The sequence below is a fragment of the Bacillus sp. FJAT-44742 genome, assembly GCF_002797315.1.
Lineage (GTDB): Bacteria > Bacillota > Bacilli > Bacillales > Marinococcaceae > Thalassorhabdus > Thalassorhabdus alkalitolerans.
The window spans coordinates 828,721-885,974 of sequence record NZ_KZ454936.1 but is presented as its reverse complement, the minus strand read 5'-3'; the positions used below and the strand labels follow the sequence as shown (position 1 = coordinate 885,974).

Genomic DNA, 57,254 nt, shown 5'->3' with positions numbered 1-57,254 from the left:
TTTTTCATCCACAATTGATGTGTAGCCTACCGCTCTAAAATCTCCATAGTCTGTAGGAAGCTTAATTTCAGTTTCTCTTCTGATTAATTTATCTTTTTTATGGCGGTATTGAATCAGGTCTTTAATGGTTATCATTTTTATTTCATGCTGGTCAGCAATTTTTCTCAAGTCAGGGACCCGCGCCATCGACCCGTCATCTTTAATAATTTCGCAAATAACCCCTGCAGGCTCAGCTCCAGAGAGCCTGGCTAAATCCACTGCAGCTTCTGTATGCCCTGCTCTGCGTAACACACCGCCATTTTTGGCCACAAGAGGAAATATATGTCCAGGCTTTTTAAAATCATGAGGCTTGGTGTCTTTAGCGATTAAAGCCCGGATCGTGTCAGCTCGTTCATGGGCAGATATTCCTGTTGCATTTGTTTTGTGGTCAATACTCACGGTAAAAGCAGTTCCGTGTGGATCAGTATTATGGTCTACCATTGTCTGCAAATCAAGCTCTTTTGCACGATCTACACAAATTGGAGCGCAAACCAGGCCTCTTCCGTGAGTAATCATAAAATTAATTGTTTCAGGAGTAACTTTTTCTGCTAAAGCCACAAAATCTCCTTCATTTTCACGATCCTCATCATCACAAACAATAACTACCTTTCCTTGCATCAATTCATAAATCGCTTCCTCTATCGGATCAAACATTTTTTCAGTCATGGTCTTTCACTCTCCTGCCCATTCTATTTAAAGCCGTTTTCCTCTAGAAAAGATTCACTAATATTTCCTGTTTTCGGTGATTGAAGCTTTGTTTCCACCAGCCGGTCAACATATTTTGCAAGCATATCACACTCAATATTTACCGGATCACCAGCAGACTTCTCCCCTAGTATTGTTTCCGAAAGAGTATGAGGGATGATGGAAAGTGTCAGCTCCTGTTGATCTATTCCAAACACGGTAAGGCTTATTCCATCAATGCAGACTGATCCTTTATTCATGATGTAAGGTGTTAGAGGAGCTGGTACCTTAATGGTAAAGTACACTGCATTATCTAACGGCTTCTTTGCAAGCACCTCGCCTGTTCCGTCAACATGGCCGGAAACAAAGTGACCTCCAAATCTGCCGCCGGCTGCCATGGCTCTTTCCAGGTTTACTTTTGAACCAGGTTTTAATGTCCTTAGACTCGTAGCTCTGACTGTTTCCGGCATAACATCAACAGTAAAATGGCTGTCATCAAACGAAGTAACTGTTAAGCATACTCCGTTCACCGCGATACTGTCACCAAGACCGACATCCGTTAATATTTCTCTTGCTTCGATACTCATGACGATCGCCTCGCCGCTTTGATGTAATGACCTTATCGTTCCCTTTTCTTCAATAATTCCTGTAAACATCTTAAAAAGCCTCCTTTGGCCGGGCGGTTATTTTGAGGTCGTCTCCTGCTTTTTCGACAGATATGATATCAAGAGCGATGGCTTCATTAATATTTGCTATCCCTGCTCCTCCTACAGCCGTAGGAGCATCTTTGCCGCCAATCAGCTTGGGTGCCATATACATAATCACTTCCTGGAATGCCCTTTCTTCCACAAAGGACCCGGCAACTGTCGCGCCCCCTTCGACATAAAGGGATTGAATATTTCTTTCTCCTAAAACGTTCAGCATCTCCTGAAGGCTGATAGAAGAGCGACTCATTTTAATGACTTCAGCACCTAATGATTTATACTGGTTTATTTTTTGTTCATCGTTATCGCTTCCACAAATGATCCATACGGGAGCAAGCCCATCATGAAGCATTTTCGCCTGCAGGGGGGTTCGTAAATTTGTATCGAGAATCACTCTTATCGGGTGGGCGCCTCCTGAAGGAAGCCTTGTCGTTAACGAAGGGTTATCCTTTTTCACTGTCTCAACCCCTGCCAGGATGGCATCATGAGTATGCCGTGAATAATGAACATCCTCCCTCGCTTCTTTTTCAGTAATCCATTGGCTTTCACCGGTCACCGTAGCAGTCTTTCCGTCTAGAGAAGTCGCCGACTTTAAGGTAACATAGGGCGTTTTCGCCTTCATAAAATGAAAAAATTTCCGATTCAGCCAGTCTGCTCTTTCTTTTTCCACGTAAAGGACAACCTCGACTCCCGCCTCCTTTAATTTCTGTATACCCTTTCCTGCAACTTGAGGGTTAGGATCGGACGTTGCTATAACAGCGCGCTTAATTCCTTTATTAATAATTGTATCCGCGCAGGGCGGAGTTTTACCGTAATGACTGCAAGGTTCGAGGGTTACATAAATATCTGCTCCCGCTGCTTCATCTCCAGCCATTGCCAAAGCATGCACCTCTGCATGTTCTGTCCCTGCTTTTAAATGAGCCCCCATTCCAAGAATACGCCCTTCTTTCACGACGACAGCGCCTACTACCGGGTTTGGGGAAGTTTGTCCTTCTGTGTTTTCCGCTAAGTCCAATGCTAGTTTCATATAGGATTGATCATTTATCATGGATGGCTCCCCCTTCTATCAAGCTTCCTTCTGCGGTCAATTGGTCTTTGCTTTTCTAGAAGGCCCTCACTCTTTCACCGCTTCTTATATAAATAAAAATCCCCTGAAGAAAAGGTTTCTTCAGGGGAACGTAAGTAATATACACGTGTTCAAATAAGCCTCTTTCCTGGAAGGTGAAAGTCTTAAATGGACAGACTCCCCCCTAGGATATCCGGCTTGTTAAAAAACAAGCAACATAAGTGCAAAGAGGTGAACACGGTTTTTCCTTCTCCCATCCAGACTTTACTGTCGGCTCTGGAGTTTCACCAGATCCACCGGGTCTTCAATGAAAACACGGGTCACGGACTGAAAAGCGAATATCGCTTTATCACCGCCGGTTGGGAATTTCACCCGACCCCGAAGGCAAACCGCATGGCTTGATATATTCAATTTTTAATTAGTATACCATATTATCCGGCTAAACTAGCAACAATGAAGACTTATTCATAGAAATCTTTCTCTATCGCCCATTTCATTCAGTCCTTTTTAGTTACTGGAAAATCAAACATGGCTGTACAAGAACGTCCTGATCTCAAGCCCAACCAGTTAAGAAGTGTCTGATACAAAACTGCCTCCCCTATGTCAAAAACTGTTTGATCCCCGGTTAGCTGAAGTCTTACCAGCTGTATAGAAGTGAATGCGAATGAAATGAAGCTTGAACGGATGTCGCACTTGCGCCTTCAGGTACATGCGAGTGTGCCTTTGATAGAATCTTGAAAACAAAAAAGAGCTCTCACGATGATGAGGGCTCTTCTCTTTCGCCGGGTTTTGTCCCAGCCTTTTATAGACAACCTAAAGGTTTATGCAATGAAGCCTTTAATGGGGTGCTTATTCTTCCCACACCTTAACTTCCTTCATTACGTCTCCGCCTTGAATACGGTCTACCGTTTCAAGTCCATCTGTTACCTTGGCAAAAACAGTGTGGACGCCATCCAGGTGAGGCTGGCGTTCAAACAGGATAAAGAACTGGCTTCCGCCCGTATCTTTTCCAGCGTGGGCCATTGAAAGGTATCCTCTCTCATGCTTATGAGGGTTTCCTTCTGTCTCACATTTGATTGTATATCCAGGACCGCCTGCCCCAGTTCCTTGAGGACAACCGCCTTGTGCTACAAAGCCAGGAATTACACGGTGAAAAGTCAGACCGTTATAAAACCCTTCATTTGCAAGTTTTTCAAAATTAGCTACCGTGCCAGGAGCATCTTCTTCAAAGAATTCTAAATGGATTGTCTCACCGTTTTCAAAAGAAATTGTACCTTTTTTCATTTCTTCACCTCATTGTATGTAGTGGCCCTTTCAAAGAAGGGCACTGTTTATTATTATACTCGTTCCGGGGCATATAAAGGAAGGTCATTACGAATTAAATCATCATATGTTTCGCCTTTTACAACCAGACGAGTCTTTCCTTCTTCTGCAAATACAACAGAAGGACGCGGGATTCTGTTGTAGTTATTAGCCATAGAATACCCATAAGCCCCCGTACAAAAGACAGCTAAAATATCACCGTGTTTTACTTCCGGGAGCGGGAGGTCCCAAATAAGCATATCTCCGCTTTCACAAGCTTTGCCTGCAATTGAAACTTTATCTGCAGCTTTCTCGTTTGCTCTGTTCGCAAGAATTCCTTCATACTCCGCCTGATAAAGAGCCGGACGAATATTATCTGTCATTCCTCCGTCAATAGAAACATATCTACGTACATTTGGAATATCCTTTGTAGAACCAATTGTATAAAGGGTGGTTCCTGCATCTCCTGCGATAGAACGTCCTGGTTCAATCCAAATCTCAGGAACATCCATTCCAGAAGCCTTCGCTTCTTTTTTTACAGCCTTAATTACATCCTTTACATACTCTTCCGGAGGCAGAGGGTCATCTCCTTCAACATAACGTATGCCAAAGCCCCCGCCGACATTTAATACCTCAGGGGTATAGTCAAACTTCTCCCGCCACTTTCTAATACTCTCGTACAGCTTCTCAACTGCCATTGTAAAACCAGTTGTATCAAAAATTTGGGAGCCAATATGGCAATGAAAGCCGAGGAGCTCTATTTCTGGTTGGGAAAGAATGGTTTCCATTGCTTTTTCAACCTGCCCGCTCGCAAGGTCAAAACCAAACTTTGAATCCTCCTGGCCAGTTGAAATGTAATCATGAGTATGAGCTTCTACTCCAGGAGTGGTCCTGAGAAGCACCTTCACAGTTTTCCCTTGACTCTTCGCTTCTTCTTTAATTAAGTCAAGCTCATAAAAGTTATCAGCAACAATACAGCCTATATTTAATTCTATGGACATACGGATTTCCTCAGCGCTTTTATTGTTACCGTGGAAATGGACACGCTCCATCGGGAATCCCGCTTGTTTAGCTGTATACAATTCTCCTCCTGATACCACATCAAGGCTCAAGCCTAGTTCATCAACCAGCTGTATCATTGCCAGGCAGCTGAATGCTTTGCTGGCATACGCCACTTGATAGGACACACCTTCTTCTATAAAAGCCTTTTGAAAGCCCTCAGTCCGTTTACGAATTAATGCTGTATCGTATACATATACAGGGGTTCCATATTTTTTGGCTATAGCGACAGTATCTACTCCGCCAATTTCCAAATGACCCTTTTCATTTATCCTGCTCGTTCCATGTAAATACATGAGCGTTCTCTCTCCTTACCCCTTAAATCAATGTGTCCATTTTATCATCATTTATACATAAGCAAAAGAAAAAGAGTTCACTTCCCTGAAATTGCATTTTTGTCCTATGCCGTTATTTTATACAAAAGTAAATTCATATCAATTACACCTTTTAATTGCCCTCTTAATTAAAGAATACATTTTGGTTTTAAAGGAAAAATAAAAACCTACTCACTTCTTGGGAGGGAAAAATAATGAGCTTTTTTAAAGAAGATTCTCCAAAGGAAAACCGTGCTTCCCGAAAGCAGGAACAAGCTACAGATACAGAATTTGCGAGAGATAATGCTCATATTGAGCTTCGGGAAGAAGAAATAGACGTGCATAAGCATCGAGCAGAAACAGGAGATGTGACCCTTCATAAAGATATTATTGAAGAGGAAAAAGAGATTAACGTGCCTCTATCCCACGATCAAGTTGTTATTGAGAGAAAAGCAGTTAATCATGAGCCATCAGAAGAACCAATTGGAAAGGAAGAAACGATCCGGATCCCTGTGACGGCTGAAAAACTTGATGTTGACAAACACACCGTAGTGACAGGTGAGGTCTCAGCCCATAAACAGGCTGTGGAAGAAACAGAACAAATAAAAGATGTCCTTCATAAAGAAGTAGCTGACGTTGAAGAACATGGAGATGCAGAAATAATTAATGATGACAAATAGCCTTTGCATTTAATTGCTTTTTCCTACTTAGCGTTTGTTAAGTAGGATTTTTACTTATGTAAATTTACAACTAAACACAATAGGAGGGTAAAATTTATGAAAAAATCTATTCTGTTCGGATCCATTATTGGTGGACTTATTATTTTTTTGTTAGGGGGATCTTTTTTTGCAGGAGTTGTTATGGGGGGGATTATAGGGGGGATATGGGGAGCCTTCTTCAGGCAAAAAAAATCATTGCCTAGAAAAAGCACGAAAAAAGGCTCCTCTTTAAAAGTTCGTGAAGAAGAACTAGAAATAAAAAAAGTGAAAGTTCCTATAGGGGAAGTTAACGTTCATAAGGAAGTAATAAAAGACAAAAAAACGATTACCGTGCCAATTAAACGTGAAGAAATGGTAATTGAAGCAGGGGATGAAGAGTATTATCGCATTCCTCTAAAGGAGGAGGAAATTAAAGTCAGTAAACATCCTGTTACATTAAATGACGTTTCTATAAAAAAACAACGAAAAAATGAGATTCAAAAAGTGAAAACCACACTAAAAAAAGAAAAAGTTATATCTGACGTTAACGGAGAGGCGGACATGAAAGAACAGGATCCTATTACGTAAATGTTTATGGACTTGTCAAAGGCCATTGTGGGAAGTTCTCGTTTTTGCTCACTGCCACTTGTTGTGCCTTCACGTGAAAACGAAGGGCGTTGCATTCATGAATGGCTAAAATAAGAAGACCCGAACCACCGCAATAAATGGTTCGGGTTTTTTGAATGATTTCCTTTTGTTCCACCTCTTTTATGATTGCTTGATGGGATCCTGAGGGTCAACAATCTTTGGTCTGAATCGGAGGGTTGGTACAGTAGTACGTACAATAATCTGCCAGAATTCCTTTGGTGCAAATGGCAGAAACGGCCAAAGATAAGGTTTATTTAAGGAACGAATGGCACATACCAACAAGAAAATGATCGTGGTCCCAATAATGAAACCCGGCCCTTCAAACAAAAAGACGAGCACAATCAGAACAAGTCTGGAAATCTTTAAAGCAACACCCAGCTCGTAGCTTGGTGTGGCAAAAAGACCTACCGCCCCTGCGGCAATATATAAGATAACTTCTGCGGTAAACAAACCGACCTCAATGGCAATTTCCCCAATTAAAAGTGCCGCGACTAACCCAAGAGCCGTTGCCAAAGGAGAAGGAGTATGGATGGCAGCCATCCTCAGAAGCTCTATACCAAATTCAGCGATTAGAATTTGAGCAAAGATAGGAACATTTTGATCTCCATTGTCGGGACCTATATAATCAAGCATTTCAGGCAGCATTTCCGGAGACAACACCATTAGCAGCCAAAGTGGAACTAGAAAGACTCCAGCAAGAATTCCAAGGAACCGAACCCAACGAAAAAACGTCCCAATGGCAGGGGCCTGCCGGTATTCTTCTGCATGCTGGACATGGTGAAACATTGTCGTTGGCGTGATGATTACGCTAGGGGAGGCATCCACAATGACAACAACATGCCCTTCTAAAAGGTGAGTAGCTGCCACGTCAGGCCTTTCCGTATAACGAACAAGCGGAAATGGGTTGTTGCCCTGTTTAACAATATACTCTTCCACTACTTTGTCAGCCATAGAAAGCCCGTCAATGTTTATGGACTCCAGTTCTTTTCTCACAATCTCCACCAAGGCAGGGTCAGCAATCCCATCTATATAAGATAGACAGACATCGGTTTGCGATCTCGTTCCAATCCGAAGCATTTCATTGCGAAGGTTTGGATCCCTTATCCTTCTTCTTGTAAGTGCCGTGTTTTCCACGATGTTTTCTGTATATCCGTCTCTTGCTCCACGTACGACCTTCTCTGTGTCTGGCTCTTCAGGTCCTCGTCCTGGATAGTTCCTTACATCTACTATGAAGGCTTCATCTTTTCCCTCCATTAAAATAACAGCAAGGCCGGAGAGGAGTTCTGTAATACAATCTTCAAAGGTATCTTTATACTCTACTTGAACATGTGTAAGGTGATTTTCTATTGCTTTTTGAACATCGTGAACTTCTCTTCCACGTGATTCAAGCAGCATAAGCTCTCGCAAAATCTCAATGATGTATTGATCATTTGAAAGCCCATTTACGTAGTAAATTTGAATTTCTTTCCCAAGTATGTCCAGCTTTCGAATTCCTACGTCGTAACTTGTCCCGATCCCAAGACGTTCTGTTAGTATTTTTTCATTTTTATGAAGTTGTGGAAAGAGAGACTGTTTTTCTTCTACTTGTTGCGACAATTCCAACCACTCCGTTCGATAAGGATTTCAATAGCTTTTCTTGTTATCGGCGAGCCTTTTTCAGGGTCATCCCAACCTCCCATTTTGCCTATATCCCCTACGCCGATAACAGGAACTCCCAGGTCATCAATGCAATACACTGTATCTCCTTTGAGACGGCCAATTTCAAGTTCCTCTATCCCTTCTTTATCCACTCCATAAGAAGTAAGGTTCCCAAACTTGTCTATTGATACATCAACATTGGTCCAGTCAAATTGTTTCGAGGTGGATGCCACGGCTATGACGCCTAATACATCAACTGTTTTGCTGCTGTTAAGGGCTATCATCTTCTCTTCTCCACGCCCTATCCCTTGCTGTCCGGCATCATCAAACAACAGCAAAACCGGCTCCCCTTCTGCGCTTTTAACCATTTCCTCCAGCTCTGTTGTATTAGGAGGAGAAGGGTTACCTCCTGAAGCTGTTAGAAAAGGGAGCTGTAATTCTCTTGCAGCACACTCTACTGCTTTCACGGCAGCAGAATCTCCATCTGTTATAAAAATTACTGACTTTTTCCTACTCACTAGCTTCTCCCTTTCCTTTCATTTTATTTAATGGTTAACAAAGTAAAGCCAATGAAAGAGTGATCCCGTTATTTTCCCTAAAACAAGCGCCATCAGTAAAACAAGGATATTATTCTCCATCCCTACTCGTTTTGAGAGAATGGGAAACACGTTGAGCACTTCTGTTAGGCCTGCTGCCAGCATGCCTACAAACATTCCAGCAGCAAGCCCGACCGGAACTGCTAAAAATGAAGGCAGATGTGCATGAGGCTGATGAAGGGTGAAAACAGATCCGGCAATGGCACCTGTTATCACTGCCCACTCATACAGCTGTACAAGATGATAAGACCGAGTCAGCTGGACCAGACGAGGAATAATTCCAAGCACGGAAATAAAAGCTACAAAACCACTTCCAACAGCCAGCCCCCCTGCTAATCCAACGAGAATTGCCAGTAACGGTTCAATAGTCATCTTACAGTTTTTCTTTTTCGGTCATGATTACGTAGCGATCCATATCTTGCTGATAATTGAACATTTCCACTTCAAGGGGACTTGGCTCTTCGTTTATTCTCTTGCGGAATAAATGATTAAAAAATAAAATCATTCCAAGCCCAAGCCCAAAGGAATACGGAATTTGCAGAAGCCAGGGTGCTGATACTTCATTTCCGGTAATGATCGTAAAAATTTTCTGATGAACTTCCAGCATGCTCACGTCTTCATGAAAATTCATAATGGCAAGTCCTGCTCCAACAAACAGAAGAAACCAAACAAAGGATACAAAAAGAAGAGATGGAGGGCGCTTCCCCCGGTCGACTTCTATAATCGTGTTCACCGGGCCAAGAGACTGAACGTCAAGGTCAGGATGCCGGGTTCGAAGGAGGAAAAGCACGTCCATAATGTCTATCACCACGTGGGTTTTATCTGCTTTGGTTACTTGATAAAGTACGAGATCTCCCATCGCCGTTTTAATCTTTTCCTGACCTTCCAGATAAGCAACATCTTTGACCTGCACTCGTTCGTTCAGTTTCTTTTGGATTCTGCTTTTAAGCTTTATATAAATGATTTCATCCAAAGTTGTTCCTCCTCTCAGGAGATCTTAGTTGTTTTTAGTATGAACGCCTTTTTTTTCCTCATTCTAAAATCGAGTAAATACTTCATCTTACTAAGAAGAAATCTCTAAGAAGGACGCCCCCCGTTCTTACGATGAAAAAATGATATTTGTTGTGAAAACACAAAAAGCCGGATGGTTTATTCATCCATCCGGCTTTTTATTTTATCCAATATTTTCTTTTCTAAACGAGAAACCTGAACCTGGGAGATACTAAGTCTTCTTGCCACTTCTGCTTGTGTTTGATCCTTAAAATAACGAAGATACACAATCAGCCTTTCTCTTTCTTCAAGATGGCTTACCGCCTCATGAAGAGCAATCTTATCAAACCATTTCTGTTCATTTTCATCTGAAATCTGATCCATAAGCGTGATAGGATCACCGTCATTTTCATAGACGGTCTCGTGCAGGGAAGAAAGTGATCTTGTCGCTTCATTGGCAAACACTATCTCCTCAGGTGCAATCTCTAAAGCAGCAGCAATTTCATTCACAGTAGGGGTCCGTCCCAATTCCTTTGTCATTTCTTCCTTTTTCTTTCTGATCTTATTATTTAATTCCTTTAAGGAACGACTCACCTTCACCGTGCCATCATCTCTGATAAATCTTTGAATTTCCCCGATAATCATCGGCACAGCATAAGTGGAAAATTTAACATCGTAACTTAAATCAAATTTGTCTACAGATTTAATTAAACCAATGCAGCCAATTTGAAAAAGATCATCTGCTTCATAACCTCTGTTCATAAAACGCTGGACCACTGACCAGACAAGACGGGTGTTACTATTAACAATCAACTCTCTTGCCTCAAAATCACCTTTTTGGCTTTTCGCTATCAGTTCCCTCAGCTTAGCATCACTCAACTGTTTATTCTTTTTTACTTCTGTCCCCATGGCGCTGCCCCTTAATTGCAAAACGCTTTGGTTTTAGATAAATGCTTTTTTAAATAAACAGTGGTCCCCAATCCTGGTTCTGAGGTCACTTCTACTAAGTCCATAAAATTTTCCATGATCGTAAAACCCATTCCTGACCGTTCTAAGTCAGGTTTTGTGGTATACAATGGCTCCCTTGCTTTATCAACGTTTCCAATCCCTTGTCCGTCGTCTTTTATCGTAAGTTCCACTGTATCTTCCTCAAGTTTAGCCATAATAATAACCGTGCCTGCAGGATTTTCACCATATCCATGAATAATCGAGTTCGTGACTGCTTCGGATACTACTGTTTTAATCTCAGTTAACTCTTCCATCGTTGGATCCAGCTGTGTCACAAAAGCTCCGACAGTAACTCTGGCAAAAGATTCGTTTTCACTAACAGCGGAAAACTCAAGTCTCATTTCATTTTTCACTGTTACGCCACCCCCAAAGTTCGTAAAGCATCAAATTCTCCTTCTTCCAAGCGCAAAACTTTAAAAAGCCCTGACATTTCAAACAGTCTTTTCACAGGAGGAGAAATGTCACATACAACCATTTGTCCCCCTTTATTTATCACTTGTTTATACCTTCCCAAAATGACTCCGATTCCCGAACTGTCCATAAAGGTCAAGTCTTCCAGGTTTAAAAGAATATGCTTTATTTCTTCAGGCTCGTACGCTCGTTCCACCTTATTTCTCACATCATGGGCAGTATGGTGATCTAATTCCCCACATAAACGGACACAAAGTACGTCTCCTTTTCGTTCTAAATCAATCGAAAGGCTCATCGGCTCTCACTCCCATTTCATTCTTGATAAACACTAGCATCTTTCTGAAACATATATTCTCCCTACACCTTCCTCTTCCTTTCCCACTGACAAAACTAGTGGCAAATCGTGTAAAGAAGAAGCTATTCGCTTTCCTTTTCATTACTGCCTGCATCTATGCCGGACATCTTCGCCAAAGTTCGTTTAAACAATCCCCACCACGTGGCTTCTTTTATATCTTCACGTGCGACAATATCCGTTTCTGCCAATATTTCTCCATCTTTTTCTACTACAAATTTCCCGATCGTTTCTCCCTTTTTAATCGGTGCTTTTAAATTCTTGTTCATCTCAACTTTTTCACTTATATCTTCAAGCTTCAGGCCTTTTTGAATCAGAAGGCTTATCCTGCTTCCTAACACTCCAGTCACATGGGAGGCATCCCCTTTTTCCACTGCTGCACGATCTATGACGTGGTCCTTATCGTAAAGAGGCTGGATATCATAATGGTTGAAAGCGTAATCAAGGAGCGATGTTGTCTGACTGTTTCTTGTTTTGGGTGTTGTGGCTCCCATTATTACTGAAATCACGCGCATATTCTGCTTTTTCGCAGTTGCAACCAAGCCGTATTTAGCTTCTTGAGTAAACCCCGTTTTTAACCCGTCCACTCCTGGATAAAATTTTACAAGCCTGTTTGTGTTTACCAGCCAAAATTCATCATCTGTTCCCTGTCTTAAGTAGTCTTCATATATTCCGGTAAAAGATGTGATTTTCTCATGTTTTAACAGCTCTCTAGCCATTAAAGCCAGATCCTTTGCACTCGTGTAATGATTCTCAACAGGCAGGCCGTTAGTGTTCGTAAAGTGAGTATTTTCAAGGCCCAGTTCCTCAGCCCTTTTATTCATCATCTCTACAAACTTTTCCTCTGACCCGCCAATATGTTCAGCCATTGCCACAGAAGCATCATTTCCAGAAGCAACGGCAATTCCTTTCAGCATATCCCTTACAGTCATTTCTTCACCAGGCTCAAGAAAGATCTGTGATCCTCCCATTGAAGCCGCATACTCACTCGTTACTACTTTATCTTCATAGTCAATTTTTCCTTCGTCTATCGCTTCCATAATTAAGAGCATGGTCATAATTTTTGTCATGCTCGCCGGAGGCAGGGACTCCTCACTGTTTTTCTCATATAATACTCTACCTGTATCTGCTTCCATCAAAATAGCAGCTGCGGCCTCTTCTGCAAGCTCAGCTTGTTTCTCCTCTGCGAACGCATGTTGAGAAACGGATAAGACTAGCAAACAAGCAAGAAATATAGATGCACTTCTTTTTAATAATCCCCTCATAGTACAGGACCTCCAGATTTTTTATTACTAGAGTTTCCATAAATTTCTTCTTTCATACTGCCAGGACAATGGAAGGATAAAAAAATTCCTATCCTTTAGAAAGGATAGGAATTCGTTAGATTATTCAATGGTATCATAAATTAAAGAAGGGGCTGAGGCAGGCTTCTGTTCAATCTCATACGCTCTATTAATCATATCTTTGACAGCTTCATTATCATCTTTATTTGTATGAAGAACGGCCAAAGTCTCTCCATGCTTCACAGAATCCCCAATTTTCTTTACTAGTTCAACTCCTACTGCATGGTCTATTTTATCTTCCTTTGTCGCTCTGCCTGCACCTAGTACCATTGCTGCCCTTCCAATTAAAGCGGCATCCATTCGATGGACAAAGCCTTCTGTATCAGCTTTTACCTCAATGAAAGAGGAAGCTGTAACAAGGGTCTCCGGTCTTTCAACGGAAGCCGGATCTCCCCCCTGTGCTTCAATGAAAGTCTTCATTTTTTCCAAAGCTTTTCCGTTTTGAATCACTTGCTCAAGCATGGTCCTAGCTTCATGAACAGTGTCTGCTTTTCCTCCCAGCACTACCATGTGGCTTCCAAGTGTAAGACAAAGCTCATGAAGATCTTCCGGGCCTTCACCTTTTAGCGTATCAATAGCTTCTTTGACCTCAAGTGCATTGCCGACAAGGCGGCCCAGTGGCTGATTCATATCACTAATGACTGCCATTGTCTGTCGCCCCAGAGAGTTACCAATATCAACCATTGCTTTCGCCAGCTTTCTTGCATCTTCCACCTTGTCCATAAAAGCACCTGAGCCTGCCTTAACGTCTAAGACAATCGCATCGGCTCCGGCTGCAATTTTTTTACTCATTACCGAGCTTGCAATCAGGGGAATCGAATCAACAGTAGCCGTTACGTCTCTGAGCGAATAAAGTTTTTTATCAGCAGGTGTCAGGTTTCCAGATTGTCCGGCGAGAGCAATTTTGTTTTCGTTCACAAGACGAATAAACTCCTCACGCTCTATTTCTGTCCGAAAGCCATTGAAGGCTTCCAATTTATCAATGGTGCCTCCTGTATGGCCCAGCCCCCGTCCTGACATCTTTGCAACTGGAACACCAAGGGCGGCCACTAGTGGCCCAAGGACCAAAGTAGTCTTGTCTCCTACTCCTCCAGTAGAATGCTTATCTACTTTAATTCCTTCAATTTCCGTCAGATTTAGTTGATCTCCTGAGGCTGCTATTTCATAAGTCAGCGTCGCCGCCTCTTGCTGAGTCATTCCTTTAAAATAAATGGCCATGGCAAAAGCAGAAGCCTGGTAATCTGGGATTTCCCCTCGGCTGTAGCCTTCAACAAACCACTTAATCTCTTCATTTGTAAGGGTTTCCCCATCTCTTTTTTTTGCAATGATATCTACCATACGCATAGTAAATCGTCCCCCTCTCTCCCTATGGCATTGTCTTTAATACTTCTTTAATGAGAGAAATAAAACGAGGCTTCGTCTTCGTCGCCGTTTCTATTACTTCTTCGTGGCTTACACCTTCAATTTCTTCACCGATTGCCATATCTGTGATACAGGAAATGCCCAAAACTTTCTGTCCTCCATGTCGTGCGACAATTACTTCAGGAACCGTGGACATCCCTACGACATCTCCTCCAAGCCTACGAAGCATAATAAGTTCTGCGCCAGTCATAAAAGCAGGACCTGAGATTCCGGCGTACACACCTTTTTGTATGGAAATTCCCAGCTTGTCAGCTGCCCTCTGAGCTACTTCCTGTAAACCTTTTTCATAAGCCTGACTCATATCTGGAAAACGCGGTCCTAACTCCTCATCATTTGGCCCAATGAGAGGATTGGCCCCTGTCATATTTAGATGATCTTCAATTACCATAAGATCTCCAGGCTTAAACGAAGGATTCATTCCGCCGCAAGCATTCGTAACAATAATCGTTTCTACCCCCAGCTCTTTCATGACGCGGACAGGAAACGTCACTTCTTGCATACTGTAGCCTTCATAATAATGAAAACGTCCTTGCATCGCTACAACGTCTTTTCCCTCGAGAGTCCCCCCGGCTAGTCTTCCTGCATGTCCTTCCACTGTAGAAACAGGAAAATGAGGAATGGATTGGTACTCTACGTAGATCGCATCCTCTATTTCTTCTGCAAGATCACCAAGTCCTGATCCTAAAATGAGCCCCACTTTTGGATTTACGCTAAATTGTTCTTTAAGATAAGACGCAGCTTCCTTTACTTTGGCAGACATATTCATTTATAGTTCCTCCTCATTCATTCGTCCAATAATCCCTTTCATAAGAGACAGAAATTCTTCTCTCACTTTTTCAGTTGTTTCCATAACTTCGTCGTGGCTTAGAGGCTGATTGAGTATGCCTGCAGCCATGTTAGAAATGCAGGAAATGCCGAGTACTCTCAAACCGCCATGTCTGGCAGCCAGAACCTCAGGGACCGTAGACATCCCTACGGCATCGCCTCCGAGAGTCCTTGCCATTTTCACTTCAGCAGGCGTTTCATATGCAGGGCCCGTATTGCCTATGTACACGCCCTCACGAATAGACATGTTCAGGGATTGAGCAGTTTCTTTTGCCACTGCCCTTAGTTTCTCGTCATAGGCAGAAGAAAGGTCTGGAAAACGAGGACCCAGCTCTTCATTATTTTTCCCCATTAGAGGATTATCCCCCATAAGGTTAATATGATCCTTGATAATCATCAAATCTCCGGCCTCAAAGGATTCATTTACTCCGCCGGCTGCATTTGTCACCAGCAGCGTTTCTACGCCCAGATTCTTCATTACTCGTACGGGAAAAGTCACTTCTTTCATCGCATAGCCTTCATAAAAATGAAATCTCCCTTGCATAGCCACCACAGGGAGACCTCTTAGTCTGCCAAAAACCAGTTGACCGGCGTGTCCTTCAACAGTTGGAACAGGAAATCCTGGAATCTTGCTATAAGGAATGACAATTCTCTCTTCAATTTCATCAGCCAGCACCCCAAGACCGGACCCTAAAATTAAGCCTGCCTTGGGTGTTTCTTGAATCTGTCCACGCAAAAAAGAAAATGCTTCTTTTTGTTTCATTTCTTCACTCATGGCCTTACTCATCCTTTCTTAGAGCGGATAAAAAACTCGTTCCATGGGAAGGAGCTTTCAATGTAAAATTTTCAGCAATTGTAGCGCCTACATCAGCAAATGTCTTTCTCACGCCAAGGTCCTGTCCCCCTGAATGAGAAGGGGAATATGCGATTAAGGGCACTACTTCTCTCGTATGATCTGTACCATGGTGTGTCGGATCATTTCCATGATCAGCGGTAAGTAACAGGAGATCATCACTTTTTAAAGCTTCCAGTAACTCCGGCAGCTGGCGGTCAAATTCCTCAAGGGCTTTTGCGTATCCATCTACATCTCGGCGATGCCCAAATTTAGCATCGAAATCTACAAGGTTCAAAAAGCTCAGTCCTGTAAAGTCACGGTTTGCTGTTTCAACGATCTTATCCATTCCGTCATTATTCGAAGTTGTCCGCAAGGATTCAGTGATCCCCTCTCCATCATAAATATCGCTGATCTTCCCTATGGCTAAACTGTCAAATCCTTGGTCTGCCAGGTCATTCATAACTGTTCTGCCAAAAGGCTTTAATGCATAGTCATGACGATTTGCTGTACGCTCAAAAGCTCCTGGTTCACCAATAAACGGACGAGCAATCACTCTTCCTATCATATAGGGAGGTTCGTAAGTAAGTTTTCTGGCTTTTTCGCATATCTCAAAGAGCTCTTTTACAGGAACAATCTCTTCATGAGCCGCAATTTGAAGCACAGAGTCTGCGGACGTATAAACAATTAAATCACCTGTCTCCATATGCTCCTTGCCTAATTCTTTGATAATCTCTGTTCCTGAGGCTACTTTATTACCGATTATCTTTCTTCCTGTTTTCTTTTCAAGCTGTTTAATCAGCCCTTCATCAAATCCATCAGGAAACGTTCGAAACGGCTCGTCTATTCTCAGTCCCATAATCTCCCAGTGGCCTGTCATCGTGTCTTTTCCTCTTGAGGCTTCTTCCATAATCCCAAAAGAAGCAAGAGGAGCATCTATTTTACGGATCCCCGTCGTTTCCTTAATCCACCCAAGTCCTAGTTTTTCCATATTTGGCATAGAAAGACCGCCTGTTTTCTCATCAATGTGGCCGAGGGTGTCAGCTCCTACGTCATTGAATTCGGCAGCATCTGGAGCTTCCCCTATCCCTACTGAGTCCATCACAATTAAGAAGACTCTCTTAAAAGGTATATTTTCCGCCATATCATTTCCTCCTTTATGTACTGTTTATTCTCCCTTTTCATTGCTTTGTAAGCAAACCAAAAGCCCCCATAAGAATACCTCTCTTATCAAAGGGCCTGAAATAGAATCTTTGTTTATTTTGAGCCTGTCCTTTTCTTTTATGCTCTGGGATGGTACGAACTGTAAATATCTTTTAGTTTTTTGTTTGATATGTGTGTATAAATTTGTGTGGTTGAGATATCAGCATGCCCAAGCATCTCTTGTACCGCTCTCAGATCTGCACCATTTTCCAGCAAGTGAGTGGCAAATGAATGACGAAGAGTATGAGGGGTCAGCGCTTTTGTTATATTTGCTTTGTCGGCTATTCCTCTTAATATTTTCCAAAAGCCTTGTCGTGATAAAGGGTTCCCGTGATGATTTACGAATAACTGCTCGTGTGGTTTTTCTTTTGCTAATCCAGGACGTGCTTTTTGCAAATAGATTTCTAGAGCTTCAATTGCAACTTTTCCTAACGGAATAATTCTTTCCTTGTTTCCTTTTCCCGTGCAGCGGACAAACCCCATTGATAAATGAATATCGCCTTTTTTTAATTCACACATTTCAGAAACTCGCAGGCCTGTAGCATAAAGAAGTTCAAGCATCGCCCGGTTTCTCCTGGAAAAATCATCAGCTCCGCCAGTTGCATCTAATAATAACTCTACTTCTGTGGTTGATAGCACCTCGGGAAGCTTCTTGTCCCCTTTAGGTGTTTCTATCAGCTCTGAAGGGTCACTGGAAGCCGTTTTTTCTCTCAGCAAAAATTGATGAAGCGCCCTTATGGAAGACGTGGTCCTGGCCAGCGTGGCCTGGGATCTTCCTTTTTCTTTCAATAGATAGAGGAATTCCGTAATGTCAGCTCGTCGTACTTCATCCCAAGTTGCGATGTTGTTTCCTTCTTTTAAAAATAAAAGGTAAGCCTTTAAATCTCTTTTATACGAATTGACAGTGTTTTCACTCAATCCTCGTTCTACTTTTATGTAATGGAGAAAATCATCTACCCCATGCTCCATTAAATTCCCCCCTTGTCATTCCCCGTGCCGGTAAAAAAACAGTAGACGTTCCAGCCAGACTGACGGTCCTGGTTCTTCAAACATTTCTATCACTTTTACTGCCCTTCCCTGGGGCTCTTCAAACCTATGATCGCTTTCATACTCTGCACTTATCCATAGAATACCATAATAAAAAAATGTCGTGCACATTGCAAAGACAAGAAATACTTTAACAGCATCAACCATGGGGCTAAACCACTTTCTCATATTATTCACCTCTAAAAAAGCATGCTTAATTTCAAGCTATGCCTAAATAGATAAGAAATATACATGAGACAGCTATCTTACTGAAAAATCTTTATGTATAAGAAAATTATATCCTTCCAGCTGCTATAGGAAGGCTTTCTATGTCTTATATAAACCAAAAAATAAAAACCTCTTCCTTAAATGAAAAGGTTTTTATCGGATTTTGGTTTTACTATCCTTTTCTTCGGTTTTCTCCGCTTTTTTCTCTGGGTCTGATTTATTATTGCAGCGGTGGCAGATTCCGTGGAAGGTTAATCGGTGATCTTTGATTTGAAAGTTCCAGTTCCTCTCAACGACATTTTCTACATCACCGAGAAGATCCTCTTGAATTTCATCCACTGCCCCACATTCTATACATACAAGATGATGATGGAAGTGAGCAGCTCCTTCTTTTCTCAAGTCATAACGGGAAACTCCGTCCCCAAAGTTAATCTTATCTACCACTTCAAGCTCATTTAAAAGCTCAAGGGTACGGTATACGGTAGCCAAACCGATTTCAGGAGATTTTTCTTTGACAAGCAGATATACATCTTCTGCGCTTAAATGATCCTCTTCATGTTCTAGAAGGACTCTCACTGTAGCTTCTCGTTGAGGCGTAAGCTTGTAGCTTTGCGCATGAAGCTGCTTCTTAATGCGGTCTATCCGGTTTTCCATTGACATTCCCCTCCCCCTGGTGACCATTCACGATTAATTATAATCTCAGGATAAGAGAGTGTCAAATGATAATTAAAATCATTATCACATTATAACTATTACAATTAAATTTTAGTAATTAACCTGCTGTCCAGTCTATAATGATTTTCATTAAAGAGGGTGACAGAAATGCTTCAATACTTGAAGCAAAAGCAAGCAGCATAAGGGAGACACCCATATACAAACACGATTTCATAAACATAGGAAAGATAGGCTCATAATTTGTTTTTAAGAATTGATGTCTGATCAATTTAAGTGAGAATGCCAAAGAAATTGCAGCCACAAAAATATAAACAGGTACAACAATCAGGTTTTGAGGGAGCACTGAAACAAATGACATGGCAAAACCCGGGATACCCATTTGATTCACCAGGAAACCTACGGTAAAACCGACAACGATCCCTTTTAAAAACAACAATAATAATATAAATGGCAGACCGATCACAGATAAGCCTAAAAGCCACATAAGCCCTGCATATTTAGCGTAGTGAGAGAAGCTTTGTTTAAACATATCACTTGCTGTGGCATAGCTTCCTTCACTGACTTGTCCAAAAAATTGGTTCAGATACATATATAAATCATGTTTTTGTGTCAAGCTCAAGCTGTTTACTACAATAGCTCCAAACACAATACCCATGAGAAAGAGAACAGTGACAAACAAATAGAGCGACCGATGCTCTTCTATATGCTGATAAGCAGACCTGGCCAGCTTTCTCTTCATAGAATTCTCCCCCTCTCGTCTCTGTTTCTGTCTCTACTCTATGAGAGTTATCCAAAAACTATGACTCAAGGAAGTACGCGATTTCGATTGCTAGGTATGCCTACACTGTTTTCACTGTCTTGATTATGAATTTTTTATGGCCATCTAATTTGTGAGACAGTGGACTGACAAATTACCATGCCCGCTTAACCAGGATAAGCGGGCACAATACAGGCAGGAAACTACCTGGTCAGAAATACACAAAAAGCTTGGTGAGAGAAGGGAAACAAGAGAAAGTTCACAGAAAAAACAAGCATTAACAGAGCCTTAACTTCAAAAACTGCAGAGCATAAGCTGTTTTTGCATCATGAATTTCCTGCTTTTCCATCAGGTCTTCTGCTTCCTCAAGGGTAACTTCCATTACATCTACAAATTCATCCTCATCGGTCCCGGCAGTCCCTGCCAATAACCCCTTTGCTTCATAAATATGTACCAATTCATCGGCAAAACCAGGAGAGGTATAAAACGAAGTGATTTTTTGGAATTCCTTAGCCTTATAGCCTGTCTCTTCTTCTAATTCCCGGGCAACTGTCACTGAAGGATCCTCTCCTTCTTCTAGCTTTCCAGCCGGAATTTCTACTAAGTGCTTTTCTAAAGGCTTTCGAAACTGTCGGACTAATACAAGCTTGTTATCCTCGGTTAGAGCGATAACCGCCACGGCTCCAGGGTGGTTAATTACTTCCCGTTTTCCATCCTTGCCATTAGGAAGTCTTACATCTAAAAGATTCAGATCTACTATCTTCCCTTTATATATATTTGTAGATTTAACAGTTTCCTCATACAGATGATCCTTCATTTTTCTTCCCCCTTATGTATAAAAAACCCCAATTTTACATACAGTTTATCATAAAATGAATAAAGGAGCTGTGGATATGAAAGTTTATATCACTCCACGCCACATTAGAATTGTCGGTAAAGCATGGGAAGTGACTCAATATTTAAAAGCTGCCTCACGCACTCATAAAACAATGGCTGAATGGGGGAGTAAAAACTAATCCCTACCCTGCCACAGCGAAAGCCGCTGACAGGCAGGATAAATAAAACGGCGGATCATCTTCTATTGGTCTCCCCATTGTTGTAAGAGTAAGAGGATAATCTTTTTTCCACTCTTTCCACTTAAGCTCAAGCTCGTCAACCGCCTGCCATAACACTTTGATGTGCTTATTTTTTTTCATGAGAAGAGTGCTTTGCTGATAGATCACTTCGTGTTTCTCTTTAGAAAGGTAAGGCAGTGCCAGGAGAGAGTAAGCCAAGGTGAAATCCTGTAAAGGTGTAAGGGTGTGATGACTGATTCCACTATGCCGTTTCCTTTTGTCCTGAAAGGAAATCCGTGCTGTCCATACAGGGATGCCTTCCAATGCCCCAACCAGGTTGGCCCAATTAGCCAATGACAGCCCGCTGAAACCCCATGGTGTGTTGGTGCCAGTAGTTCCAGGTCCCATGGAAATGATCATATAATCTGCGTTATATTTAACCGACAGCCATTGCAAAGCATTAGGTATAGTGGTGGCTTCTTCCTTTCCTCCAAAAGCCTGCCCCACGGTTATGGTTTTTACCCCTTCCCAGTCTTTCATTACACTTAGATGGCTGCTCATACTTAAAGGCAGCGAAGCTTCATCAGATAACACAACCCCAATTTTACTTTTAGGCCTTAGAGCTATTAAGGCTCCAACTAACACAGGAATCATGCTGTGCAGCTCTGCTAGTAGGATCTTTTTTCCTTTTAAAGTAAATGGCTGTTGAAAGATCCAATGATCCGGATGCTCAGGATCGTCCACTGAAAGTACACTATGCTGGGAAGGAAGATATCTGGCTTTCATAATATGTCCTTTTCCCGTGAGTGAAACAGCTGAGTCTGATACGAGAGAAGTCACAATATCCCAGCCCCCAGTTCCCAGTTTTAAGGAAGAAGCAGTGGTGTTTATTTTTACTTTGTCTCCCACATGTACTTTTGGAAGAAAGGATAAAAAAACCAAAGCTTTCCCGCTGCCATGATCCGTTGCAATACGTTGACATCCATTGTTTTCCTCAAGGATGGAAAGAACTGTTGCGAATCTTTCTTCATACATCCTGCTCGCTCCTTTCTGTCTTACACTCGTACTTTATGTATATGAAAAGTAATATATCCAGGAAACGAGACAAAAATTGACTGGCATGAGTCCGGTTCAGTACCTTTTTCACACCAGCCAATTGACTGGGAGCAATAAACTCTACCTTTCAAGGGGTATCACCAAACTTTATTGGGGTCATTTCCTAAAAAAGACATTTGCTCCAAAAAAGCGACCGGAAAACGAGGAGAAATTGACCTTTACTAAGCCGTTTATAATAGCTCCAGAACTTTCTGTTCAAGCAATTCATAACTAACCTCACCAGGAATCTTGTCCACTATGATTCCATCTTCATCAATTATATAGGTGGTTGGGAGGTATTGAATATTGTACATATCTGCTACGTCTCCCTCGACATCAATGACAGCCGGGGCTTCCGTCATATTATATTCCTCCACAAATCGCTGGGCGTCCTCCCTCGTACGTTCATAAGAATTCATATTAATTGTAAGGACACTCACTCCTTCAGCATGGTAATCTTCATGTAGCTGAAGCAGATCCGGTATTTCCCTGGTGCATGGCTCACACCACGAAGCCCACATGTTCATAATAACAATATCTCCGCTATAGGAAGAAAGAGACCTCTCCTCCTCCGTCCATGTCGGCAAGGTAAAATCTACTGCTGCATTCCCAACTTCCACTCCTACTCTCTCTATGGTCAAATTTGTATACACCACAAACATTCCAGCAACTCCAGCAACAATGAGTATAAACATCGTCAGCTTTTTTTTCATCATTACCCCACCTTATAAGGTCTAATTTTTTATATTTTTAAAAGTAAGCATCGTTTCTTTCATACCTCTGATACCCTACTAATATAGTAGAGGAAAGTCCACCTTTAAACTGTTGGACAAGTATGGTGGTCTCAGGAAAAAACTTCATAAATTTAATCTATCCGTTGGTACCTATATCTGCTAAAATAACAGAGATAACAAGAGGAGTGAAGAGATAAATGAGTTGGTATGAAGCTTTAATATTTGGTATTGTTCAAGGATTATCAGAATTTCTGCCTATTTCCAGTACAGCCCATATCGTCATTACACAGATGGTTTTTGGCTATACCTTTCCCGGCCTTTCGTTTGAAATCTTCTTACATATAGGTTCAATTCTTGCTGTTCTTTTATATTTTCGAAAAGATGTGGTCGAGGTCGTCACAGGATTCTTTGCTTTCTTAACTACAAGGGCTTCTCACCACAGAACCTCTTTTTTCTTTGCAATTTATATTCTTGTTGCTACCTTTCTTACCGGTTTTCTTGGCTTGCTTTTAAATGACCTTGTCTCAGACATTATGAAAACCCCGCCATTTATTGCAGGGGCTTTAGCGACTACGGGGCTATTTCTTATTTTAATAGAAAGATTCCACAAATACGGTTCACGAACTGAAAAAGATATGACATTTTTGGATTCAATTTTTGTGGGCCTCGGTCAGACTTTAGCAGTCCTTCCGGGAATTTCAAGATCAGGTGCTACTTTAATTACAGCTCTGTACTGCGGTTTAAATAGAGATACAGCTGTCCGTTACTCTTTTTTACTTTCAATACCCGTCATTTTAGGTTCTTCCGTGTTAGCCTTCGACGACATTGGCGGAGGAGCGTTTGCGTCAATAGGTACAGGTAATTTAATCATTGCTTTCATTGCTTCCTTTATATTTTCATGGATAGGAATTGTCTGGCTCATCGGATTCCTTAAAAAAAGCAAACTGATCTATTTTGCCATTTATTGTTTTGTTCTAGCTGTATTTGTTGTAACCCAGCTGGATCCAACAGTTGTTATTGATGTAGAATAGATAAAGCCAAGAAGCCGGGACAAAACCCAGCGAAAGAGAAGAGCCCTCACCATCGGCGGTGAGAGCTTTTTTGTTTTCAGTATTCTAGTAGTTGCTTGTTCAAAAATACACTCGCTTGCACCTAAAGGTACAAGTGCGACATCCGTTCAGCTTCATTTCATTCGCTTTCACGGTGTCTTCTATGCAGCGGGCAAGGCTTCAGCTAGCCGGGTTAGATCGCCCCGGCGGATCTTTAGCTCTTGCTTTTCCGGCAGGCGTCTCGTGATTTTTGCACCATCAACGAATATATACACAAAAAGGATACCTTCTGATAAAGTTACATCACCACAACCTAACAGAATCGGAGGTATCCTTATGTGTAAAGACTATAACATGAATCAAACCGTTTTGCCGATGGGCCTGCCCTATAAGCTTCAGGAAAATGATATGGCTTTTGCCGTCAATGATCTCGTGGAAACCATAGGATGTCGTTCCTGCGATAGAACGGGATAGCCTTGAGGAGTTATCTTCCGAAAAACTCAAAGAGGTCGCTAAGGAGCTGAGTGAAAGCAGCCGATGGTGCGAAGGTGCGCAAGCTACTCCGAGCAGAAAGGAACACCTAAACAGTACCTCAAAACGTTCGAGGATTTGTTAGGAGCAAACACAAGTACAAGCAGAATCTTGCGATCCTAGGAGAACAAAAACCTTTACTTGGGACGTGTTTTTTGGAAGAGAAAACAGGTGAAGCGTAAGATTGATGTAGAACCTGTCTTCGGATTTCTGAAGGCTAATTTCCATTTCACCCGAATGTCTGTGAGAGGCAAAGAGCAGGTTAAAAACGAAAATTCACTATGATGGCGGTGAACTTGAGAAAGTACACCTTTCGACAAGCTCATCAACCTATTTTAGATCAACAAAACGTGCCAACTATCTAAAAGCTATAATTGGCACCGTTTTTACTTTCCAGAGACCGCTTTGTACCAGCCTCTTTCTTGTCTCCAGTATTCCAGTGAGATTAAAAAGGAGCTGTCTCAAAAGCTTTCCTTTTGAGACAGCCCCTCTTACATCATCCAGTATTTCGAAGGCCTGCGGCAACTCCACTTATTGTTAAAAGCACCTCTGTCAGCAGTTCCTCAGGCTGATCTTCCTGTGAACGCATGATCTTAATTAATTCCACTTGCAGGTAATTTAGAGGGTCAACATAAGGATTTCTTCGATAAACTGACTCTTGGATGTTAGGAGTATGATCGAGAAGATGATCATTCCCCGTAATTTGCAAGAGCATCTCCTTTGTTTTTTCGTACTCCTCTTTTATATCCCCAAAAATTCTATTTGCTATCTCTTCATCCTTCACAAGCTTCATGTATTCTTTTGCTGTGCTCAAATCTGCTTTCATAAGAGCCATCTGCAGATTATTAACAGTAGACTTGAAGAATGGCCAATGCTGATACATGGACTGGAGAATTTTCACGTTCTCTTCATCTTTTGAAGCAAAAGCTTGAAGGCCTGTTCCAGCAGCATACCAGGCAGGGATGAGCTGCCTGGACTGGGTCCATGCAAATACCCATGGTATTGCCCGGAGATCTTCAAACCGGCTGCTCCCTTTTCTACTCATTGGACGAGAGCCAATATTAAGAGCACCCAGGTCTTTTATTGGTGTGGCTTCATTAAAATAGCCAAGGAAGTCTTTGTCACCAAACACTAACGATTGATATTTCTTTAATGAGTGGGAGGAGATTTCCTCCATTGCTTCTTCCCACTTGGATTCACGAATATGTGCTTGTTCTGACTTGTTAGAAATCTTAGCTGATGATTCCAGCAGTGCAGATGCTCCCTGCTCAAGGCTTCTAAAGGCAATATCTTCAAGAAGGTAACGAGAGGAAAGAACCTCCCCTTGTTCCGTAATCTTCACACCGTCTCCTAACGTTTCTGCAGGCTGAGAAAGGATACTGCGGTTTAACGGCCCGCCTCCACGGCCTAAGGATCCGCCGCGGCCATGGAAAAACTTTAAACCGATATTAAATTCCTTAGCCATATCGTGAATTTCCTGCTGGGCCTTAAACAATTTCCAGTTCGCAGTAAGGGTACCACCATCTTTACTACCATCAGAATACCCCAGCATGACCTCCTGATTGTTTCCTCGTTCATTCAAATGATTACGGTACACATCCATGCTAAACAAGGTTTTCATGATGTCTGGCCCAGCAATTAAATCATCAATGGTTTCAAGAAGAGGCGCCACATTTAAATGACTGTCTACCTCACCATTAGCGTGAAGGCGGTAAATTCCAGCTTCCTTTGCAAGCACAAGAACTTCCAGCAAGTCACTTGAGGACTGGGTCATGCTGACTAGGTAAACCTCAATGGACCTTTGTCCGAACTCTTCATGTGCCTGTTTAATCGTATGGAACACTTTAAGCATTTCTTGTGTTTCTTTTGAATAGTATTCATCTGCCAATAGAAGCGGGCGCGGATCTTTAAGGACACTTTCAAGCATTTCTACCTTCTCATTTTCTGGAAGGGTATTGTAATCAGAAGTAATATTGACTGCTCGCAGAATTTCCGTAATTGCTGCTTCATGCTCGCCGCTGTGATTTCTAATATCTAAGGTTGCAAGGTGAAAACCAAAGAGCTGAACCTGGCGAATTAATTTACGAATCATTTTTAATTTGTGATGTGAAGGCTGATGCTTTTCTACGCTTTCTTGGATCATCAGAAGATCGTTTAACAGCTCCTCAGCATCTACGTAGCCAAGGTTCGTTTTTCCGGTATGTTTTAACCGTTTTAAAATGATTGCAAATTTTCTTCTGTAGATCTCTGAATCCACCGGCCAAGCTTCACCTTCATCTAAGTATTTCACTTCGCCTTCTTCAACTGAACGAAGAAGCTCCTTGCTCACTTCTATCCTGACCATGGAATGACTGAATCTTCTCATGAGTTCTTCTGCTACTTTTCTGTATTTCTTAATTGCCAGTGCTCTTTGTTTCTGTAATGTTTCCCATGTTACTTCAGGGGTTACATTTGGATTGCCGTCACGGTCCCCTCCAATCCAGGAGCCAAATGTGAGGAAGTTAGGAACTTTCCAATCATGGTCAGGGAACTCAGAATCCAGCTGCTCCTCAAGCTCCTGGTGGATGTCTGGCAGAACATCAAACAACGTTTGGTCAAAGTAATACAGACCATTTCTTACTTCATCTACTACAGTCGGCTTGCGGTGACGCAGCTCATCTGTCTGCCACAAAGCTGTGACTTCATTAAATAGACTCTCGTGTAAGTTCTCCTTCTCCCGTTTTGTAAGGAGAGGATTATCAAACTGTTGCAAAATAGTAGAAATTCTCTTTTGGATCTCCAGTACGGTCCTTTTGGTTGCTTCTGTAGGATGAGCAGTAATCACGAGCTCTAAGGATAAATCATTGAGTACATCCTGTATTACATTCTCTGTTATCTTATTTTCCTTTAAAGATTTCACTGCTCCTTCCAGAGAAAAAGGCTGACTTACATCGTTATCTTCAAGCTGATATTGGCGTCTTCTTCGAATGCGATGATTTTGTTCTGCAATATTAACCAGGTGAAAATATGTGGAAAAAGCACGAATGACGTGCTGGCGCATAGGCGGTTCCAAGCTGCTGATTTCTTCTTTCAGCTTTTTGTATTCTTCTTCATTGTGAGTTTGCCTTAAGGCAATACTTTTTTTTCTGATTTCTTCAACTTTGTTTAATAAGGAAACACCGCCATGGTGAACTAAAATTTCTCCCAGAATGTTTCCAAGGTTTTTTACGTCATTTCTTAATAGTGAGCTGCTGTCTTCTACGTTGATCATTTATTACCCTCCTGTAAAAAGTCGTGCATACGATGATCATAAAACAGGGACTAATTCCGTCCCGCAAGGACATTTCACGGCCCTTTACGTGTAAAAAATAGACCTGCTTTTGCAAGTAGGTTTTATTCTAACATTAATTATACAAAATAATCAAAATTATTGCCTGAAAACGTAAAAGAAATATTTTCCTATGCAAAAAGCAAAAGAGATCACCCTTTTGCTTTTTGCACCATTTTACTGAATGATTCCTTTATATCGGCAGGATTAATATTGTAGCCAATGACAATCAAGCGCTGCACTCCCTCCTCACCTCTGTGAGAAAGTGGTTCTAAACTGAGAGAACCAGGTGAATATTGAAGAATAACCCCTTTTCCCTCTCCTTTCATGTGAACAATCCCTTTGACACGAACTACCTGTTCAGGGAGAGACTCAAGCCAGTTTTTAAGATTTCCTTTCAGCAGCTGTGTTTCCGGCTCAATGTGCAGAGCTTGAAAATGAGAATGCTCAATTTCCTGTCTTTGTTCCTGACTGTCTTCAAGGGTATGTTCAAACCGTGACATCATTAGTTCTTCATGTAAAACATCCCCATAGCTGGCTTCTATAACAGGAACAGAAGAAGGCTTTGCCTTGTCAATTTTTTTCTTCACCTTTTCAAGTGTCCTGGCATCACATTCATCTACTTTATTGAGTATAAGAAGCGAGCTGTGTAAGAGGTGAGACCGTAACACTTCTCTTACTTCTTTAGAGCTCGAAAATATGCTTTGGTATTCTATGTATCTTGCTGCATCAACCACGCCAATTACTGATTTAATATCAATAAAAGCCTGCAGTCTGGGATCAGTTAGTCCATCTATCACCTGCAGTGGATCAGCGACCCCTGTCCCTTCTATAAACATGACATCTGGTTTCTTCTTTGAATAGGTGAAAAAATCAAGGAGGTCATCTGTAAGATCTGTTTGTATAGTACAGCATATACAACCGTTTAACTTTTCTATTAGAGTCTCTTCGTTGAAGTAGCTTTTTTCAACATTTGCTTCCCCAAGCTCATTTAGAACTACTGCAGGTGTCTTTCCTGCTGATTTCTCTGCAGCAAGCATTTCTTTCAAAAGCGTTGTCTTCCCGCTTCCGAGAAAGCCTGTAAGCACATAGACCGGTGTTTTCTTTTGTTCCATTTTTGGCCCCCAATGGTTTCTTTCATTACAAGTTTGTAAAATCTGGATTACTTTCTATTTTACTTAATAAAAGTAGAAGAATCTATGCTAAAATACACTCTAAGCCACATAGAATTTACATATAAGACCAAGAAAGAATGGAGCAAAAATTTAATATGGAACATACCCCCTCCCCGCTGAACGGCTGGATGAAAGATGCCCTTGGTATTTTGCTGCTATTTACTTTTGTGATTCTTTTTTTCAGCATGGATCTTTTTAAAGATGGAGGTCTCTTTACGCTTCCGTCATCCTGGTTAAATGTAAACACTATTTTTCTAGGTATTGTTATCGAGGCCGTGCCTTTTATATTGCTAGGAGTTTTTATATCTGCTCTTATCCAAGTCTATGTTTCAGAGGATACTATACAAAGATACGTGCCTAAAAAAGCTTACGCCGCCCTGCTGCCTGCAGCCATGCTTGGAGCTATTTTCCCTATATGTGAATGTGCCATTATCCCTGTGGTCAGACGCTTAATCAAAAAAGGTATGCCTCTTCATGTCGGTGTGGTCTTTTTAGTGGCAGCCCCGATCTTAAACCCGGTGGTTGCGGCCTCTACGTATTTTGCTTTCCGCAATGACCTCACTGTTTTTTACACAAGATTTGGACTGGCTTTTGTTCTCTCCATCATCATAGGAGCGGTTCTTTATACCATATTTAAAAACAGCGACCAGCTCAAGGTGCAAAAAGATGAATTACTGGGAAACGGAATTGCGGCAGCGGCAACGCCAGCCCCTAAACCGCAAAGCAGCGGGATAAAAAGAACGGTTTACCATGCGGCAGATGAGTTTTTCCTTATGGGGAAATTCTTGATTGCCGGTGCCTTCATCGCAGCTATGTTTCAAACCTTTCTGGACAGAAGTCTCCTTCTTGCAATTGGTACGAGTGACTGGGCCTCTACAGGAGTTATGATGGCTTTTGCTTTTGTTCTTTCACTTTGTTCAGAGGCCGATGCCTTTGTAGCTGCATCATTTGGCAGTATGTTTACTACCGGGTCCATTGCCGCTTTCCTCGTATATGGACCGATGCTTGATTTAAAGAATACTATTATGCTGTTTGCTTTCTTTAAAACAAAGTTTGTCCTGATTTTCATGTCAGTCGTAACAGTGAGCGTGTTTACAAGTATCATGATCCTTCAATTATTTATTTTATAGGTTCGGCTCATGCTATCCCGAAGGCGTCTCACGGTTTTATCAATAATTAAATGACTTAAAAAAATCCACATTGGCCTTTAGCTACAACCATTATATAAGAAATTGTTCTGAAAGGAGGAGAACATGGAGAATCAAACCGATACAAGCTTTCATGCGTATATTCGAGGAATTATATTAATTGGCTTTGCCCTTCTTCAGCTTGGAATGATTATATCAGGAAGCATTCGGTTATACATTGCGCCAACGATGCTGCCGTTTGTCTATGCTGCAACAATTGTACTATTTATCTTAGGTGTAATTCAGATATTACGAAGCACAAGTAAAAAGAATGAAGATTTTTTTTGTGACTGTGGAAGCGACCATAGCATGACGGGGCGGCCACTAACGAAGGTAATGATTTATGGAATATTTGTTGCTCCTGTAGTGCTTGGTTTCTCACTTCCTGATCAAGTATTGGACAGTTCAGTAGCTGCCAATCGGGGAATTCAATATGGTTCTGGTATTTTCACAAGTCCAACCGCATCCCCTTCTCCTGCTACACCAGTAGCAGAAGCTTCTGAGGAGCAAGACACAGCAAACAGAGCGGAAGCTTACCTTGATAATCCAGAGCAGTATTTGGAGGATCTTGAGGCGGGCGCGATTTCCGCTTCCGGCGACAGCTTAGGGGAAATCTCAGAGGAAGAGCATTATATGATGGAGGATTTATACGAGGAGGAAGAACTGGATTCCCACTATAAAGAAATTGCAGATACTTATGAAAATCAAGATGAAGTAATCATTACAGAAGACAATTTTCTTGACATGGTCTCTGCGATGGACATTCACTTGGACAGCTTTAAAGGCAAAGAAATAGAAGTGGCTGGTTTTGTGTACAGAGAACCAGAATTTAACGAAAACCAAATGGTTGTAGCCCGATTTTCCATGACATGCTGCATTGCTGATGCTACGGTTTATGGGTTGCTGGTTGAATCCGAAGAAGCGGTGCATTATGAGGAAGACTCATGGGTTACTATTAGAGGGACAATCCAGGAGGGGGAATACGGAGGCTTCACGATGCCTTCTATTCACTTACAGGAAATTACAGAGATTGACGAACCTGATATGCCATATGTTTTTCCTTCCTTCAGGTAGATACAAATAGGCTTGGGACAATTCAGTCTCCAAAAAAGAATGGCTCTCACCACCTGTGAGGCCATTCTTTTTTGCTGGATTTTTTCCCAGCCTTCTCTTATTTATATTTCTTTATCTTTCAGTAACAGGCGGACTTCATTTACGTCTTTATCGCCACGGCCGGAGAGGTTAACAATAATAATATCGTTTTCATCCATGGAAGGGGCTGTTTTAACAGCATAAGCCACAGCATGAGCGCTTTCTAAGGCAGGAATGATCCCTTCCGTACGAGCTAGCTTTTGAAAAGCATCTAACACTTCCTGTTTCGATACCGTTTCATATTCCCCTCGTCCTGATACTTTCAGATGACTATGTTCTGGCCCAATTCCCGGGTAGTCAAGCCCCGCTGCAATTGAGTATGTCGGAAGGGGATTTCCTTCCTCATCTTGTAGACATAAACATTTAAAACCATGAATGACACCCGGCGTCCCTTTTGTGAGGGTAGCAGCTTCTTCAGGCTCAACGCCAACCAAGCGTACATCCTCCTCTTCAATATACTCAGAAAATGCACCAATCGCGTTGCTGCCTCCCCCTACACACGCAACAACCATATCAGGAAGGCGCCCTTCTTTTTCTAAAATCTGCTTTTTAGACTCTTTACTGATCACTGATTGAAAATGATGAACAATGGTAGGAAATGGATGAGGACCAACAGCTGATCCGAGAAGGTAAAACGTCGTTTCATAGTTTTCTACCAGGTCATTTAACGCTTCATCCACAGCATCCTTAAGGCGTCCGCTTCCTTTATCTACCGGGACAACCTTAGCTCCAAGAAGCTCCATGCGAAATACATTTAGCTCCTGCCTTCTTGTATCTTCTTTTCCCATATAGATGGTACAATCCATTCCCAGCATGGCACATGCTGTAGCCGTTGCCACGCCATGCTGGCCTGCACCAGTTTCAGCAATCACTCGATGGGCTCCCATTCTTTTGGCAAGTAATATCTGTCCAATCACATTGTTTATCTTATGGGCGCCTGTATGGTTCAAATCTTCTCTTTTGAAATAAATTCGGGCTCCTCCCAGCTCATTTGACAGCCGGTCAGCAAATGTTAGAGGGTTTTCACGCCCTACGTATTCTTTTAAATAATAATTGTATTCCTCAATAAATTCCGGTTCATCCTTATATTGTTGGAAGGCACTATCAAGCCTCTCTAATACTGCTTCAAGCTGGGGTGGTATAAAACTCCCGCCAAAATCCCCGAAATAACCTTTTTTCTCTTCATTTACCTCTGCTCTGCTCATCTCATTCTCTCCTTTACTATATCCTGTCTTTTATTGTACCAAAGACCAATAGAAATGCCATCCCTTTGCTTAATGGTTATTTACTCCAACTGGAGGCTTAACAGTATCTTTTTTTATGATTTCAAGCTCTTCGTCCTGCTTCATAAAGTGATACCGGATACTATCCACAAGAGCATGCCAGCTTGCTTCTATAATATTGGCGGACACACCTATGGTGCTCCACGTATTTCTTCCATCAGATGATTCAATAAGTACTCTTACTTTGGAAGCAGTAGCTTCCCCCTCATCAAGCACACGCACTTTATAATCAGATAAATACATCTTATGAATCACTGGATAAAACTCGCCTAACGCTTTACGCAATGCATGGTCCAGCGCATTAACCGGCCCGTTCCCTTCTGCTGCGGTCATTACCACTTCTTCGTTTACTTTTACCTTCACAACAGCTTCAGTAGTTAATTCATCACTGGATTCTTTATCTGTCAGGATTTTGAAATGATCCAGCTCAAAGAACGTAATGTCTTCTCCTAACAACTTCTTTACCAGAAGCAAAAACGACGCTTCAGCCGCTTCATAATGGTACCCCAGGTTTTCCATTTCTTTTAGTTTTTCAATAATTTCTTTAACCTTGGGATCATTCTTATCAAGAGTAAGTCCCATTTCCTCTGCTTTAAACATAAGGTTGCTTTGGCCTGACAACTCTGAAACAAGAACCCGCCGCTTATTCCCGAGCACTTCAGGTTTAATATGTTCATAGGTTTCTGGGTGTTTAAGAACTGCGCTGACATGCATTCCGCCTTTGTGAGCAAACGCACTATTCCCTACAAATGGCTGATTGCTTGCCGGCACTTGATTTGCAATCTCATGCACAAATTTTGATATAGAAACGAGCTCCTGCATAGGAGCGCTCCCAATACAGGAATACCCCATTTTTAATTGGAGATTCGGCAGTAAAGAAACGAGATTGGCATTTCCGCAACGCTCGCCATACCCATTTATTGTCCCTTGCACATGGCTTGCACCAGCACGAACGGCTGATAAAGTGTTCGCTACCGCTAGCTCCCCGTCATTATGACAGTGGATCCCGACTTGCGTGCTGACTTTTTCATTTACATCCTTTACAATGTCTTCTATTTCCTTAGGAAGGGACCCTCCGTTTGTGTCACAAAGGGTAATACAGTCTGCTCCCGCTTCCTGTGCTTTAAGGATGGCCTGAATCGCATACTCTTCATTGTTTTTATAGCCATCAAAAAAATGTTCGGCATCAAAAATGACCTCTAAGCCTTGTTCTTTTAAAAATAAAATAGAATCATATATCATCTGTAGATTCTCTTCTAAGGTTGTTTGCAGAGCTTCTGTCACATGGAAGTCCCACGTTTTCCCAAAAATTGCAGCAGCCTTGACACCGCTTTGAATTAATCGATTTAAATTTGGATCGTCAGAGGCTTTAATACCGGAACGACGAGTGCTTCCAAAAGCCGTGACCACACTGTTCCTTAAGTCCAATTCTTTTATTTTCTCGAAAAAATTCATATCTTTCGGATTGCTTCCAGGCCAGCCTCCTTCAATGTAATGAACGCCGAGCTCATCAAGCTTTCTGGCGATCTTTACTTTGTCATCAACAGATAAGCTGACTCCCTCACCTTGTGTTCCGTCTCTCAGGGTCGTATCATATATCCGGACTTGCTTATTCACTTGAGTCCCTCCTACTCTAATCCATCCATACTTCTTTTCTGAATTGTTTTAAATCTCCCCATATTGGAAAATAGTATATCATAGGAGGGGACATTTGAATATGTCCAGAGGACAATCAATTACCCGATTTCTGTATATTTCAGGCCATTTTGACTGCATCAATGAAAAAATGCCCAAAGACCAGAGTCTTCAGGCATTATTTTTTTCCTCTTCCTTTATTCTGACTAATATTCTTTGAATGTGCATCGATATATATACGTTCTCGTCTTCGGGAAGGTGCAGTCCATATTCTTTTTTTAAAGCCTCAGTTGCAGCTTGCGTGCTTTGATAGACTTCGGGATAACCTTTCTTGATCATTTGAACCATTTCAGATGGAGTAGAGCTTATATCTTCCTGTTGTATGACTGTTTTAATGGCAATATTTAAATGAGTAATTAACCCCTGATAGGCAACTGTATCCGTTGGAAAGGTAACTCCCAGCGACTTTTCGCATACTTCAACCATTAAATGTATCGCTTCAGTAAGATTCATCGCTTCTTCAACTGTAGGCTGTTTTGTTCTTGCAGTATAGAGATGAAGCGCGATAAAACCAGCTTCATCTTCTGACATGGAGGTCCCTGTCACTTTCTCTATCTCCTCAGCAGCCCATAACCCGACCTTAAATTCATCTGGGTATAATCCTTTTATTTCAGGAAGTAAATAATTTGCTGCAGACTGACCTGACTGCACCCTTTCTATGGTAAAGACAATATGATCAAACAACGCTATATAAATTCTTTCATTAAAAGTGGCATTCAATTCAGACTCAGCTTTTTTTACGATTTTTCTTATAACTTCAGCCTCTTCTTCTTTTATTGAGTGTAAAAGATGGGTGAAATGATCTTGTTCTTTTTCTTTTAATACAAACAGCTTTTCTATCCTTGTCGAATCAATCGTATCATTTCTCTTTTTATGGAAGGCAAGCCCCGCCCCAAGAGCAACTTTTTCCTCGTTACCTTCCTTTACTATAGCTGCATTATGGTTAAGTACCTTTTGAATGATCATAATACACTCACTCTTTCTATCAAACTATGTACCTTATTTTACTGTAAAGAGTAAGGCATTAAAAGAAAAACGAGTTCGCAGCCAAAGGTAAAATTTGTCTACCTTCAAAGAATCGGCGCAGCCTTCCAGCTGCACCCGTCCTAAATATCAGCTGTTACTGAGGGTCTGGTTCCTCTTTTTTCATACAGTCCTCGGAACAGTAGTATTTAAAAGAACCGTATGATGAATCTTCCTTCCAATATCCCTCATTTTTAATTTTTCGGCTGCATAGGGAACAAAGGCCATGAAAGGTAGGGTCTCCTTTAAACATCATACTCCTGCCTCCCTTTACTATTCTTTGGTAGCACCCCTACTGAAAAACAACACTATTCTTTTTAAAAAAGAGCAGCTTGTGCTGCCCTTTTTCCATTATTTATTTTCATTATTTTCCTGATGATTTAACGCGTTGTCAGAAAAATTGTCTCTGCCTGGTGCAGGATTTTGTGTCCCTTCGATTGGATGGTCACTCTCGTTTCTCGTTGTTTCTGTTCCTATATCAGAAGAGGATGCGAGGGGTTCGGCACCTGCATCCGAAGAAGTGGATGAAATACCTTCTTGATTATTGCCCTGACTACTCTTACTGCCGTTTTCTTCATAGGCAGGACGATCCACTAAGACCACAATCCCTCCGTCCTCCACTTTATCGTGGTACTTTCTGGCCTCTTCTTCCGGCAGTCCCAAGGTCATAAACTTATCAGTCAGGGTCCTTGCGTCACTTGTTTCAACCTCACCTTTTGTTTGAAAGGCCGCTTTGACCTTCTCAAAAAACCCTTCATCTTTGTCAGCATCGTACGTATCCGCCATCGTTTGAGCCCCGGTTTGTTCACCGTAAAAATTTGCTGTATCGTCGTCTTTCGCTACAATCGAAATGTCCGATGCATCAATGCCTTTTGCCTTAAGCTCTTCCACATTCTCCAGAAGTTTCTTTTTTGAATCATACACACCAACAACTCTATTGGCCATTTTTTTACCTTCCTTTCTTTAAAAAGTGTTTTTTACTTCAATTCCCCTACATTGTTCTTTGAAAACAAGGCTTTGCAAAAAAGGATGTGGTCACGTTAATGCAGCCGCTACCCAGGGAGCGATGGAAAATAAATAAATAAATAAATGAATAAAAAATCAATGCTCGTTCTTTATAATAAGAGAACCAGCGTATGCTGGTCCCCTGTCGACATTATAAGAAATGTTTTATTTGTTTCTATTTTCATCCTCTGAAGCGACTGGCTCAGATTTACTGTGTTGTGGAGAAGATCCTTCCGGCGCTGGATCACTAGTGCCTTGAGTCGCATATGACCTTTTGGGTTTCGCTGGTTTATTTGGTGATCCTTCTGTTTCAACTGGGGTTTGCTCTGTTTTCATGGAGCTTTCCTCAGTTTCCCTTTCACTTGAGGTGGAACCCATTAATGGAGGACGATCCGTTGACGTAGGTTTGGTAGTATGCCCAATTGGACCTCCTAAACCCTCGTCTGCATCTCTGGTTACAAATAAAACCATCTTTCCTTCTTTTATTTGGTCCTTATACTCTGTTGCCTCTTCCTCAGTCATGCCCATACTAATAAATTTTTCTTTTACATTTCCAGATGCCTCATTACTCTGTTGATCATTTCCTGTAAAAGCTTGCTTAAGTTTATCAAGCATTCCTTTATTATTGCCTTCGCTGGCTTCAGTTGTTTTTTCAGTTTCTGTTTGCACACCTGTTTCTCTCGTCAAATATCTGGCATCTGTCTTTTCATCAACAGCCAAAGACATATCAGAAGGGTCAAGTCCTTCTTTTTTAAGCTCTTCAACAGCAGTAATGACTTCTTGCTCTTTTTCATAAACGCCTATTACTCTTTCTGCCAAGGAAATCACCTCCGGTAGCTATACCTGTTTGTTTTGTTCTATACAATCTACCTTCCCGTATCCTATGGTTTAAAACTAAATTTCCCTGAGAAATATATAAGAAACCTAAAAACTTGCAGGCACAAAAAAACACCCGGTTGCTCGGGTGTTTTCACTAATGCCTTAAGCTTTCACAGTCACAGAAGCGACTTCCGTTTCTCCGCATTTTACATCTTCAGCTTCTTTTAATTCCAGGTTCTCAAATTGTTCCCCTTCAGTAAATACCACTGGAGTTAAAGTACTTTTTGCTTTTTCCTTAACATCGTCAAGGGAAAATTCAATGAGAAGGTCTCCCGCTTTTACTTTGTCTCCTTCTGAGACGTGAGCTTCAAACCCTTCTCCATTCATTGCCACTGTTTCCAGTCCGATATGAATAAGAATATCAAGACCTTCATTAGACTTAATACCAACAGCATGTTTTGTAGGAAATACTTGAATGACCTTTCCATCTACTGGGGATACTACCCGTCCTTCAGAAGGATCAACAGCAAAGCCTTCTCCCATCATTTTTTCCGAAAATGTTGGATCAGGTACTTCTGTTAAATCAACGTATTTTCCTGAAACAGGAGAATAAACCACCAAATCCTGTGGCTCATTTTTCTTTCCAAATAATTTTTTCAACATATTTAATCACCTCTTTTACATATGTATAACCTTGTCTAAAAGCCATGAAACCATTCATCTTTACTTTTCTTTATTGAGTGATTCAAAAAAGAATAGCTTTCCATTGCGGTTACCCTCATAAAATGTAACGAACAGCCATATAAAAGTCAACGAGACAGCCTGTAAAAATCACCATCTATCATTACTTCCTAAAAAGAAAAACCCGCCAAAATACGAACATTAAAATCCTAATTAAAATTAAAATTCGTATTTAAAGCTATTTTTTCTTTTCAACATTGTCAATTTGCGTTATAATCCATACATACGACAAATTTATACATACTCACTCATATAATCGCGGGAATACGGCCTGCAAGTTTCTACCGAATGACCATATCATTCGACTATGGGTGAACCTCGGATGAATATGGCTTATTTTATGCACACAGCCCGATCATCAGTTGTTCGCTCATATGGACACTGGAGATCGGGCTTTTTTCATTGAGTGGATGAATTGTAACTGAAAGGATGACAGAAATGAGAAGGTTGGAAAAGGCAATTACCGAAAGAGGCCTTGTTTTATCTGAAGGTGTATTGAAAGTCGATACGTTTTTAAATCATCAAATTGATCCTGCTTTAATGAGCGAAATAGGTAAAGAGTTTGCTGCTCGCTTTCGACATGAGGGGATAACCAAGGTGGTAACGATAGAATCCTCCGGCATCGCCCCTGCTCTTATGACTGCTTCCGAACTTGGAGTAGAGCTCATTTTTGCAAGAAAGAAAAAGTCAATAACTATGACAGATGATGTCTATACTGCGGACATTTATTCTTTTACAAAGAAAGAAACAAATACGATCACCATTTCCAAATCCCTTCTCACATCGACTGACCGCGTCTTGCTTATTGATGACTTTTTAGCTAATGGACAAGCTGCCCTGGGGCTTGCTTCTGTTATTAAGCAAAGCGGTGCGTCAATTGCCGGCTTTGGGATTGTAATTGAAAAGTCCTTTCAGCCGGGACGGCAGAAGCTTGTTGATGCAAGCTACCGGGTAGAATCACTTGCCCGCATAGAAACGTTGTCAAATAGCAAGGTAGAATTTGTAAAAAATGAAATGGCATCTCAGAGCCTGTAAGAAAGAGGGAAAACGATGACAACCAACACTGTCCATTACCCGTGGTATAAGAAAGAAGATACGGACGCCTTTTTTGCATTATTTCAAAACAACCTGGCCAATTTTGTTATCATTGCCGTAACCATGCTTGGTATGGGGTTTCCTGCAGAAATTGTTTTTGGAAAAGTAATTCCTGGAGCGGCCGCAGCAGTCATTTTTGGTAACCTGTATTACGCTTACATGGCCAACCGTCTCGCACAAAAGGAAGGAAGAACAGACGTAACAGCTCTTTCCTACGGGATCAGCACACCCGTTATGTTTATTTTTCTCTTCGGGGTCCTGCTGCCGGCAAACCAATTAACAGGTGATCCGGAACTCGCATGGAAAATTGCATTGGCTGCTTGTTTCATAAGCGGGTTGATTGAAGCTCTTGTTGCTTTTTCCGGAAACTGGGTAAAGCGCAACCTTCCCCGCGCAGCTATGCTTGGCGCCCTTGCAGGTGTCGCTCTTACGTTTATCGCTGGAGAAATGCTATTCAATACATTCTCTGTACCTGTTGTCGGCTTAGTTGTCTTAGCCATTATCTTAGTGGGCGTTCTTGGCAAGATATCCATGCCTTTTAACATTCCGACATCTCTTTTTGCGATTGTTATTGGTACCGTCCTTGCTTTCGCGATTGGTGAGGTAAATATGAACCAGGTACAAGAAGGAATGGCCAATCTTGGTTTTTATCCTCTTGTTCCCACACTTGCAGGGATTGAAGGATTTAATTATTTATTTGGCTCCCTTATTGGCTTACTGGCAGTTATTCTGCCTATTACACTCTATAATGCAATTGAGACAATGAATAATGTAGAAGCCATGTCTGCTGAAGGGGATGATTATGACGTAAGAGAATGCCAGGCTGTTGATGGAACAGGGACAATGATCGGCACATTGTTTGGTGGATTGTTTCCAACTACTGTGTACATTGCTACGGTAGGTTCGAAATGGATGGGAGCCGGAAGGGGATACAGCATTTTGAACGCCGCTGTATTTGCACTGGCAGCTTGTTTTGGCTTAATTGCTGCTATCTCCGCTTTCATACCTGTAGCAGCTGTTGCTCCTATCCTGGTTTTTGTAGGAATTTCCATGGTATCTTCTGCTTTTCAGCAGAATTCCACAAAGTATTATCCGGCAGTGGCACTGGCTATGCTTCCTTATGTCGCTAACTATGTAATGACAAGATTTAACAATGAAGCTGGTGAAGTAGTCAGAGATATTTCAACTGGCATTGTCCCCCTCGGTGAAGGAGCCATGTTTACGGCCATTATCCTTGGAGCCATTACCGTCTTTATCATTGACCATAATTTCAAAAAGGCTGCAGCGTTTTCTTTCGTTGGTGCCATCCTCTCTTTCTTTGGATTTATGCATGCACCATCTTTAGCAGTAAATGCAGCGGGAGACTTTACACTGGCTTATTGTGCAATTGGTGTTTTCTTTATTCTTTATTCCTTGAAATTTGCTAATGTTCAGGCAGATGAAATTTTGGAGGATAAAAAAGAAGCAGCTTAGATTCTTTATTGCCTCTCCTTAAAAGGGGGAGGTTTTTTTCCTTTACAGAAAAATAACTCATGGTTGGCGAATCCTTTTCATGAACAAACACAAGGATTTCTTATAGGATAGTATAACTGTGAAAGCTACATATAATCAGTCACAGCTCTTTGAGAACAAACAATAGCTTACCCATACCCTTTTCTTTACAAATTCATTTATTTAGGTATACTAATAATTGGTCAATCGAAGAGATTATTATCATGCTTACATAGGAGGAACAATGAATGAAAAAATCATTACTGCTCGTGTCCCTCTCTTCTGTGCTTGTTCTTGGAACAGCATGTAACGGTGAAGAAGACGATGCCGTTATTGATGAAGGAGCAGAAGAAAACGGGGATATTGTAGAAGAGGATGCACAGGCTCCTGAGGAAGATGCCGAGGATATTGATGAGGACGAACAGGAGGAAGAAGAAGCTCCAGATCCAGATGAAGAGCTGGATGAAGAAGAAGCGGAAGAAGAAACCACTACAGCTGAAGGAATTGATGATGCCACTATTATATATGAAGACACTGACCTTGGTATCGAAGAGGAATCCGGTCCTATTTCGCTTTCCATCCAAGAAGTTCTTGTTGGAGAAAAAGACGATGAAACAATTGTAGCTGTGCTTATGGAAGCTCAAAACAATGAAGAAGACACAGTAATTTTTTATCCTAACCAAGCTTCTCTTTCCACCAATACAGGTGAAGAGGTAAATGCCGATATTTTTGATTCGGGCAGTGTAGGCGGCGAGTTTGGAGAAGACACAGTCGAAAAGGATTATGTTATTTTCTACTTAGACATGGATCCGGCCGAACTTGAAACCCTTACTCTTTCTATTGAAGGAGCAACCGACGGTCAAGCAGAAACCATTGGTGATGACCTGGAAATTGAAATTAACCTCAATGATGCAGAGGAAGAATAACGAAACAAAAGAGGTTCCTTACTATAAGGGAACCTCTTTTGTTAGTTGAGCAGCTCATGGTAACAACATCCTTGTTTACATGCCAAGAAAAATCCTCATATTAATAGTGGCTGGGCTGAATGAATGAATTCCAGCTAAAACACAGGAGGAGATGGTTTCATGTTTGGCATGGGGCGAAATAACAACCGCAAAAACAATGGCAATAATGCAGTCATGTTATCTTTAGTTAGCTTAGGAGTAGGGGCAGCGGCTTACAGCCTGGGAAGAAGCCAAAGCAATGGAAATGGAAATGGAAACAATAACATGATGGAGCCAATGCAAAAAGCCTTTGATGAAATGCGGGATTAGTCTAATTACTTCCTGTTTAAAATGAGTCTGGGACAAAACCCAGCGAGAGAGAAGAGCCCTCACATCTGTGAGAGCTCTTTTTTGTTTTCAGTATTCTATTGGTTGTTTGTTCAAAGTCCACTCCCTTGCACCTAAAGGCACAAGGGCGACATCCCCTTAAGCTTCATTTCATTCGCTTTCACGGTGTCTTCTATGCCTCTAGCATGGCTTCAGCTAACAGGGGAATATCGCCACGGTCGGATAACCAAACAGTTTTGAATCCAATAGTTGGGCCTCAGTTACTTAGGTGAGACAGTTATTGTCCTAGCCTGGTTCATTCCCCCTATTATGGCGTCTTAAGGAGAAATAATGTCTATGTTGTTAATTTTAAGCCACTTATTCATTTGAACCATATTGGCAAGGAGCTGAGGTCCTGTCATCAGCTGCCCGAACCAGGGAACGGTAAAAGAAGCACCCTTGCTGTCAGCAAGCTTTTTTAATTCGGCACGGTCCACTATTTCAAGAATTGGAGCGTGTTTATCTGCCAGTATATCTCTGACTTTTTGAGTTACCAGATTTGTATAAACTGGATGGTGTGTTTTAGGGTATGGACTTTTCTTTCGGTAAAGGACTTCATAAGGCAAAATGCCCTCCAGCGCTTTACGGAGGATTCCTTTTTCCATCCCATTTAACCTCTTCATTTCCCAAGGAATATTCCACACATATTCAACCAGCCTGTGGTCGGCAAACGGCACCCTTACCTCCAGACTTGCTGCCATACTCATGCGATCTTTTCTATCAAGCAAAGTGGTCATAAACCATATCATGTTTAAGTAAAACATTTCCCTTCTCTTTGCCTCTTCTTTTGAATCATCTTCATGAGCAGGAACTTCCTTCAATGTTTCTAGATACCGGTCATGTGAATACTCTTCTACGTTTAGTTTTTCCTGCCATTCCTTTCGCAGCAGCTTTTTTCGTTCACTCAAGGAGTCCATCCACGGAAATCCTTTTCTCTGAAGAAGGTCCTTCTTGTAAAACCAGGGATACCCTCCAAAGATTTCATCTGCACACTCTCCAGATAGTGCCACAGTCGCAGTCTTTTTTATTTCTTTTGAAAACCACAGTAAGGAAGAATCAATGTCTGCCATGCCAGGCAAGTCACGGGCCATAACTGCATCATCCAGCATATCAGCCAATGTATGAACAGGAATCACTTTGTTATGATGAATTGTCGAGTATTGTTTACTCATTAATTCAATAAACGATTTATCGCTGGCCGGTTGAAATTCATTTGCTTTAAAGTGCTTGCTGTTATCTTCATAATCGATAGAAAACGTATGAAGCTTTCCTTTCCCTTCACCAGCAAGATGTGTAGCGGCAAAAGCTGTCAAAGCACTGGAATCTATTCCCCCGGACAAAAGAGTACTTACCGGTACATCAGCAATCAGCTGTCTTTCTACAGTATCCTGAAGCAGCTGGCGTATATGAAGAGCAGTATCCCGCTCATCCTCTTTATGATCAGCGCTCTTTACATTCCAGTATCTGCTGATTCTTTTTCCCGTTCTTGAAAGACGAAGGACATGGGCAGGTCGAAGCTCTTGAACCCCTTGAAACACTCCTTTCCCAGGTGTCCGTGAAGGCCCCAGGCCGAAAATATCCAATAGCCCTTCTTCATCAAGGACAGGTTTTACCTCCCTGTGTGCCAAAATAGCTTTTATTTCTGAAGCAAAAAGAAAGCCTCCGTTTTTTTCTGCAAAAAAGAGAGGCTTTACTCCAAGCCGATCCCTTCCCAGGAAAAGCTCTTCTTTATGATGATCCCAAATGGCAAAAGCAAAAATACCGTTTACCTTTTCCACGCACTGTTCCTTCCATTCAAGAAACGCTGTTAACAGCACTTCAGTATCTGAGGAAGAAGCAAAGGTATACCCTTTTGCTAGAAGCTCTTTTCGCACCTCTTCTGTATTATAGAGTTCTCCATTATAAATGATCGTACATGTCTTCCCTGCTGCCGTTTTTGTCATTGGCTGTTTTCCCCCAGCAGGGTCCACAACAATGAGTCGTGTATGTCCAAACAAAGCATGACGGTCAGACCATATATTTTCTTCATCTGGCCCTCGCAGCCGCAGCGTCTTTATCATTTTTAGCATCTCTTCTTTTTCTTGATGCAGGTCAGAGGAAAAATGTATCCATCCTGCTATTCCACACATAAAAAAGTCCCTCCTATAAAAGCATCAATACGGCAGAGCCTATATCTCATGCTATTCAGGAGGAACGATAACGTTCCATTTCTTTTTATTTGGCAATCTCAATCAAATACCATCCGCCTTCTTTAATGATAGGGGAGACTTTCTTTACTTTGAGACCGCTTTTCTTGGCATAACTCTTTATTTCCTTTTCAGAAGGAAGAGGGTATAAATTTTCATGGGCTGACATAAAGCTGTTAAATGCTGCTGAAAAGGCTTGTCCATGCTTGGAGTTCTGTAACGGAGCCATAATGAGTAAACGTCCTTTTTTATTTAACAGCTCTTTTGCATTTTTAAATAAGTCCTGCCGCTCTTCCATTGAAAAATAGTAAAGCAGGTTATTCATCATTACAATATCTGATTTGTATTCTTTTGTATAAAAATTCTGTATATCACCTTGAATAATCTCTACATTTGTTTGCTTAGTCTGTTCCTTTGCTTCCTTTACAATTTCTTCATGAAGCTCAATTCCAGTTAATTTAAGAGCGGGATTTTTCTCATAAATACGACTTAGATAACCGCCATAGCCACAGCCCATATCCAATATAGAAGAAGCTTTATTTTTCTTGATCACTTCCATAAGTTTTGGGAAAGCTAATGCTTCTAATAACGAAGATGTCTGGGCAACGATCGGACCGTAATCCTTTTCCAGGTAGCTAACCCGCTCCTTTCCCTTCATTACATCTTTATATGACAGAAGCGTCGGTATATGCAGCTCCATCATTTCTGTTAACAGGACGCCAACTGAATAAGGACTATGTCTAGAAATATATCTTGTCATCTCTTTATGACTTTTTACTTTCCCATTACGTTTCTTTTTCAGGTGTCCAATAGCAAGGCCTACTTCCACCCATCGTTTGAGAAGAGCCTCATCAAGCTCATGTTTTCTTTGTACCTCTTGGACCTTTGCCCCTTTGGCAAAATGATCAAATAAGTCCAAACTATATCCTACATGGGCATGCCAGGTCGGGAGAAATTCTTCATTTTTTTTCATCCATTTCCTTGCTTCCAGTAATCGTTTCATTTCCTTTATCATTTCTCCACTCACCTCATATCAAGTTAATGGTACTTGTAGTACCAAGGATAATCGTCTTTGTGTGTAAAAAAATGCGGCTGCTGCTTTTGCGGGGAATATTGCTTTTTAGAGGTAAACCATGGAGGAAGACCAATAGTTCTCATGTAATCCCATGCTGAAAACTTCCACATGCCAAGCCCAGAAATATTTAGCATCTGCTTGAAATGGAGTCTGGGTATATTCTCCATGTAATATAAAGCTCTCATCCTTGTCTTCCTTGCAGTTTGGTATGGAAAAGAGTAAGCTAAGGCAGATTGATGACTAAGAAAAGATAAGTATTCTGCCCTGGGCTTCCTGATCGTTTCAAACCACGTTAAATGTTTGTGGTCCGTTTTATTTTCTTTGTACATCCAGCCAAGAAGCTCTCCTAACACATCAGCATCTTGAATAGCCAGATTCATTCCTTCCCCAGCCATTGGATGGACGCTGTGAGCTGTATCCCCTATAATCACTTTATTTTCTTCCACATAATGGGAGACGTTATGGCGCTTTGGGATCATCAGCTGAATATCCCTCCATCCAACGGAGTCTACGTAACCTTTCATTTCAGGCATGAACTGATAATAAGCCCTGTAAAAACTTTCGATTCCATCTTCTTTCATTTTTTTCAGCTGTCCTGGCTGAATCAACAGAACTGTCCTTACCTCTCCCTCAGGCAATGGAAATAAGCCGAGAAAACTATCTTTACTTGCAAAAATAACAGATTCTTTTAAGGAAGGAGGACGTGGAAAGGAAACCGTTAAAAATTGATGATTATAATCACTTTCCTTCACTTTTGTCTTCATGGAATCCCTGATTTTTGAAACCCTGCCTTCAGCTCCTACGTAGAAATCAGCCTGGCAGTACAGTTCTTTATCCTTTGTTTTAATCCTTGCTTTCCTGGCATCAGGGGTTTGGTCCTCAGTAAAATCCAGGAATGTACCAGGCCATATATAATGAAATGTTTCGTATCTTTTTAATTCTTCCAGTAAAATGGATCTCAGCTTTTCATGGGGGATCATAAAAGCCTGATTGTAAAAAGAGTCAAGTTTATCATAACGAAGCTCGCTCTCAAATATGGGAGATGGAAATCCATTTTCTTGAAGCTCCACTTCAATCGAGTGAATAACATGTAAGGGGTAGCTCTCTTTTTCCAGCAAGTCATATAAGCCCAGATCGCTGAATATTTTTATGCTTTTCGGCTGCAGCAATTCTCCTTTATAGAGCACCTTTTGCGGGTTCTGCTTAGCCTTTTCAATAAGTAAAACGTGAATGTTTTTCTTAACTAATTTTAAAGCGAGAGTCAGCCCGGCTACTCCCCCTCCTGCGATTAACACATCATACTTCATCAAATCACCTGTCCCCTATCGTTCCTTACCTACCCTCATCAAGGCAGAAATAAACTTTTAGGTATAATTAAGGCAGCTTATCGTCACCCTAGGATATATAATAAATGAAGCAGCAAAGGAGAATCTGCCTATGAATATTCAGAGAGCTCAAGAAATATCATCCTCTCCAGAAATGAAACATGTATACTATAATGATGTAGCCGTTTACATTCAAGCCGTTGACCCTGAAAATAGCACAGCGCGCATTTATGACTTGCGCGATACGGAGAATGAAATGACGGTTAATGTTGGTAACTTAATTGAAAAATAAAACAGGGTCCTCATTGCCGAGGCCCCTGTTATACATATTTATTTAAAATTTTATCAACAGAACGTCCGTAGCTTTCACCAAAGATATTTAAGTGAACAAGAAGATAATAAAGCTGATACAACGGCTTTCGATCTTCAAAGTCGGGTTCCAGCTCCTTTGATTCCTGGTACGCTCCATACACTCGAGGAGAGAATCCGCCAAATAAATCCATAAAAGCGATTTCAAACTCATAATCACCATAAAACACAGCAGGGTCTATTAAGAAGGGTTCTCCACCCGGGCCTGCTATCCAGTTTCCACCCCATAAATCACCATGCAGACGAGAAGGCTTTCTGTCAGGAGGTACTAACTCATCAACTTTCTCTAATAACTTCTGAGATTTGCTCCCTCTCTGACCTGACAGTCTTCCAAGAGACCTTGCTAAATCAAACTGCGGCTTTAATCGTTTTTCTCTTAAAAAATCTCCCCATGTCTTTTCCCATCCATTGGACTGGGGGAGCTCTCCAATAAAGTTATCTGCCTCGAGACCAAAATAAGTTCCATGATGGGAATGAAGCTGAGCCAGTCTGGTTCCCAGCATCTCCTCGGTTTTGTTTGTTGCTTCTCCTTCCACCCATTCCATTACAATAAACTTCTTTCCCCACCCTAAAACCTCAGGCACAGCTAATGTATGGGTTTCCTCAAGAAACTGAAGACCGCCAGCTTCCTGTGAAAAGAAATCCTTAGGGGCTTCTTCATGAAGCTTAACAAAAAAACGTTCACTCGTCGTTTCTACGTAATAAGCTGAACTAATACTTCCTCCTGAGACAGGCTGGACAGTTTTGATATGGTCTTCGGCGTTAATCGAGGACAAAGCAAGTTCAACACTTGTTTTCATATCCCCTCACGCTCCCGTATATGAGTAAGGAGATTTGTACAGCTACAGTCAACCATCTCATACACTTCCTCAAAATTCCCTGTAAAATATGGATCCGGAACATCTTCACCAGGAGAAGATGGATCGTAGTCTAATAAACGTGAGATTTCCCCTGTATTGCTGTGTCCGGCTAACGCTCTGATATTTCCCAGGTTTTCAGCATCCATAGCAATGATGTATTCAAACTCAGAAAGGTCTTTTTTCTTTAACTGTCTTGCTTGAAGTCCGGCCGCATCAATATTATTTTTCGTAAGTATGCCAATCGTTCCTTCATGAGGAGGGTTTCCAATATGCCAGTGCCCTGTACCGGCTGAATCTACAGTTATTTTACTGCTTAAGCCTGCTTCCTGGACTTTCTTTTTAAAGACCGCTTCAGCCATGGGAGACCGGCAAATATTCCCCAGACAGACAAACAACACATTTATCATACAGTCACCTCAATTTTCCATTCTCTCTTTATATTATATCGTTAATAAGAATTAAGAACAAAGGCTCATAAATAAAAAAATAAAACCTCCATGGTATATACCAGGGAGGCTTTCTGATTTATTAAGCAAATATTTCTTGATGGTCATTTTTTACTTGTTTAAGGATTGCTTCAACAGAAGGATACTCGTCTACCTTATATTTTTCTAATGAACATAAGGAATTATCCTTGCAGCCGTAAAATATCTGCACAACTTCTTCTGTATCGGCTTCTTTTACAGAGAAACGACCGCTTTTCTCAAAGCTTGCATCACTGTTTTCAAACTTCTCATATACCACATAGTAGTCAGCCTTTGTTTCCTCTGTAAAATATTCTTTCGTTTCCACCAAGTCATGAACGATCACGTTCTATTCACTTCCTATTCTTAATTTTTGTTTAGATAAAAAGAATTTCTGATTTCTACTATACACTTCTAGCTTAGAGCTTTGGTTACCAATTTTTGAAAACCAAGTGAAGGATTTGTGAACAACTTCGTCTGTGCTGTTACCTTTAACAACCTGCAAAGCTAAATCACTCCTCTTTTCTTCACAAAGAATAGAATATTAGAAATGAGAATAAGCCGCAATCTTTAAAGCAGTTCATAAAAACGGAATAAGCATTTCCTAGAGAGCACTGCTTAAATCATACGCGAGAGAATCACAATATAGTCCATTTACGTCAAATTTCTCTTCGTTTTAATGTAATCAGTATTTGCTTTCTCTCTTAAAGAGAGGAGGAAAGCTTCCTGTACAAACCTATTATGTATAGACATTAACCAGCAGCCCTCTTACTTCCCCCACTAAATCAAGAATATCCAGGCTTTTTTTATTTTTTTCCAGCACTGCATTTGTAAGGTCAAGAAGCTTTTGATCCACTTCTTGAACGGTTTTGTATATTTTTGTACGCCCTCTTCTGTTAAATCCGCGTTTTTCTTCAAGACGAAGACCATGTTCCACTGCTTCCTGCATAAACTCTTTTACCAGAAGTTTATACTTTCTAAGCTCCTCTACTGTTCTTGTTTCGACCAGCACATTCCCCTGGTTTTCGATTTGCTGAACAAGCTTAGTGAATCGTTCATGTGCTTTTTCATCTTTTTGCTTGTTCATGATTTCAGTAAATGAAAGAGAAGGCTCAGGTCCGGATTTTTTTTTTTCATTTTGTTGAAGTTCCGAGCGGCCAACCTTTTGTATATCGATTCTCGTCACGCCCTTTACAGTTTTTCTCATTGTACCATCGGCCACACAAGGATGGTAGGTCACATTAGCTTCCTCTTAAAACATCATAAAACTTGGGCAAATGATTTCTATTATCCTGTGAATGATAACTTTTATTGAAGTAGCTGTAACACTCCCTGGGGCAATTGATTAGCCTGTGCAAGCATGGCTGTCGCCGACTGGTTTATAATATTGTTCCTTGTGAATTCTGTCATTTCCAACGCCATATCTGCATCACGAATACGAGACTCAGAGGCCGTTAAATTTTCATGAGTGATTTGCAGGTTATTAACCGTATGCTCAAGACGGTTTTGTGTTGCTCCAAGCTTTGAGCGGGCATCAGAAATCTTGTTAATTGCTTCATCCAATGCAAAAATAGCCTGATTAGCTGCTTCCTGGCTGCGCACATCTATTTCTTCAATACCAAGCTGTACGGTGTCCATCTTTGGGATGTCGACAAGCACATGCTGATTGGTGTTGGGGCCAATCTGAAATGCAAGGGCATTATTCACAATTGTAAATGCTGTCGCTTCCTCAGCATTCGATGGTTGTAAATTACTGGAAATAGGGAATTCAAGGCCTCCGTGAGTAACTACTCCATTTCTGGATGTAAGTTCTTTGCTAAAAGCGTGCGTATGATATTCACCATCTTCGTTACCTGGTTCCCGGTAATGGAGAGAGAAGGCGGCCTCCATTTCCATAGACACTTTAACCGTACCGGACCGCTGGATAGCACCTGTATTAATCGCTAGCCCTCCGATATTTTCTGGTCCACTGCCATCCCCAACCTCTACATTTCTAATTTCTATAGATAAACCATCCGGACCAAGAATTTCAATCGTTGCACTGTTTCCTTCGTAGTTTCTTACATTTATGGTGTATTCACCTAAAGGTATATTCGCAAAGTTGTTAATTAAAGGTGTACTTTCATCAGGGATACCTTCCCCAGAGTCTTCGTCTCCACTTCCTCCATTTAATTGTCCATCTGGAGTAAGGTCATCAGCTTCTGTTTCATCCCCACCGTTTTCCTGAGACTCAACTTCAGCGTCTGTAGTTGGTTCGGGGAAATTTTGTTCGTTTACCTGATCAGATAAATTATTAGCGTCTACTTGATCTCCACCATTTACCTGAGACTCCTCTTCAGCCTCTGTAGTTGGTTCGGTAGAGGCTTCTGATTGTACCTGTTGAAAATCAATATCCCCAGCCCCTAATCCTGCACCGGGCTGGACAATGGATATTTTGGGCTCGACTTCAGCTACATTAAGCCTGTAATTGCCTGACTTCAGGTTGGCGTTGACTGCCTTAGGAAGGCTTGTTAAATTAGCCTGGTTTGCATCGTTTCCATCGATAACGTGAAAAGTAGACAATACAGCGCTGGACCCGTTTAGAAGTTTCCGTGTATTAAATTCAGTTTTCTCCGAAATAGAATCTATTTCAAGCTTCAGCTGATCTATTTCCTTTTGTATTTGGTCCCTGTCATATTCAGTGTTTGTATCATTTGCTGCCTGTACTGCCAGTTCTCTCATTCGCTGCAGCATGGAATGAACTTCCTGCATCGCTCCCTCTGATGTCTGCATTAAAGAGATTCCATCCATTGCATTTCGTTCTGCCTGCTTCAGCCCTCTGATTTGTGAGCGCATCTTTTCTGAAATAGCGAGGCCCGCTGCATCGTCTGCTGCCTTATTGATACGAAGTCCGGAAGAAAGCTTTTCAAGGCTTTTAGAAACATGCACTTGGTTTTGACTTAAATTTCGGTAGGCATTTAACGCTTGAATATTATTATTAATTTTCATGTGGATCTCCTTTTCTGTCAGCTTTCTTGCATAACATGCTGCTCGTAAATATTGGTCTTTTGGCGAATCGTTTTAAAGCGGGTCTCCGGTTTGGCTTTGATTCCCTGATTCCATGCACCAGCCAGGTTCGTCAGGATTTCGAGAGCCAATTTCAAGGGCTCAATTTGTTTTTTTAGATTCGCTTCTATCACTTGTTCTGCAAGATAATTGTACAGAGCATCAAGCTGGTCAGAAATAATTCCAGCTTCATAATTTAAACCTGCACCAAGGCGGTATAAGATGTCATTGGTTTTTTGTAAATTCCCATTAGCTTCCATATAATTTTTCATTTGTATAGCAGTTATTGCTTCATTTATATTATGGATAGCTGCTTCATAAAGAAGTGAGGTAATTTCTTGAGAAGATTTCCTATGGATAAACTCATCTGTTAAGCCTGACATTAATTCAAACACCTCCGAAAGCAGTCTTTGCTTGTATTATCGTCAGTTAATCATTTCTTTTAATAGCTGTTTTCCATTTCTTCAATAAGCAGTAATATTTCTGCTATAACCGAATAAAGCTGAGGAGGTACATTTTCCCCCAGATCCATATCCAAAAGGTTTTCTACGAGCAAAGGGTCTTCCTGCATATGTATGTTATTTTCCTTGGCCAGAGCCATAATCTGCTGGGCAACCTGTCCTTTCCCTTGTGCAACTACCCTAGGCACCAGGTACTCTTCTTCGTCATAACGAATAACCGCTGCTGTCCGGCCATTTTTTTCTTTTCTCTGTTTGTGATTGTAATAAGCAGAAACGATCATATTTTATAGTCAAATCCTTTCTCTGTAAAAACGGGCATGGGTTCGCTCTGGTCTTCTTCTTTTGTTTCTTTTTCAGTAAACGTCTTAAAATGAATGCCTGCTACACGGTAGCCTAATTCAGTCAGAGCGATCTCAGTCTTTTTAATAAATGGTTCCATACTGCTTTTTAAATTTTGTTGATCATTTTTTAATGTGACCTGCAGATTCCTTTCACTCGCCTGTACGGAGATGCCAACATCTCCTAATTTTTTTGTTTCAATTAAAAAATAAAGGCTGCAATTTTCCCAGTCTAACATCCCTCTCTCGTCCCTTGAGTTCACATAAACCTGTAAATCTTTGACCTTTCCCTTTAAGAGATAAGGAAGCGAAAAAAACATAGTTTGTATAGGGCTTCCAGGGTCTGGCTTACTTAACAGCTGTTGGCCGGTAATATGATTCACCCCTTGGGCTGCCTGCTGTTGCAGCCGGCTCCCTTCTTCTTCATTTCTCGCTACCTGCATCAGCTTGTGCTTTACATTTTCATCTCCTATAGGACTTCTGTGTCCAGCCAGGCTCTGACTAATTTCTGCTTCTCTGTTAAAACCAATACTTCTTAAATAATCAAAGACTTGACGGGCGGATCCCTCTTGTAACAAAGTAGGCCTGTAGGCATCGGCAGAAGACGCTTGTGTCTGAGTAGAGGTAAGTCGGTCTCCCTGTTCCTTTCCACTGGCAGTAAAGTGCTTCAACTTTTGCTCCGATGGATGAAATTGAAGTCTTTCGAGTAATGACTGAACCTGGCGGACAATCTGTCTTGCTTCAGAAAGCATATTTTTTTGAAGAAATTTAGAAGCTTCTGCCAGCTGACTGCTTGCTTGCAGCAGGCTTCTTTCTGTTTTCATATCCGTAAATAGCGTCATCTCACTTCTTAAGATAGTTTTGTCCAGGCTTTTTATGGTCGTTTCAAGAAGCTGCCTGGCCTGTGGAGCAGTCCTTCTTTCCTCCATTAAGTGATGGGCCTGGTCCAGTTTCTTTGTAACGTCTCTTTTGATTCCTTGAAACTCTCCTGTTAATGCGGCTAATTTCTCTGTTATTTTCGTCTCCAAGAGAAGCCTGCTTTGATTTTGGCCTAAAAGACCGGTAGTATCATTCATTCTGTGCTCAGGAGCCTGTTCTTTCATTTGCATAAGAAGAGCAGCTAACTCCTGCCTTGCTGCCATTTCCATGCCATTATCCGCTTTATTAATGGCTCGTTGAACCCCATCTGTCAATTGGGCTTGCTGCTTATCTGAAAGCTCAGGGTGATTTCCCGCCTCATGCCTGATAAAATCTGCAGCTTTTCTAAAATCAGGTTCTTTTCCAAGCTGCTTGTGAGCCTGTTGTAATACTTCCTCAATTGACCCTGCGCTCATTAGGCTTTGAAGGACTTGACCAATTCTTTGACTTCCGGCTTTTTCTAATTGAATCGCCTGATTGATGCTTCGATCAACCGCAAGTGCCAGCCTCTTGTCTCCGGGTGGTAAAATGCTCATTGCCTCGTTTCTCATACTCGTCAGGTCAGTACCTTTTTTTAGTAGCTCTGAAAACTGGCGGGTTCTGACCGACTCTCCCTCTTCGGTCTGACTAAAAGCTTGTAGTACCCGGTCTCTTCCCGTCTGATGGAGATAGTCAGCTTGTTTTAATACCTTCTCAAGCTGTTTTGCAATCGTTTCACTCATATTCGGGTGGGTAAGAAGCCGATTTCTGACTATATCTAACTTTTCTTCCACGTTTGACAGCCGTGCTGTGCTTTTTCGTACTTCCTGAATCGTTTCATTCAAGGAAGTTTGAGCGGTTGCTTGCTGATTTTGTTGACTCATCCATCTTTGTAAGGCTCGTGTCACTGCTTGTTCTTCCTGTACTGTTAATCGCTGACCCGTCTCATTGATCCTTTTGCTTGTCGCCGCAATCTGGTGTAAGGTTTCATGCAAGGGCCTTCCGTGAAGGGCTTCATGTACAGCCTGTAATTGCGGCCTTGTTACTTGTAAATGTTTACCGGCAAGAGCCTTCACAGTCTGAATCCTCTCAAGCCTGCTTCCTGCCCCCTCATCAAAAAACTGCCTGAGCGCATTGACAGTCTCTTTAGTCAGGGGCACTCCTTTATCTAAAAGCAATTGTACACTTTGCCGTACTTCTTTTGATACAGGCTGCCCGGAACCTAATCGTTTTAACACCTCATCTGCTTTTGGTCCAGCATCTCTTTGGCTTTGTCTGCCTGTTTCTTCGTGGAGAGCTTTCACGACAACTTTGCCTTGTCCTTCATCCGTTCGTGCCACTTCTACTGTGACATGATCACGCTTAGGAAGAGTTCCTTCAAATTGTACTCGTACTTCCTGTCCTTTCATGTGAACAACAGCTTCGTTATGGGAGAGTCTTTCTGTAACAACCGCGCGGTGCACCTCGCCTTTTTGAACAGAATGTGCTGCTTCTCTCTGGGCTGAGACATGAGCTCCGGAAATATGGCCTACATCCATTTTCATCACTCCGATTCAATCTTCTTATACTCTTTATCGGCATTTACTGCTGTATTCTTAACGGGTAATTATACGTATGATAAGAAGCAGGTTGCAACATAAAAAAAGAAGCTTAGTCGTAATCCTGACTATGCTTCCTTTTTTGTCCCCAATATTCAAATAAAAAATCTTTATCAAGGCTCGTCCCTTTTCGGACATCTTTCCTTTCTTCTTTTTGAGTTTTTGACTTTTTTATATTAAAAATCTCTTCCCCGAACTGACCTTTTAGCTTCTCCATTGTTTCAGAAAGCTTTGCTTGTTTTTCCTCTTCCTTATAAGTAAACAAATCCAGTTGTTTGTACGCTTCTTTTAGCGGAGTAACATCTAAAGAGGTAATGCCAAGGAGGCGTACAGGCTCTTCGTTCCAGTATTTATTGAAAAGAAAATAGGCTTCCTTAAAGATCTCCTCTTCCTCTGTAAGAGGATTCGTCAGTTGCCTGCTCCGAGTAATCGTTTTGCGATTTTTGTAACGGATCGTTATTTGGATATTTGAAGAGCAGACTTCCTTTTTCTTCATTCGTCTGGCTACAGAAGCAGACAATGACTTTAAAGTAGAAGCTATCTTCTCATCGTTTCTAGTGTCAGAAGGAAGTGTGACGGAATTCCCTATGCTTTTAAAAACATTAACTGATTCAGGGTCTACTTCACGAAGATCATGACCGTTTGCTCTTTCATGAAGCTTCCTTCCACGTACCCCAAAGACACCTTCAATCATCTGCTTATCACTGCAGGCCAAATCTCCAATGGTTTCAATGGAAAGTGATTTCATCTTTTCGGCTGTTTTTTCCCCTACTCCGTGCATTTCTCCAATGGCAAGAGGCCATAGCTTGGTATCAAGCTCTCTTTTACGTAATATTGTAATTCCCATAGGCTTTTTCATGTCGCTGGCCATTTTTGCTAAAAATTTATTGGGAGCGACGCCGATGCTGCAAGGAAGTCCCAGGTCTCTCTTCATCTTTTCCTGAAGCTCTCCGGCAATCTCTGCCCCTGCCCCGTTCCTGAATACATCTGTCATATCCATATACCCTTCATCTATAGACACAGGTTCAACGAGGGGAGAGTATTCTTCAAGCAGCCTGAACATTTCTAAAGAGGCTGCCCGGTAGCGTTGAAAGTTAGGAGGACGAATAATTAATTCTGGACACTTTCTTAATGCTTCCCATACTTGCATTGTTGTTTTTACCCCCTTAGCTCTAGCCTCATAGCTGGAGGTTACGACAATGCCTTTTCTTTCCTCTGGATTTCCTGCAATAGCGAGAGGCTTTCCTCTGAGAGAAGGATCATGCACAGCCTCAACTGAAGCATAAAAACTGTTCATGTCTATATGAAAAACCACTCTTCCTTTTCTTGCTTTCATAAGAAAACCTCCTTTCCCAAAGTTCTCATAGGTATGTATGACACCTACAATAAGAAAATATAATACGGAATTATAATAAACACATTATAATATCATATGAGTAATGAAATGAACAGGAGTGTGCATTATGGGCGAAGATCTAATCCTATCAGTCACTTATAAGGATATTTTGACACAAATTGCGAGATGTAACAGCCTTTACAAGGATCTCCACGAGAAAAAACCAACAATCCCGGAATTATCGGAAATTGTTGGTTATTCAGAAGAGTTAATTCTTGAATCGATGGAATATGGCAATGCTAAACAGCACATTCATTAAGTTACTTTTAAAAATTACCCTTCTTCTTTAACAGAGGCATTTCTTAAGAAGATACTTCTTCCACCACAGAAACCATAAGCTGGGTAATTTTATTCAATTCAGAGATTGGCATCCTTTCTTGGGGAGTATGAATGTCCAGATAGCCTACGGCAAAATTGACCGTTGGTATTCCGTATCCTGAAAAGATATTGGCATCGCTTCCCCCGCCGCTTGTCTTTAAAGACGGTGTAAGTCCTGACCTCCGCACTGCATTCATGGCCACTTGAACCACGCTGTCCCCTATATCAAACTTATAACCAGGATAGGCGTACTTTACATTTACATTTGCAGAAGCTCCCATCTCTCTTGCTGTATCTTCAAAAGCTTTTTTCATTTTTTCTACTTGGACGTCAAGTTTTTTTCTATCTAAGGAGCGTGCTTCAGCTAATATATAGGCCTTGTCAGTCACTATATTTGTTTTTTGGCCGCCTTCAAATCGACCAATATTGGCCGTCGTTTCTTCATCTATTCTCCCAAGAGGCATTTTGGCCACTGATTTTGCAGCTACGGTAATGGCTGAAATTCCTTTTTCAGGTGCCACCCCTGCATGAGCCGTCTTTCCATTCACTGTTACTTCCAATGTTGCCTGGTTGGGTGCAGAGACAATAATGTTGCCTACATCCCCTCCGCTATCCATGGCAAATCCGTACTTAGCATTAAGCATTTCAGGATTTAACGCTTTGGCTCCAATGAGACCGGATTCTTCTCCAACAGTAATCACAAACTGCAAAGGTCCATGCTCAATCTTTTGCTCCTGAATGGTCCGAATGCCTTCTAGCATAGCAGCTATCCCCGCTTTATCGTCAGCTCCCAGGATCGTCGTCCCGTCAGTGACGACATGACCATCTTCCACACTAGGCTGAATACCTTTTCCAGGGATCACTGTATCCATATGGCACGTAAAGAAAATTGGGTCCGCTCCTTCCTTATTCCCTTGCATGGTACATATTAAATTGCCGGCTTCATGCTCAGTGGTTTCGGCCGCATTGTCTTCTACCACATCAAGGCCCAGAGCTATAAATTTCCCTTTTAATATATCGCAAATCGCTCTTTCATGCTTGGTTTCTGAGTCCACTTTTACTAGTTCTAGAAATTCATTTAATAAGCGTTTTTCGTTAATCATTTACTGTGTCCTCCTAACAACAAATGCAGCAGCCTTATTTCTTTTCACATAGTTCATAAAGAACACTGCCGGTCGACTTAGGGTGTAGAAAAGCCACCTCAGCCCCTCCGGCTCCAGGTACAGGAGTGTTATTTATAGCTTTTATTCCATCTTCCTTTATTTCTTGGAGCCTCGTTTCAATATCCTTGACACCTAGAGCAACATGATGAATCCCTTCCCCTTTTTTATTAA

The 57,254-nt window shown here is 41.5% G+C and carries 60 protein-coding genes, 1 pseudogene and 2 riboswitches (2 of these 63 only partly in view); of the genes and pseudogenes, 14 read left to right on the top strand and 47 right to left on the bottom strand.

Going from position 1 to position 57,254, the window contains the following annotated elements; genetic code table 11:
• From CEF17_RS04550 to lysA, 5 genes are all read right to left on the bottom strand, one after another.
• Nucleotides 1-693, bottom strand: partial view of a bifunctional 3,4-dihydroxy-2-butanone-4-phosphate synthase/GTP cyclohydrolase II gene (locus CEF17_RS04550; protein ID WP_100400789.1) — the 5' portion only. The gene continues 501 nt to the left of window position 1, outside the view; 693 of the gene's 1,194 nt are visible here — the first part of the coding sequence; it begins with the start codon at nt 691-693; its stop codon lies off the left edge, out of view.
• A gap of 35 nt (nt 694-728) precedes the next feature.
• Nucleotides 729-1,379 carry a riboflavin synthase gene (gene ribE / locus CEF17_RS04545; RefSeq protein WP_100398478.1) on the bottom strand — a complete coding sequence of 217 codons (651 nt, stop codon included), beginning with the start codon at nt 1,377-1,379 and terminating at the stop codon, nt 729-731.
• Nucleotide 1,380: 1 nt separating this feature from the next.
• Nucleotides 1,381-2,475, bottom strand: coding sequence for a bifunctional diaminohydroxyphosphoribosylaminopyrimidine deaminase/5-amino-6-(5-phosphoribosylamino)uracil reductase RibD (ribD, locus tag CEF17_RS04540; protein ID WP_100398477.1), 1,095 nt, complete (start codon nt 2,473-2,475; stop codon nt 1,381-1,383).
• 259 nt (nt 2,476-2,734) lie between these two features.
• A riboswitch (FMN riboswitch) is annotated at nt 2,735-2,883 on the bottom strand.
• Between the two features lie 459 nt (nt 2,884-3,342).
• Nucleotides 3,343-3,777, bottom strand: coding sequence for a peptidylprolyl isomerase (locus CEF17_RS04535; RefSeq protein ID WP_100398476.1), 435 nt, complete (start codon nt 3,775-3,777; stop codon nt 3,343-3,345).
• Between the two features lie 53 nt (nt 3,778-3,830).
• Nucleotides 3,831-5,150: a diaminopimelate decarboxylase gene (gene lysA / locus CEF17_RS04530; protein ID WP_100398475.1), complete on the bottom strand. Its 1,320-nt coding sequence runs from the start codon at nt 5,148-5,150 to the stop codon at nt 3,831-3,833.
• A 233-nt stretch (nt 5,151-5,383) separates the two neighbouring features.
• Between lysA and CEF17_RS04525 the strand changes: the two genes are divergently transcribed.
• Nucleotides 5,384-5,848, top strand: coding sequence for a YsnF/AvaK domain-containing protein (locus CEF17_RS04525; protein WP_100398474.1), 465 nt, complete (start codon nt 5,384-5,386; stop codon nt 5,846-5,848).
• A 96-nt stretch (nt 5,849-5,944) separates the two neighbouring features.
• Nucleotides 5,945-6,454, top strand: a complete 510-nt coding sequence (locus CEF17_RS04520) for a YsnF/AvaK domain-containing protein (RefSeq protein ID WP_100398473.1) — start codon at nt 5,945-5,947, stop codon at nt 6,452-6,454.
• Between the two features lie 180 nt (nt 6,455-6,634).
• Here the strand turns inward: CEF17_RS04520 and CEF17_RS04515 are convergent, their stop codons facing one another.
• From CEF17_RS04515 to CEF17_RS04435, 17 genes are all read right to left on the bottom strand, one after another.
• Nucleotides 6,635-8,110 carry a spore germination protein gene (locus CEF17_RS04515; protein ID WP_100398472.1) on the bottom strand — a complete coding sequence of 492 codons (1,476 nt, stop codon included), beginning with the start codon at nt 8,108-8,110 and terminating at the stop codon, nt 6,635-6,637.
• Nucleotides 8,095-8,670 carry a stage V sporulation protein SpoVABEA gene (locus CEF17_RS04510; RefSeq protein ID WP_100398471.1) on the bottom strand — a complete coding sequence of 192 codons (576 nt, stop codon included), beginning with the start codon at nt 8,668-8,670 and terminating at the stop codon, nt 8,095-8,097. The genes CEF17_RS04515 and CEF17_RS04510 overlap by 16 nt, the downstream gene beginning before the upstream one ends.
• Nucleotides 8,671-8,697: 27 nt before the next feature.
• Nucleotides 8,698-9,120, bottom strand: a complete 423-nt coding sequence (locus CEF17_RS04505) for a stage V sporulation protein AB (RefSeq protein ID WP_100398470.1) — start codon at nt 9,118-9,120, stop codon at nt 8,698-8,700.
• Nucleotide 9,121: 1 nt separating this feature from the next.
• Nucleotides 9,122-9,721: a stage V sporulation protein AA gene (locus CEF17_RS04500; protein ID WP_100398469.1), complete on the bottom strand. Its 600-nt coding sequence runs from the start codon at nt 9,719-9,721 to the stop codon at nt 9,122-9,124.
• A 176-nt stretch (nt 9,722-9,897) separates the two neighbouring features.
• Complete coding sequence (gene sigF / locus CEF17_RS04495; protein ID WP_100398468.1) at nt 9,898-10,647, bottom strand: RNA polymerase sporulation sigma factor SigF; 750 nt, start codon at nt 10,645-10,647, stop codon at nt 9,898-9,900.
• Between the two features lie 11 nt (nt 10,648-10,658).
• On the bottom strand, nt 10,659-11,099 hold the full coding sequence (spoIIAB, locus tag CEF17_RS04490) for an anti-sigma F factor (RefSeq protein WP_100398467.1): 441 nt from the start codon (nt 11,097-11,099) through the stop codon (nt 10,659-10,661).
• 2 nt (nt 11,100-11,101) lie between these two features.
• The gene (gene spoIIAA / locus CEF17_RS04485) at nt 11,102-11,452 is read right to left on the bottom strand and encodes an anti-sigma F factor antagonist (protein WP_100398466.1); all 351 of its coding nucleotides are present in this window, start codon (nt 11,450-11,452) and stop codon (nt 11,102-11,104) included.
• A gap of 122 nt (nt 11,453-11,574) precedes the next feature.
• Nucleotides 11,575-12,774 carry a D-alanyl-D-alanine carboxypeptidase family protein gene (locus CEF17_RS04480; RefSeq protein ID WP_100398465.1) on the bottom strand — a complete coding sequence of 400 codons (1,200 nt, stop codon included), beginning with the start codon at nt 12,772-12,774 and terminating at the stop codon, nt 11,575-11,577.
• A 120-nt stretch (nt 12,775-12,894) separates the two neighbouring features.
• On the bottom strand, nt 12,895-14,196 hold the full coding sequence (locus CEF17_RS04475; protein WP_100398464.1) for a pyrimidine-nucleoside phosphorylase: 1,302 nt from the start codon (nt 14,194-14,196) through the stop codon (nt 12,895-12,897).
• 22 nt (nt 14,197-14,218) lie between these two features.
• Nucleotides 14,219-15,034, bottom strand: coding sequence for a purine-nucleoside phosphorylase (locus CEF17_RS04470; RefSeq protein ID WP_442857446.1), 816 nt, complete (start codon nt 15,032-15,034; stop codon nt 14,219-14,221).
• A 6-nt stretch (nt 15,035-15,040) separates the two neighbouring features.
• Nucleotides 15,041-15,874: a purine-nucleoside phosphorylase gene (locus CEF17_RS04465; protein ID WP_100398462.1), complete on the bottom strand. Its 834-nt coding sequence runs from the start codon at nt 15,872-15,874 to the stop codon at nt 15,041-15,043.
• A 4-nt stretch (nt 15,875-15,878) separates the two neighbouring features.
• The gene (gene deoB, locus CEF17_RS04460; RefSeq protein ID WP_100398461.1) at nt 15,879-17,075 is read right to left on the bottom strand and encodes a phosphopentomutase; all 1,197 of its coding nucleotides are present in this window, start codon (nt 17,073-17,075) and stop codon (nt 15,879-15,881) included.
• A 137-nt stretch (nt 17,076-17,212) separates the two neighbouring features.
• Nucleotides 17,213-18,103 carry a site-specific tyrosine recombinase XerD gene (xerD, locus tag CEF17_RS04455; protein WP_100398460.1) on the bottom strand — a complete coding sequence of 297 codons (891 nt, stop codon included), beginning with the start codon at nt 18,101-18,103 and terminating at the stop codon, nt 17,213-17,215.
• A gap of 15 nt (nt 18,104-18,118) precedes the next feature.
• Nucleotides 18,119-18,349 carry a YqzK family protein gene (locus tag CEF17_RS04450; protein ID WP_100398459.1) on the bottom strand — a complete coding sequence of 77 codons (231 nt, stop codon included), beginning with the start codon at nt 18,347-18,349 and terminating at the stop codon, nt 18,119-18,121.
• 192 nt (nt 18,350-18,541) lie between these two features.
• Nucleotides 18,542-19,042, bottom strand: a complete 501-nt coding sequence (gene fur / locus CEF17_RS04445) for a ferric iron uptake transcriptional regulator (RefSeq protein WP_100400788.1) — start codon at nt 19,040-19,042, stop codon at nt 18,542-18,544.
• Between the two features lie 118 nt (nt 19,043-19,160).
• The gene (gene spoIIM / locus CEF17_RS04440) at nt 19,161-19,802 is read right to left on the bottom strand and encodes a stage II sporulation protein M (protein ID WP_100398458.1); all 642 of its coding nucleotides are present in this window, start codon (nt 19,800-19,802) and stop codon (nt 19,161-19,163) included.
• Between the two features lie 295 nt (nt 19,803-20,097).
• Nucleotides 20,098-20,637: an NUDIX hydrolase gene (locus tag CEF17_RS04435; RefSeq protein WP_100398457.1), complete on the bottom strand. Its 540-nt coding sequence runs from the start codon at nt 20,635-20,637 to the stop codon at nt 20,098-20,100.
• Between the two features lie 76 nt (nt 20,638-20,713).
• Between CEF17_RS04435 and mciZ the strand changes: the two genes are divergently transcribed.
• Entirely contained in the window at nt 20,714-20,836 is a 123-nt protein-coding gene (gene mciZ, locus CEF17_RS04430) for a Z-ring formation inhibitor MciZ (protein ID WP_157842924.1), read from the top strand.
• 3 nt (nt 20,837-20,839) lie between these two features.
• Here mciZ and CEF17_RS04425 read toward each other — a convergent pair whose 3' ends face one another.
• Nucleotides 20,840-21,910, bottom strand: coding sequence for a DUF3866 family protein (locus tag CEF17_RS04425; RefSeq protein ID WP_100398455.1), 1,071 nt, complete (start codon nt 21,908-21,910; stop codon nt 20,840-20,842).
• A gap of 251 nt (nt 21,911-22,161) precedes the next feature.
• Nucleotides 22,162-22,683, bottom strand: a complete 522-nt coding sequence (locus tag CEF17_RS04420; RefSeq protein WP_157842923.1) for a TlpA family protein disulfide reductase — start codon at nt 22,681-22,683, stop codon at nt 22,162-22,164.
• Nucleotides 22,684-22,901: 218 nt separating this feature from the next.
• On the opposite strand from CEF17_RS04420, the gene CEF17_RS04415 reads away from it, so the two are divergent.
• The 3 genes and pseudogenes from CEF17_RS04415 to CEF17_RS20990 all read left to right on the top strand — a co-directional run.
• Nucleotides 22,902-23,735 (top strand): undecaprenyl-diphosphate phosphatase, encoded by an 834-nt coding sequence (locus CEF17_RS04415; protein ID WP_100398453.1) that lies wholly within the window; start codon nt 22,902-22,904, stop codon nt 23,733-23,735.
• A 354-nt stretch (nt 23,736-24,089) separates the two neighbouring features.
• The gene (locus CEF17_RS19845; protein WP_157842922.1) at nt 24,090-24,227 is read left to right on the top strand and encodes a hypothetical protein; all 138 of its coding nucleotides are present in this window, start codon (nt 24,090-24,092) and stop codon (nt 24,225-24,227) included.
• A gap of 231 nt (nt 24,228-24,458) precedes the next feature.
• Nucleotides 24,459-24,649 (top strand): annotated as a pseudogene (locus tag CEF17_RS20990) (transposase); the annotation flags it as partial.
• Nucleotides 24,650-24,780: 131 nt separating this feature from the next.
• Here the strand turns inward: CEF17_RS20990 and ppc are convergent.
• The gene (gene ppc / locus CEF17_RS04405) at nt 24,781-27,534 is read right to left on the bottom strand and encodes a phosphoenolpyruvate carboxylase (RefSeq protein WP_100398452.1); all 2,754 of its coding nucleotides are present in this window, start codon (nt 27,532-27,534) and stop codon (nt 24,781-24,783) included.
• A gap of 209 nt (nt 27,535-27,743) precedes the next feature.
• A complete protein-coding gene (locus tag CEF17_RS04400; protein WP_100398451.1) occupies nt 27,744-28,706 on the bottom strand; it encodes a CobW family GTP-binding protein in 963 nt (320 codons plus the stop codon).
• Between the two features lie 155 nt (nt 28,707-28,861).
• Here CEF17_RS04400 and CEF17_RS04395 point away from each other — a divergent pair, with 155 nt between their 5' ends.
• Nucleotides 28,862-29,896 (top strand): permease, encoded by a 1,035-nt coding sequence (locus CEF17_RS04395; protein WP_100398450.1) that lies wholly within the window; start codon nt 28,862-28,864, stop codon nt 29,894-29,896.
• Nucleotides 29,897-30,019: 123 nt separating this feature from the next.
• On the top strand, nt 30,020-31,027 hold the full coding sequence (locus CEF17_RS04390) for a TIGR03943 family putative permease subunit (protein ID WP_100398449.1): 1,008 nt from the start codon (nt 30,020-30,022) through the stop codon (nt 31,025-31,027).
• A 101-nt stretch (nt 31,028-31,128) separates the two neighbouring features.
• On the opposite strand, the gene trpB is transcribed toward CEF17_RS04390, so the two are convergent.
• The 7 genes from trpB to CEF17_RS04360 all read right to left on the bottom strand — a co-directional run bounded on the left by trpB (nt 31,129) and on the right by CEF17_RS04360 (nt 37,593).
• Nucleotides 31,129-32,310 (bottom strand): tryptophan synthase subunit beta, encoded by a 1,182-nt coding sequence (gene trpB, locus CEF17_RS04385; protein ID WP_100398448.1) that lies wholly within the window; start codon nt 32,308-32,310, stop codon nt 31,129-31,131.
• Between the two features lie 69 nt (nt 32,311-32,379).
• Nucleotides 32,380-34,005 carry a citramalate synthase gene (cimA, locus tag CEF17_RS04380; RefSeq protein ID WP_100398447.1) on the bottom strand — a complete coding sequence of 542 codons (1,626 nt, stop codon included), beginning with the start codon at nt 34,003-34,005 and terminating at the stop codon, nt 32,380-32,382.
• Between the two features lie 189 nt (nt 34,006-34,194).
• A complete protein-coding gene (locus CEF17_RS04375; RefSeq protein WP_100398446.1) occupies nt 34,195-35,049 on the bottom strand; it encodes a PRD domain-containing protein in 855 nt (284 codons plus the stop codon).
• 154 nt (nt 35,050-35,203) lie between these two features.
• Nucleotides 35,204-35,362 carry a hypothetical protein gene (locus tag CEF17_RS20280; protein ID WP_198508880.1) on the bottom strand — a complete coding sequence of 53 codons (159 nt, stop codon included), beginning with the start codon at nt 35,360-35,362 and terminating at the stop codon, nt 35,204-35,206.
• 95 nt (nt 35,363-35,457) lie between these two features.
• Complete coding sequence (locus CEF17_RS04370; protein ID WP_100398445.1) at nt 35,458-36,051, bottom strand: YflT domain-containing protein; 594 nt, start codon at nt 36,049-36,051, stop codon at nt 35,458-35,460.
• 225 nt (nt 36,052-36,276) lie between these two features.
• A complete protein-coding gene (locus CEF17_RS04365; RefSeq protein WP_157842921.1) occupies nt 36,277-36,930 on the bottom strand; it encodes a YflT domain-containing protein in 654 nt (217 codons plus the stop codon).
• Between the two features lie 162 nt (nt 36,931-37,092).
• Nucleotides 37,093-37,593, bottom strand: a complete 501-nt coding sequence (locus tag CEF17_RS04360) for a PTS sugar transporter subunit IIA (protein ID WP_100398443.1) — start codon at nt 37,591-37,593, stop codon at nt 37,093-37,095.
• 306 nt (nt 37,594-37,899) lie between these two features.
• Nucleotides 37,900-37,999, top strand: a riboswitch (purine riboswitch).
• 110 nt (nt 38,000-38,109) lie between these two features.
• Between CEF17_RS04360 and CEF17_RS04355 the strand changes: the two genes are divergently transcribed.
• From CEF17_RS04355 to CEF17_RS04335, 4 genes are all read left to right on the top strand, one after another.
• On the top strand, nt 38,110-38,706 hold the full coding sequence (locus tag CEF17_RS04355; protein ID WP_100398442.1) for a xanthine phosphoribosyltransferase: 597 nt from the start codon (nt 38,110-38,112) through the stop codon (nt 38,704-38,706).
• Between the two features lie 15 nt (nt 38,707-38,721).
• Nucleotides 38,722-40,239 carry an NCS2 family permease gene (locus CEF17_RS04350; protein ID WP_100398441.1) on the top strand — a complete coding sequence of 506 codons (1,518 nt, stop codon included), beginning with the start codon at nt 38,722-38,724 and terminating at the stop codon, nt 40,237-40,239.
• A gap of 266 nt (nt 40,240-40,505) precedes the next feature.
• Nucleotides 40,506-41,183, top strand: coding sequence for a hypothetical protein (locus tag CEF17_RS19840; RefSeq protein WP_157842920.1), 678 nt, complete (start codon nt 40,506-40,508; stop codon nt 41,181-41,183).
• 159 nt (nt 41,184-41,342) lie between these two features.
• On the top strand, nt 41,343-41,531 hold the full coding sequence (locus tag CEF17_RS04335) for a hypothetical protein (RefSeq protein ID WP_100398439.1): 189 nt from the start codon (nt 41,343-41,345) through the stop codon (nt 41,529-41,531).
• A 335-nt stretch (nt 41,532-41,866) separates the two neighbouring features.
• Here CEF17_RS04335 and asnB read toward each other — a convergent pair whose 3' ends face one another.
• From asnB to CEF17_RS04320, 3 genes are all read right to left on the bottom strand, one after another.
• Complete coding sequence (gene asnB / locus CEF17_RS04330; protein ID WP_100398438.1) at nt 41,867-43,717, bottom strand: asparagine synthase (glutamine-hydrolyzing); 1,851 nt, start codon at nt 43,715-43,717, stop codon at nt 41,867-41,869.
• A gap of 85 nt (nt 43,718-43,802) precedes the next feature.
• On the bottom strand, nt 43,803-44,789 hold the full coding sequence (locus CEF17_RS04325; protein WP_100398437.1) for a class I SAM-dependent methyltransferase: 987 nt from the start codon (nt 44,787-44,789) through the stop codon (nt 43,803-43,805).
• Between the two features lie 23 nt (nt 44,790-44,812).
• Nucleotides 44,813-46,156 carry an FAD-dependent oxidoreductase gene (locus CEF17_RS04320; protein WP_100398436.1) on the bottom strand — a complete coding sequence of 448 codons (1,344 nt, stop codon included), beginning with the start codon at nt 46,154-46,156 and terminating at the stop codon, nt 44,813-44,815.
• Between the two features lie 130 nt (nt 46,157-46,286).
• Between CEF17_RS04320 and CEF17_RS04315 the strand changes: the two genes are divergently transcribed.
• Nucleotides 46,287-46,466: an H-type small acid-soluble spore protein gene (locus tag CEF17_RS04315; RefSeq protein ID WP_100398435.1), complete on the top strand. Its 180-nt coding sequence runs from the start codon at nt 46,287-46,289 to the stop codon at nt 46,464-46,466.
• A 28-nt stretch (nt 46,467-46,494) separates the two neighbouring features.
• Here the strand turns inward: CEF17_RS04315 and CEF17_RS04310 are convergent, their stop codons facing one another.
• The 9 genes from CEF17_RS04310 to CEF17_RS04270 form a co-directional block, all read right to left on the bottom strand.
• Nucleotides 46,495-47,343: a fructosamine kinase family protein gene (locus CEF17_RS04310; protein WP_100398434.1), complete on the bottom strand. Its 849-nt coding sequence runs from the start codon at nt 47,341-47,343 to the stop codon at nt 46,495-46,497.
• A complete protein-coding gene (locus CEF17_RS04305) occupies nt 47,340-47,810 on the bottom strand; it encodes a low molecular weight protein-tyrosine-phosphatase (protein WP_100398433.1) in 471 nt (156 codons plus the stop codon). The genes CEF17_RS04310 and CEF17_RS04305 overlap by 4 nt, the downstream gene beginning before the upstream one ends.
• Nucleotides 47,811-47,931: 121 nt before the next feature.
• Nucleotides 47,932-48,213, bottom strand: a complete 282-nt coding sequence (locus tag CEF17_RS04300; protein WP_100398432.1) for a hypothetical protein — start codon at nt 48,211-48,213, stop codon at nt 47,932-47,934.
• A gap of 393 nt (nt 48,214-48,606) precedes the next feature.
• Complete coding sequence (locus tag CEF17_RS04295) at nt 48,607-49,044, bottom strand: YaaR family protein (RefSeq protein WP_100400787.1); 438 nt, start codon at nt 49,042-49,044, stop codon at nt 48,607-48,609.
• A 131-nt stretch (nt 49,045-49,175) separates the two neighbouring features.
• On the bottom strand, nt 49,176-50,855 hold the full coding sequence (locus tag CEF17_RS04290; RefSeq protein WP_100398431.1) for a flagellin N-terminal helical domain-containing protein: 1,680 nt from the start codon (nt 50,853-50,855) through the stop codon (nt 49,176-49,178).
• Nucleotides 50,856-50,872: 17 nt separating this feature from the next.
• Nucleotides 50,873-51,295: a flagellar export chaperone FliS gene (locus CEF17_RS04285; RefSeq protein ID WP_100398430.1), complete on the bottom strand. Its 423-nt coding sequence runs from the start codon at nt 51,293-51,295 to the stop codon at nt 50,873-50,875.
• Nucleotides 51,296-51,354: 59 nt separating this feature from the next.
• Nucleotides 51,355-51,654 (bottom strand): EscU/YscU/HrcU family type III secretion system export apparatus switch protein, encoded by a 300-nt coding sequence (locus CEF17_RS04280; protein ID WP_100398429.1) that lies wholly within the window; start codon nt 51,652-51,654, stop codon nt 51,355-51,357.
• Nucleotides 51,651-54,152, bottom strand: coding sequence for a hypothetical protein (locus tag CEF17_RS04275; RefSeq protein WP_198508879.1), 2,502 nt, complete (start codon nt 54,150-54,152; stop codon nt 51,651-51,653). The genes CEF17_RS04280 and CEF17_RS04275 overlap by 4 nt, the downstream gene beginning before the upstream one ends.
• Before the next feature lie 106 nt (nt 54,153-54,258).
• Entirely contained in the window at nt 54,259-55,542 is a 1,284-nt protein-coding gene (locus tag CEF17_RS04270) for a DNA polymerase IV (protein ID WP_100398427.1), read from the bottom strand.
• A gap of 127 nt (nt 55,543-55,669) precedes the next feature.
• Between CEF17_RS04270 and CEF17_RS04265 the strand changes: the two genes are divergently transcribed.
• On the top strand, nt 55,670-55,861 hold the full coding sequence (locus tag CEF17_RS04265) for a hypothetical protein (protein WP_100398426.1): 192 nt from the start codon (nt 55,670-55,672) through the stop codon (nt 55,859-55,861).
• A gap of 43 nt (nt 55,862-55,904) precedes the next feature.
• On the opposite strand, the gene CEF17_RS04260 is transcribed toward CEF17_RS04265, so the two are convergent.
• A complete protein-coding gene (locus CEF17_RS04260; RefSeq protein WP_100398425.1) occupies nt 55,905-57,023 on the bottom strand; it encodes a M20/M25/M40 family metallo-hydrolase in 1,119 nt (372 codons plus the stop codon).
• A 34-nt stretch (nt 57,024-57,057) separates the two neighbouring features.
• Nucleotides 57,058-57,254, bottom strand: the 3' end of a protein-coding gene (mce, locus tag CEF17_RS04255) for a methylmalonyl-CoA epimerase (RefSeq protein ID WP_100398424.1). Its footprint extends 214 nt past the window's final position; only the last 197 of its 411 coding nucleotides appear in the window; its start codon lies beyond the right edge, outside the window; the stop codon is at nt 57,058-57,060.

Coding starts and splice junctions, on each gene's coding strand:
- ribE (WP_100398478.1), bottom strand. CDS start 1,379: ATGTTTACAGGAATTATTGAAGAAAAGGGAACGATAAGGTCATTACAT.
- ribD (WP_100398477.1), bottom strand. CDS start 2,475: ATGATAAATGATCAATCCTATATGAAACTAGCATTGGACTTAGCGGAA.
- CEF17_RS04535 (WP_100398476.1), bottom strand. CDS start 3,777: ATGAAAAAAGGTACAATTTCTTTTGAAAACGGTGAGACAATCCATTTA.
- lysA (WP_100398475.1), bottom strand. CDS start 5,150: ATGTATTTACATGGAACGAGCAGGATAAATGAAAAGGGTCATTTGGAA.
- CEF17_RS04525 (WP_100398474.1), top strand. CDS start 5,384: ATGAGCTTTTTTAAAGAAGATTCTCCAAAGGAAAACCGTGCTTCCCGA.
- CEF17_RS04520 (WP_100398473.1), top strand. CDS start 5,945: ATGAAAAAATCTATTCTGTTCGGATCCATTATTGGTGGACTTATTATT.
- CEF17_RS04505 (WP_100398470.1), bottom strand. CDS start 9,120: ATGACTATTGAACCGTTACTGGCAATTCTCGTTGGATTAGCAGGGGGG.
- sigF (WP_100398468.1), bottom strand. CDS start 10,647: ATGGGGACAGAAGTAAAAAAGAATAAACAGTTGAGTGATGCTAAGCTG.
- spoIIAA (WP_100398466.1), bottom strand. CDS start 11,452: ATGAGCCTTTCGATTGATTTAGAACGAAAAGGAGACGTACTTTGTGTC.
- CEF17_RS04480 (WP_100398465.1), bottom strand. CDS start 12,774: ATGAGGGGATTATTAAAAAGAAGTGCATCTATATTTCTTGCTTGTTTG.
- CEF17_RS04475 (WP_100398464.1), bottom strand. CDS start 14,196: ATGCGTATGGTAGATATCATTGCAAAAAAAAGAGATGGGGAAACCCTT.
- CEF17_RS04470 (WP_442857446.1), bottom strand. CDS start 15,034: ATGTCTGCCAAAGTAAAGGAAGCTGCGTCTTATCTTAAAGAACAATTT.
- CEF17_RS04465 (WP_100398462.1), bottom strand. CDS start 15,874: ATGAGTGAAGAAATGAAACAAAAAGAAGCATTTTCTTTTTTGCGTGGA.
- deoB (WP_100398461.1), bottom strand. CDS start 17,075: ATGGCGGAAAATATACCTTTTAAGAGAGTCTTCTTAATTGTGATGGAC.
- xerD (WP_100398460.1), bottom strand. CDS start 18,103: ATGGAGCATGGGGTAGATGATTTTCTCCATTACATAAAAGTAGAACGA.
- CEF17_RS04450 (WP_100398459.1), bottom strand. CDS start 18,349: ATGAGAAAGTGGTTTAGCCCCATGGTTGATGCTGTTAAAGTATTTCTT.
- fur (WP_100400788.1), bottom strand. CDS start 19,042: ATGGAAAACCGGATAGACCGCATTAAGAAGCAGCTTCATGCGCAAAGC.
- spoIIM (WP_100398458.1), bottom strand. CDS start 19,802: ATGAAGAGAAAGCTGGCCAGGTCTGCTTATCAGCATATAGAAGAGCAT.
- CEF17_RS04435 (WP_100398457.1), bottom strand. CDS start 20,637: ATGAAGGATCATCTGTATGAGGAAACTGTTAAATCTACAAATATATAT.
- mciZ (WP_157842924.1), top strand. CDS start 20,714: ATGAAAGTTTATATCACTCCACGCCACATTAGAATTGTCGGTAAAGCA.
- CEF17_RS04425 (WP_100398455.1), bottom strand. CDS start 21,910: ATGTATGAAGAAAGATTCGCAACAGTTCTTTCCATCCTTGAGGAAAAC.
- CEF17_RS04420 (WP_157842923.1), bottom strand. CDS start 22,683: ATGAAAAAAAAGCTGACGATGTTTATACTCATTGTTGCTGGAGTTGCT.
- CEF17_RS04415 (WP_100398453.1), top strand. CDS start 22,902: ATGAGTTGGTATGAAGCTTTAATATTTGGTATTGTTCAAGGATTATCA.
- CEF17_RS19845 (WP_157842922.1), top strand. CDS start 24,090: ATGTGTAAAGACTATAACATGAATCAAACCGTTTTGCCGATGGGCCTG.
- ppc (WP_100398452.1), bottom strand. CDS start 27,534: ATGATCAACGTAGAAGACAGCAGCTCACTATTAAGAAATGACGTAAAA.
- CEF17_RS04400 (WP_100398451.1), bottom strand. CDS start 28,706: ATGGAACAAAAGAAAACACCGGTCTATGTGCTTACAGGCTTTCTCGGA.
- CEF17_RS04395 (WP_100398450.1), top strand. CDS start 28,862: ATGGAACATACCCCCTCCCCGCTGAACGGCTGGATGAAAGATGCCCTT.
- CEF17_RS04390 (WP_100398449.1), top strand. CDS start 30,020: ATGGAGAATCAAACCGATACAAGCTTTCATGCGTATATTCGAGGAATT.
- trpB (WP_100398448.1), bottom strand. CDS start 32,310: ATGAGCAGAGCAGAGGTAAATGAAGAGAAAAAAGGTTATTTCGGGGAT.
- CEF17_RS04375 (WP_100398446.1), bottom strand. CDS start 35,049: ATGATCATTCAAAAGGTACTTAACCATAATGCAGCTATAGTAAAGGAA.
- CEF17_RS20280 (WP_198508880.1), bottom strand. CDS start 35,362: ATGATGTTTAAAGGAGACCCTACCTTTCATGGCCTTTGTTCCCTATGC.
- CEF17_RS04370 (WP_100398445.1), bottom strand. CDS start 36,051: ATGGCCAATAGAGTTGTTGGTGTGTATGATTCAAAAAAGAAACTTCTG.
- CEF17_RS04360 (WP_100398443.1), bottom strand. CDS start 37,593: ATGTTGAAAAAATTATTTGGAAAGAAAAATGAGCCACAGGATTTGGTG.
- CEF17_RS04355 (WP_100398442.1), top strand. CDS start 38,110: ATGAGAAGGTTGGAAAAGGCAATTACCGAAAGAGGCCTTGTTTTATCT.
- CEF17_RS04350 (WP_100398441.1), top strand. CDS start 38,722: ATGACAACCAACACTGTCCATTACCCGTGGTATAAGAAAGAAGATACG.
- CEF17_RS19840 (WP_157842920.1), top strand. CDS start 40,506: ATGAAAAAATCATTACTGCTCGTGTCCCTCTCTTCTGTGCTTGTTCTT.
- CEF17_RS04335 (WP_100398439.1), top strand. CDS start 41,343: ATGTTTGGCATGGGGCGAAATAACAACCGCAAAAACAATGGCAATAAT.
- asnB (WP_100398438.1), bottom strand. CDS start 43,717: ATGTGTGGAATAGCAGGATGGATACATTTTTCCTCTGACCTGCATCAA.
- CEF17_RS04325 (WP_100398437.1), bottom strand. CDS start 44,789: ATGATAAAGGAAATGAAACGATTACTGGAAGCAAGGAAATGGATGAAA.
- CEF17_RS04320 (WP_100398436.1), bottom strand. CDS start 46,156: ATGAAGTATGATGTGTTAATCGCAGGAGGGGGAGTAGCCGGGCTGACT.
- CEF17_RS04315 (WP_100398435.1), top strand. CDS start 46,287: ATGAATATTCAGAGAGCTCAAGAAATATCATCCTCTCCAGAAATGAAA.
- CEF17_RS04310 (WP_100398434.1), bottom strand. CDS start 47,343: ATGAAAACAAGTGTTGAACTTGCTTTGTCCTCGATTAACGCCGAAGAC.
- CEF17_RS04305 (WP_100398433.1), bottom strand. CDS start 47,810: ATGATAAATGTGTTGTTTGTCTGTCTGGGGAATATTTGCCGGTCTCCC.
- CEF17_RS04290 (WP_100398431.1), bottom strand. CDS start 50,855: ATGAAAATTAATAATAATATTCAAGCGTTAAATGCCTACCGAAATTTA.
- CEF17_RS04285 (WP_100398430.1), bottom strand. CDS start 51,295: ATGTCAGGCTTAACAGATGAGTTTATCCATAGGAAATCTTCTCAAGAA.
- CEF17_RS04280 (WP_100398429.1), bottom strand. CDS start 51,654: ATGATCGTTTCTGCTTATTACAATCACAAACAGAGAAAAGAAAAAAAT.
- CEF17_RS04275 (WP_198508879.1), bottom strand. CDS start 54,152: ATGAAAATGGATGTAGGCCATATTTCCGGAGCTCATGTCTCAGCCCAG.
- CEF17_RS04270 (WP_100398427.1), bottom strand. CDS start 55,542: ATGAAAGCAAGAAAAGGAAGAGTGGTTTTTCATATAGACATGAACAGT.
- CEF17_RS04265 (WP_100398426.1), top strand. CDS start 55,670: ATGGGCGAAGATCTAATCCTATCAGTCACTTATAAGGATATTTTGACA.
- CEF17_RS04260 (WP_100398425.1), bottom strand. CDS start 57,023: ATGATTAACGAAAAACGCTTATTAAATGAATTTCTAGAACTAGTAAAA.